The following is a 56,607-nucleotide window of genomic DNA, read 5'->3' as shown; positions in this document are numbered from 1 at the left end:
GTACTAATCCGATTCTCGCCCGACGTGACGGTAATAGCGGGTTACCGAAACGGACAGCGGGAGAACAGTACACCATTGGCGCGGCGAAATTCGATCTTGGTGGACGGCAGTATATTCCGGTGTCAGCTACGCTACGTACGGGCTTCGATCGCGTCTCAAAATAACACCTGGAACGGTCACGATGCTTTTTGAACGAACTCGGCGATCGTTCGACTGAGATCGCGATGAGTGAAACTGATGACGCCATGACCGGCACGACCCGCGACCAGGGTAAACCGGAGGGCCAGAAGTGGCTCAGCGGAATCGTCTCCGTGATCGGGCTCTGGATCGCCATCTCGCCGGCGATCTACGAGGCTGCCGCCTCGATCACGTGGAACAACGTCCTGGTCGGCGGCGCGATCTTCCTGCTGGCCGGCTACAACTACTATCGGATCGTAACTGACCATCCGACCAGCATGGGTGTGATGTCGCTGGTCGCCCTGCTAGCGCTGTGGACCATCGCTGCGCCCTTCGCGTTCGAGGGACAGCTCGCGATGGAAGGACTCGAGGTCGCCGCCGAAGGGCTCGTCTGGAGTAACGTGATCAGCGGCATCCTGATGGCGGTGCTGGCCGGCTACGTCGCGTACGCGGCCCGAACGGCGGTCCGAACCGGGACGGTGGCTGGAACGCGGTGACTCGCCGCGCCGTCATACGGGCTGCTGTACCGATGTCTCGGCGATCGCCGATCCCGGTACTGGCGATCGGCGGTAACTGACGACGGGAGACCGTCTCACCGTCAGTCACTTCGATCAGTCGACTCCGGAGCACTCGAGCCGGCCGACGACGTCGGTATCCGTCGCTCGAGCAGCGCCAGTACCGGCTCGCTTGCGGCGATTCGAAGGCCGAGACTGGTGAGTCGATCACGAAGCGCCGCCGGGAGAAGCGTCCCGTACAGCGAGCCGAGCAACGGCAGTGGACCGACGCGGTAGTACGCCGACGGCGACGAAACGCTTGCGGCCTCGTGGATCGTCCGCGCGACGCGGTCGGGGTCGTTGATCAGCGGGCCGCCGCCCTCGAGCGCCCGAAGATGGCCCAGTACGCGATAGCAGTCGGTGTGTGGTGATGCAGATGCCGACGCCTCGATATCGTCGACTTCGGCGGCGACGCGCTCGTAGAACGGCGTCGTCACGATTCCGGGTTGGACGACGACCACGTCGACGCTCGTTCCGGCGAGTTCCTGTCGAAGCGCGTCGCTTAGTCCGGCCATCGCCCACTTCGAAGCGTTGTACCCACCGATACCGGCGAGCGCGAGTCGATCCGCCGCGCTGGTCACGTTGACGATTCGACCGCCGCCGCGGTCGCGCATTCCGGGCAGGATCGTCCGAATCAGTCGATGCGGCCCGAAGCAGTGGACGGTAAACTGCTCCTCGAGTCGGTCCGTGGGGAGGTCCTCGAGCGGACCGAACTGGCCGTAGCCAGCGTTGTTGACCAGACAGTCGACGCCGCCGGCCTCCTCGCGGATCCGAGTCACGACGCGTTCGATGTCGTCGGGGTCGGTCAGGTCGAGGGCCGCGACGTCGGCGCCCCGATCCGCGAGCGTCGTGAGTCCGTCGCGGTCGCGGTCTCTGGCGGTGGCGTAGACCCGCCAGTCCGTCTCGGCGGCGAGAAACGCACGGGCGGTCGCAAAGCCGATGCCGGACGAACAGCCGGTGACGAGGACAGTCTGAGACACAGTGGTCGAATCGATGGGGCACAACAAAAGCGCCGGCGGTCGGTCGACGACCACGAACGGTCACGACGGGCCGGCGTCGTCCGGTGGACCGGTGTCGTCCGGTGGACCCACGTCATCGGGCGGTCCCGCATCGTCACTGTCGTCCGTTTCGTCTCCGGGTCGGTCGGACTCGTCCGGCGGACCGACGTCGTCCTCGAGGTCGCCGCCGACGGCCGCCGGCTCACCGCCCCCACCGTCCGCGCCGTCGTCGGTAGCGTTCGGTTCGTCGACAGTGGTCCCGACGGGCGAGAGTCCGTCGCTCGAGTCGGTTTCAGACTCGGTGTCGTCGTCCGGGCCGACCGGCGTCGGTCCGAGACCGGGAGCGACGATCACCGCAGCGGCCGCGAAGACGAGCGAGACGGCGATCATGGTAACGAGCAAGGCCGACGTCGGCGGCGCGGAATCGTCGCTGGCAGTCATTTCGCTACCGTAGGTCCCGTCGCAACCGCCTTTGTTAACTACAGCCCACAGCTCGTACGGACTCTCCGGCCGTGGCACTCGAGTCGACCGTCACGGCCCTCGAGTCCGCTCGAGTGCGTTTCGCGTAGCCGAACAATGATATGGCCCGCACGCCCAGTTGTTGGCAAGACCCCTCGTACAATGACGACTCACTACGATCATGCGCAGGTCCAGGAGTTCTGGCAGTACGTCTGGGAGCGAGACGACGTCTACGAGCTCCCGGCGGACGCCGACGACCCCACCTACGTCCTCGGGATGTTCCCGTACACGTCGGGGACACTTCATATGGGCCACGTTCGAAACTACGCGATCACCGACGCCTACGCGCGCTATCGGCGGATGTGCGGTGACGACGTGCTTCACCCGATGGGATGGGACGCGTTCGGTCTCCCCGCCGAGAACGCCGCCTTCGAGCGCAAGACCGATCCCCGCTCGTGGACCGAAGCCTGCATCCGGCGAATGCGTGAGGAACTCGAGACGATGGGCTTTGGGTACGACTGGTCCCGGGAGATCACCACCTGCGAACCCGACTACTACCGGTGGAACCAGTGGCTGTTCAAACGCCTCTACGAGAACGACCTCGTCGAGTACGAGGCCGCCTCGGTCAACTGGTGTCCCGACTGTGAGACCGTCCTCGCCGCCGCACAGGTCGAAGAACGCGAGGACGAACGCGTCTGTTGGCGCTGTGAGACGCCCGTCGGGCGACGGGAGCTCGACCAGTGGTTCTTTACGATCACCGACTACGCCGAGGAACTCGACGAAGGACTCGACGATCTCGAGGGGTGGCCCGACGGGGTCCGTGAGATCCAGCGCAACTGGATCGGCCGCCAGGAGGGCGCCCGGATCACGTTCGACCTGTCCGGCTCCGACGAGACAGTCGACGTCTTCAGTACGCGACCGGAGACGATCTACGGTGCGACCTACCTCGCCGTCTCGCCCGGCCACGAGTTCGCACGCAAACTGGCCGCGACCGACGACGACGTCGCGGCCTACGTCGAAGACGTCCGCGAGCGGGATCCGAGCGAGGTCGGCTTCTCGGGACTCGAAACCGACGCGACGGCGATCCACCCGCTGACCGGCGAGGAGCTACCGGTCTACGTCGCCGGCTACGTTCTCGAGGACGTCGGTACCGGCGCCGTCATGGGTGTCCCCGCACACAACGAACGCGACCACACGTTCGCGCGCGAACACGACCTTCCGATCGAGAGTGTGATCGCGCCGAAGGACGCGAGCGTCGACGTCGATCTCGAGTCCAACCCCTACACGGGTCCGGGAATCGTCGAGGACAGCGGCGAGTACAGCGGGCTCGAGAGTGATATCGTCCGCGAGCGGCTGCTCGAGGAGGTCGCAGCGATCGAACGCGACGTCACCTACCGCCTGCGCGACTGGCTGATCTCCCGCCAGCGCTACTGGGGAACGCCGATCCCGGTCGTCCACTGTGACGACTGCGGGCACGTCCTCGTCCCCGACGAGGAGCTTCCCGTCGAGTTACCGGAGTTCGTCCGTACGACGGGCAACCCCCTCGAGGAACACGACTCGTTCCGGGAGACGACGTGTCCCGAGTGTGGTGGGCCGGCCGAACGGGAGACGGACACGATGGACACCTTCGTCGACTCCTCGTGGTACTTCCTGCGGTTTCTCTCGCCTGCTCTCGAGGACGCGCCGTTCGACAGTGACCTGGCCGACGAGTGGCTCCCGGTCGACGTCTACGTCGGCGGCGAGGAACACGCCATCCTCCACCTGCTCTATACGCGCTTTTTCACGAAGGCGCTGGCCGATCTGGGGCTGCTCTCCGAGCGCGAGCCCATTCGAGAACTCAAGAGCCAGGGGACGGTGTTGTACGACGGCGAGAAGATGTCCAGTTCGAAGGGCAACGTCGTCACGCCACAGGAGTACGGCGCGGAGACGACGCGGCTGTTCGTCCTCTCGGCAGCCCACCCCGAACAGGACTTCGAGTGGACCGCGAACAACGTCCGGGGGGCCTACGAACTCCAGCAGACCGTCTACCGGATGGCAGCCGAGTTCGTCGAGGAGAGCGACACGCGCGTCGAGCGACGACCTCACGACGAGTATCTCGCCCGCGAGATAGACCGGACGATCGCCGCGACGACCGACGAGTACGAGCGGTTTCGGTTTCACCGGGCCGCCACTGAGATCCAGGAACTGGCCCGCCTGTTACGCCGCTACAGGGAGTACGATCGACCTCACGGCCAGATCTACCGGCGCGGACTGTTGACGCTTGCGGCCCTGATCGCACCCATGGCTCCGCATCTCGGAGAGGAGTGTTGGAACAAACTCCGCGGCGACGGCCTCGTCGTCGAAGCCGACTGGCCCGAACCCGAACACGACATCACTGACTATCGCCGCGAGCGTCGGCTCGTCGAGGCGACGCTCGCAGACGTCCGGGACATCGTCGAGACCGCGGCGATCGACGATCCCGAACGGATCGATCTGGTCGTCGCCCAGGACTGGAAGTACGAGGCGATCGAGCGGGTCAGCGAACACGTCGACGAAGCGATCGAGGACGCCGACACCGGAGCAGTCGTCGATCACGTCCTCGAGGCCGATCTCGACGTCGATCGTGAGGCCGTCGCGCCCTTCGTGGCCGACCTCCTCGAACGTGGCGATTACACGGAACTCGAGGGCGTCCTCGAGCCGACGACCGAACGGGCGCTGCTCGAGCGAAGCGCCTGGCTCGTCACCGACGAGTTCGACGCCGACGTCACCGTTCGGCGAGCGACCGGCGACGACGAACTGGCGGCGACGGCACGGCCCGGCAAACCTGGAATCCACATCAGTTAGGTAGCCATCCGACTGTCAGATTCCGAATAGTATCGCTCACGGATCGAGACGGGGGTTCGAAAAATCGAAGGGAACGGCCGCTTCCGTACACCTTCGATATCGAAGGTCGGTGTGAAGTTCTGTCAGCACCCCGACTAAGAAGGACAGTTTTATTCCATCGGATTCGGTACAGTGGAATATGACGGAGGGGGGCGGCGACAGCGTCGACACCTCGTATCGGACGGCGCCAAGTCGAACAGTAATCGAAGCCGTTGCCGAGGCCGAGGGCATCCCGCCCGAGGAGCTACGGCCACCGACCTACGAAGCGTTACACGATATCGTGGATCCAGAGGCGCTGGATTCGCTTTTCGCATCGCGTTCGAACGGAACACCGCGATCGGCGGGCGACGTCACGTTCCCGTTCTGTGGCTACGAGGTCACCGTCAGAGCCGACGACACGGTGACCGTCGAAGACACATCCGAGTGATCGCGTTCTCGAGTCGGGAGACGTTTCTCGAGTAGTCAACGGAGCGAACGTTGAATAGCGCCGACGTGTCGTTGGCCCGACCGAATCCAGACCGGGAGTGCTCCCCGTCGAACCGGTCCGTTCGACGATCGAACCATCAATATTCCGGAAGGGGAAGACAGATACGGGGCTGCTCCTAACCTCCGACAATGGCAACTGCCACCGCGAGACGCCGGCTTCGAGAACAGCCACTGGCTGCGACGATCGGCCTGACGATCGTCGGCTACGCGCTGGTGATCGGAACCTTCCTCCTCGATCTCCCGATCTATCCGGATCTCACGCAGGGACAGGTCAACCTATTTACCCACGCTATCGCGGTCATCAACACGGCGACGACCGTGTTGCTGATTGCCGGCTGGTACTGGATCCGCGCCGGCGAGGTCGCGAAACACCGTCTGGCGATGATCGGCTCGTTTGCGCTGATCCTGTTGTTCCTGGTCGTCTACCTGGTCCGGGTCGGTGGCGGCGGCGAGAAGCTGTTCGAGGGTCCCCAACTGATCTACTACGCGTACCTGATCATGCTGGCGATCCACATCATCCTCTCGATCGTCGCCGTGCCGGTCGTCCTCTATGCGCTAATCCTGGGACTGACACATACGCCGCGGGAACTCGAGCAAACCGCCCACGCACGGATCGGCCGCATCGCCGCCGGATCGTGGATCCTGAGCCTCGTCCTCGGCGTCGTCACCTACCTGATGCTCAACCACATCTACGACTACGAGTTCGCGATCGTGGTCGCGCCGCTGTTGTGAGACTGTCGGACAGCACGAGTCACCGGTCGGTCGCCCGACTGCAGTCGATACTCGAGCGCGCACGAGAGTCGGGTCGAGGGGTACCTTTAGGACCATCGACCGTCTAGGGGCGGGAAATGGACCCATCGTCCCACGGCATCGATACAGACGGCGAGCGACGACTTCGCCAGCAGCAACTCGTCGCAGACCTCGGCGATCGAGCGCTCGAGGGGGCCGATCTCGAGGAGCTGTTCCGGGACGCAATGGAGGCAGTGAGGACGGCACTGGAGACGGAGTCGTGTGCGATCCTCGAGTTACAGCCTGGGAGCGGCGAGTTCGTGCTTCGAGACGGTATCGGCTGGGGGAGCGATCACGTCGGCACGGAGACGATCCCGGCCGGCAACGAGTCCCAGGCGGGATATGCGCTCCAGGCGACCGATCCGGTCGTCGTCGACGATCTGCGAAGCGACGATCGGATCGCTGGCTCGGAACCGTTCCTCGAGTGTGACCTCGTCAGCGGGATCAGTGCTGTCATCGGATCCGACGACGATCCGTGGGGCGTGCTCGGGACGTACGCGACGACCCAGCAGGAGTTCGACGACGGGGACGTGATCTTCGTCCGGAACGTCGCGAACGTCCTCGCGTCAGCTATCGAGCGCGACCGTGTGGAACGACGCCGAAGCGCGGAGGCGACGCTCAAGGACAAGATCGTCGAGACGAGCCCCATCGGGATCACGATCGTCGGAATCGACGGCGAGATGCGTTTTGCCAACGATCGCGCCGAGGAGATCTTCGGTCGGCCAAGAGAACGGATCAACGAACTCAGTTTCGACGATCCCGCGTGGGACGAGATCGGACCCGACGGCGAACCCCTCGAGCGCGAGGAGCTTCCGTTCCCGCGGATCGTCGAGTCGGAGGAACCGCTGTTCGACCAGCTCAGCGGCGTCTTGCGCCCGGACGGAGAACGGGTCTGGATCTCGGTCAACGGCGCACCGCTGTACGACGATCGCGGCGAGATCGACGGCGTCGTGTTCGCGATCGAAGACGTCACCGACCAGTTCCACCGGAATCACGAACTCGAGCGATACGAGACGATCGTCGAGACGGCTCACGACGGCATCTACGTGCTCGACGACGAGCGACGGTTCGAACTCGTCAACGACTCGTTCGCCGAGTTGACGTCGTACGATCGGCAGGAGCTTCGGGGGAGACACGCCTCGGCCGTGTTCGGCGAGGAGTTCGCCGCTATCGGGGCCGAGAAACGAGCGGCCATTGACGGACCGAAGAGTCCGGCGTTCGAGGAGACGATCACCGCAGGTCTGGACGAGACGCGAACGGTCGAGAACCGATTTCACATCATGACCGGGGACGAGAAGGGAGAGAAACGCGTCGGCGTCGTCCGGGATATCACCGAGCGCGAGCGACTCGAGGCGGAACTCCGTGCCGAGCGCGAACTGAAAGACCGGATCCTCGAGACGAGCCCGGTCGGGATCACGTTACTCGACGCCGACGGCATGAACGTATTCGCCAACGACCGCGCTCAGGAGCTCTTCGGTCGATCGCTCGAGGAACTCCAGACGTACGTCCACGACGACGACCGCTGGGACCTCGTCGGCGAGGACGGCGAGGCGCTGTCGGGCGACGATCTGCCGTTTACGTCAGTCAAAGAGACCGGCGAGCCGGTGTACGACGACGTAATCGGTATCGAACAGCCCGACGGGACACGGGTGTGGCTCTCCGCACACTGTGCGCCGTTGTTCGATGCCGACGGAGAGTTCGACGGTGCCGTCTACGCACTCAGGAACATCACCGAACGAAAGCGCCTCGAGAACGAACTCGAGCAGACGCTCGACCGGGTCAGCGACGCGTTCCACGCAGTGGATACGGAGTGGAACTTCACGTACGTCAACACGCAGGCAAAGGAGTTACTCGACGCCGAAGACCGCGATCTGATCGGGAACTCGATCTGGGAGGCGTTCCCCAGTGCCGTCGGCTCGCGGTTCGAGGAGGAGTATCGGCGGGCGATGGAGACCCAGGAGTCGGTCACGTTCGAGGCGTACTCGCCGGCCATCGACGGCTGGGTCGAGGTGAACGCCTACCCCTCAGAGACGGGGCTGTCAATGTACTTCCGTGACGTCACCGAGCGCAGAGAGATGGAAGCGCGGCTTCGCGAGCGCGAACGTCAGTTCCGGACCCTGGCCGAGCACGTCGAAGAGATCGTCTGGCTGACCGACGAAGATCCATCGGAGTTCATCTACGTCAATCCAGCGTACGAGGACGTCTACGGTCACAGCCGCGAGTCGCTGTACGAGGACGGCCTCTCGTGGCTCGAGTTCGTCCACCCGGACGACCGCGAACGGGTCCGGCAGGCGTTTACCGAACTCCCCGATACGACGTTCGACGAAGAGTTCCGGATCGTCACTGCCGACGGCGAGACACGGTGGATTCATGCGCAGGCGGTATCCGCTCCCGGCGAAGAAGGAGAGCTCGCTCGAATCGTCGGTATCAGTTCCGACGTCACCGAACGTCGAGAGCGCGAACAGTACTTCCGGGACGCCAAAGCCCGACTCGAGGCCGCGACGGAAGCCGGTGCGGTCGGTACCTGGGAGTGGCACGTTCCCGAAGACAGCCTCGTCACTGGCCCCACGTTCGCCCGGACGTTCGGGATCGATCCGGCGGACACACAGGAGGGTGTCTCGATCGAACGGCTGCTGGACTCGATTCATGCGGTTGATCGCAACCGTGTCAGAAACGCAATCGAGGACGCCGTCGAACGCTGTGGCGAGTACGAAGCGGAGTATCGCGTCCACGACGCCGACGGAGAGATCCGGTGGGTGATCGCCCGCGGCCACGTCGAGTGCGACGCGAACGGCGACCCCGAGACGTTCCCCGGTGCGCTCACCGACATCACCGAGCGCAAGCGAGCCGAACTCGAGGCCGAGCGACAGCGGCGACAGCTCGAGACGCTGTTCGACGTCCTGCCCGTCGGCGTCGTCGTCGCGAACGCGGACGGCTCGATCCTGCGTGCGAACGATACCGCACGGGAGATCTGGGATGGCGACGTCTTCGAGACGGATTCGGTCGTCGGGTACGAGAAGTGTGACGCGACCTGGGCCGACTCCGGCGACCCGGTAGCCCCCAAGGAGTGGACGATAGCACGGGTACTCGAGGGTGAAGTGATCTCCGAGCCGAACGTCTACGAGATCGAAGCGTTCGACGGCCGGCAACGAATCATCGCGGAGTACGGAATGCCGGTCAGAGACGGCCGCGGGAACGTGAGTCGAGGCGTCGTGGTACTGACCGACATCACCGAGCGCAAAGAGTACCAGCGAAAACTCGAGGAGTCAAACGAACGGTTAGAACAGTTCGCCTACGCCGCCAGCCACGATCTCCAGGAGCCGCTGCGGATGGTCTCGAGTTACCTCTCGCTGATCGACACCCGGTACGGCGAGGAACTCGACGAGGACGGCCAGGAGTTCCTCGAGTTCGCCGTCGACGGCGCCGAGCGGATGCGTGAGATGATCGACGGCCTCCTCGAGTTCTCTCGGGTCGAAACGCGGGGTGAGCCGTTGGAACCGGTCGACCTGGACGACGTCCTCGCGGACGTCCGACAGGATCTGGCCGTCCGCATCGAGGAACAAGACGCCGAGATCGACGCCGAGCCGTTGCCCCACGTCGAGGGCGACGACGACCAGTTGCGCCGGGTGTTCCAGAATCTGCTGTCGAACGCGATCGAATACTCCGGCGACGACCCCCCACAGGTCGACATCTCGGCCCGTGAAAAGGGCGATCGCTGGGAGATCGCCGTCGAAGACGACGGGATCGGGATCGATCCTGACGACGCCGACCGCGTCTTCGGGCTGTTCGAGCGCCTCCACGCTGCCGACGAACACGCGGGAAGCGGCATCGGACTCGCACTCTGTGAGCGGATCGTCGAGCGCCACGGCGGTGAGATCCGTGTCGACTCCGAACCCGGCGACGGCTCGACGTTCTCGTTTACGCTCCCGGCAGCGAACGCCGAACACGACTCCTGATCGCGAGACCTCGGTTTGATTCCTCGGTGCTCGAGTCGTACGGTCTCCTGTCGTCACTGCCCGCCAGTCGCCGGCCCGGGGGCAAGCGGTATTATCCTGCTTGCGGTCGATACGTTCGGTATGCACGTCCGTGGCAGTCGTTCCCGATCGGAGATCGAGGCGTTTCTCGACGAGACGACCGTTCCGGTTCGGCTGGGCTGTCGAACGCCCGCCGGCAACCCCTGGATGGTCTCGCTGTGGTATCGACGTCGCGTTCCGGATGACGCCGCCGACGATCGGCCGTGGATACTCGAGTGTGCCACCGCCTCGAGTGCGGATCTCGTCTCCTTTCTCCGGGCGGATCCAGCCGTCTCCTTCGAGGTGTCGACGAACCGGCCACCGTATCGGGGCGTTCGTGGTCGCGGGTCGGTCACGATCGAACCCGATCCCGAAAAAGAGACGCTGCGGAGCCTTCTCGAGCGATATCTCGGCGGGACCGACTCCGAACTAGCGGAGACGCTACTCGCCGAGGAGCGCGACGAAGTGACGATCACGATCGAACCGGACGTCGTCTACGGCTGGGACTACTCCGATCGGATGCAGGAGTCCGAGTAGCCGTTGCATACGGACTGCTGGAGTCAATTACCGTCGATCGCCGACCGTGCTTGCGATCGGCGGTACATAGTTACAGCAGTCCGTCTCAGTCCGTCCGGGGAATCGATCGCGCACCGAGGGCGAACACGACGACGGCGATGGCGGTGAGAATCCCGAGGTTCGCGAGCGCGGGATCGAGGCCCGCGACCGTCGACGTGGCGGCGTCGGAAGCGGTCGCCGCACGGACGCCACGCGCGAAGTACGTCAGCGGCGAGAGGTTTACGAGCGGTTCGAACCAGCCGGGGAGTTGCTCAAGCGAGATGAACGTCTCCGAGAGGAAAAGCAGGGGGAGCCCGATAGCGTTGCTGGCCGCGATAGCCCCGTCCTGAGAGTCGGTGTAGCTGCCGAGCATGGCTCCGATGCCGTTGAAACAGACGACGCCGACGAGGATATAGGGCACCAGCAGCGGCGAGAACGCGATCTCGGCGCCGGTGAGAACGATCACGAGCGCGAGAATCAACAGGCTCGCGAGGCCGATGATAACGGCGTTGACGACGGTCTGAGCGAGCAGCCACTCGCCGCGGGTCAGCGGCGTCGTCGCGAGCTTCTCGAATCGGTTCCCCTCGCGGTGGCGGGCGACCTCGCTACCCATCCGCGACAGCGGCGTAAAGAGCACGACGACAGCGAGATATCCCGGCACGTAGTAGGCCGGCGGCTCCGCGAACAGGCCACCACCGCCAGGGTCGGTCCTGACGAGCGCGCCGAAGATGACGATCAGGATCACCGGGAAGAAGAACGTGAAGAAAACCGCCGTGCGACGGCGGACGAACGAGCGCCAGCCGGCGCTGGTTTCCGAACGGACGCGGCCGACACGGGTCACGCCGTCTCACCCGCGCGAGCGAGGTCCGGGTTGTCTTCCGGTTCGTCGACGCGATCCGTTCGTTCGAGTTCCGTCTCGTCGGCCAGTTCCAGGTAGACGTCCTCGAGGTCGGGTTCGGACCACGAGAGCTTGGTGTACTCGAGTTCGCGACCCTCGAGGAAGTCGACGACGGTCCCGATTTCGGCGGGGTCGATACCGCGGACGACGACGGCTCCGTCCGCGTTTCCGGATCGACTCCGGCCGCGTTCCGGCCGTTCGACGGGATACTCGAGGGCGTCGAACGCGTCGACGTCGGCCGCCGTCTCGATCGTGAGCCGACTCGAACCACCGTGGTCGCGGACGAGCGTCTCGGGCGTGCCGCGGGCGACAAGCGAGCCGTCGGCAAGCAGTCCCACGCGATCGGCCAGTCGTTGGGCTTCGGCCATGTCGTGGGTAGTGAGGACGACGGTCGTGCCATCGGCAGCGAGCTCCTCGATCAGCCGCCACATCGTCCGTCGGCCGGCAGGATCGATCCCCGTCGTCGGCTCGTCCAGAAAGAGGGCGTCGGGATCGTTGACCAGCGTCGAACCGACGCAGGCCCGCCGTTGTTGGCCGCCCGAGAGATCCTCGTACCAGGTGTCGCCGGCGTCGACGAGGCCGACGTCGGCGAGGACGTCGTCGGGATCGCGCGGGTCGTCGTACAGACCCGCGTAGTACGCGAGCAGTTCGCGAGCGCTCAGTCGGTCCGGCGGTGAGAAGTCCTGCGGGAGGACGCCGAGTCGATCCCGGTCGATGGCCGTCGGCGGCTCGCCCAGAATGCGGGCCGTCCCCGCGTCTGGTTCGGTCGTTCCCGTCAGCGCGCGAACGAGTGTCGTCTTGCCGGCCCCGTTCGGTCCGATCAGAGCGAAGATCTCGCCGCGTTCGACGGCAAGCGACGCCCCCGCAAGCGCCACGGTCTCCCCGTACGTTCGTTCGAGATCCGTCGCCTCGACCACGGCTTCCATACCGCCCGCTATCGGTCGACCGAGGGTAAGGGGTTCGGTTTCCTGGCGTGCTCTCGAGGTGGCCTGTACGATCGAAACTATCGACGAGACGTCATATCTGGCCGTTCGAAACGTGAATACGTCCCGATTATCGTTAGGATACGTGCAGCTGAAAGCGCGTACCGTCGCCGTACACGGATTCGGTCGATCGGATAACATACGGCTTTTTGTCAATTGTAGTGCATAACGAAGACCGGTTCCGTGGGGTATCGGGTGGATGGCGTTCGAGAAGGAAATCGACGGTTCGGACGAGTACAGGGTTAGAACGTACGAATCAGGTGATCGAGAGGGGATCCTTTCACTGTTCGAGACGGAGTGGGGCGAGCGACCGAGCACCGACTGGTTCGACTGGAAGTACGTCGACGATCCGTACCTCTCACACGCCCCGATTACGCTCGCCGAACACGACGGCGAGATCGTCGCTGTACAGGGGTACGTCCCCTGTCGCGTCCGGTGGCGGGATCACGTCGTGCTGGCGCTCAAACCAGTCGACGCGGTCGTCCATCCGGACCACCGCCGACAGGGACTGTACTCTCGAATTACCGAGCACGCAATACGTCACTATCGGGAGCGAGAGCCGGCGTTTTTCTTCAACTATCCAAACGTCGCCTCGCTCGGCGCACAGCAGAAACTCGGCTGGTCGGAGGTCGACGTCGTGTCGATGTACTATCGCGTACAGCGACCCAGCGACTTCCTCCCGAACGATCGAACGCCCGACGCGGTCGAGCAGGCAGCAGACGCCGTCGCGCGAACGGCACTCGACCTTCGTCGTCGTCTCTCGTCGACGGGGACGGGGACGACGTTCGAGATCGAACGCTACACGACACCACCCAGCGACACGCTCGAGTCGATCTACGAATCGGGCGTTCCAGAAGCGTTCCACGTCAAGCGCAGCGCACAGTACTATCGATGGATCCTCGACCCACCGTCTATCGACGACACCGTCTACGTGGCCAGACGCGACGGTCAACCCGTCGCCGGCCTCGTGACGCGGTCCGAGAGTGGCGGTGAGGTGAACGTGTTCGACACGGTGCCGATGGCGACGGCACACGACGCGTTCGCCGACCTGCTCGCGGCGGTCATCGCCGATAACGAGGACGCCGAGGTAGTGTCGGTGACCGATCAGATCCTCCCGAGTGAGCTCCTCTCCCGGTTCGGGTTCGTCAGTTACGAGACGCCGCTGCTCTCGCGGTTCTGTCGGCCCACGTATATGGCGGTTCGGCCTCTCTGGCGCGACACCGACGCCGTACCGTTGTCGCGACCGGAGGTGGCCGACCCCGAGAACTGGTGTCTCTCGTTTCTCGAGGTAAAAGACTGATACTGTCGAACGAAGGCACCGAGCCCTGATCCCAGCCGCGAACCCGACAGAGCGATCCGCGCTCTTGCCCACGCAGGCTGAACCGTTACCCCGCAATTCGTGGTAGGCGTTCGGGGATGACCCAGCTCGGATACACCCTCTCGAGCGAGGAGCACGGACCGACCGAACTCGTCGACATCGCCCGCCGTGCCGAAGCAGCGGGCTTTGACTTTCTCTCGATCTCCGATCACTTCCACCCGTGGGTTTCGGCCCAGGGTGAGTCGCCGTTCGTCTGGTCGACGCTTGGCGGTATCGCGGAGGCGACCGACGACATCGAGGTCGGCGTCGGCGTCACCTGTCCGACGATCCGGATTCATCCGGTCAACGTCGCTCACGCCGTCGCCACGGTCGACGAGATGTTCGGCGACCGGTTTACCTTCGGCGTCGGTACCGGCGAGAATCTGAACGAGCACGTCACGGGCGAGCGGTGGCCGGAACACGACGTCCGCCTCGAGATGTTAGACGAGGCAGTAGACGTCATGCGAAAGCTCTGGACCGGCGAGACGATCAGCCACCGCGGGACACATTTCACGGTCGAGAACGCCCGGCTCTACACCTGTCCCGACGAGCAGCCGACGACGATCGCCAGCGCCTTCGGCCCGCAGACCGCGGAGTGGACCGCCGAGAACGCCGACGGACTCTGGTGTTCCGGCCCGAAAGGGGAGATCGTCGACGTCTACGAGGACGCCGGTGGCGACGGCCCCAAATACACCCAGTTACACGGCTGTTACGCCGAGACCGAGGACGAAGCGGTCGAGACGGTCTATGAGTACTGGCCGAACGGGTCGATCCCGGGCGAACTGGGTCAGGAGCTGCCGACGCCGGCCCACTTCGAGCAGGCCGCCGAGATGGTCGAACCGGACGACATCGCGGCGGCCGGGACGACTACGAGCCCGGATCCCCAAGACCACATCGACAGCCTCGAGCAGGCCATAGACGCCGGCTACGACCACGTCTACTTCCACCAGATCGGCCCCGAACAGGACGCAGCGCTCGAGTTCTACGAGGCGGAAGTGCTGCCGTCGTTTCGCTGAGACGGATCCCGTGACGTGGTCACGGACGTATCGGAGCTGCCGTGGGATCGGTTCACCGCGATCCACCGGCTACGGCGTGCCGCTTCCCCATCCGTTTTGACTCTCGCAGGCAAACCGGCGATCACGATCATGGAGTACACCACGCTCGGCAACACGGGGACGACCGTCTCCAGACTCTGTTTTGGCACCTGGCGGTTCGGCCGCCAGACCGGCGACCTCGAGAACGAGACCACCCGCGAGGAGGCCCACGAGTTGCTCGACGCCTGCTGGGATCACGGGATCAACTTTATCGACACCGCGAACGTCTACGGCGACCCCGACGGGACCAGCGAGGAGTGGATCGGCGAGTGGCTCGCCGACCACGACCGCGAGGATTTCGTCATCGCTTCGAAGGTCTACTTCCCCTTCGACGGCTGGGGCGAACCCGGCCCCAACGATTCGGGACTCGGGCGCAAACACATCCGCGCACAGATCGAGGGCTCGCTCGAGCGGCTCGGGACCGACTACCTCGACGTCTACTACATCCACCGCTGGGACGAGAGCACACCGATCCGCGAAACCATGCGGACGCTCACCGAACTCGTCCGCGAGGGGAAAGTCCGCTATCTCGGCGCCTCGACGATGGCCGCCTGGCAGCTGACGAAGGCGCTGTGGACCAGCGACGTCGAGGGTCTAGAGCGGTTCGACGTCACCCAGCCGATGGTCAACGCAGCCCACTACGACGCCGTCGGCGACTACCTCGACGTCTGTGCCGACCAGGAGCTCGCCGTCTGCCCGTACTCGCCGCTTGCGGGTGGCTTCCTGACGGGCAAGTACGACCGCGCCGAGGACGGCTCCGTCGAGGCCCCCGACGGCTCCCGTGGCAGTCTCAGCGATCGCTTCGGGGACCACTACGCGACCGACCGTGCCTGGGACGTCCTCGAGGCCGTCGAAACGGTGGCCGAGGAGGTCGACGCCACGCCGGCACAGGTCTCCCTGCGCTGGCTCGTAGAACAGGACCGCTTTACCTGCGTCCCGATCGTGGGCGCACGAACGCCCGACCAACTCGAGGAGAACGTCGGCGCCGTCGATCTCGACCTCTCGGCCACGCAGTTCGAGCGGATCGACGCAGCTCGCAACTCCGACATGTGATACGGACTGCATCCGCCAACGTCGGCAACTACTCGGGACGACTCCGAGCGCGACGTTCCTAACGAAAGCTACCTCCCTTGTTCGAGCAGTTGACGACGGTGTTACCGAGTAACGCGGGACTGAGACGGTCTCCTGTCGTCACGTCCAGCCGGTCGCCCTCGCGTGGCGATCGGCGGCACAGCGGGACAGCAGTCCGTATCAGGAGGCGTCTTCGACCGCGTCGAATATCTCGTCGGTGTCGAACGGATCTTCGATCTGTTCCCCGTCGACGACGACCGTCGGCGTCGCTTCGACGCCCGCGTCCTCGCCGCGTTCCCAGTCGGCGGCCAGGGTCGGATAGTACGTTTCGTCCTCGAGGGCCGCCGTGACGGCGTCGGGATCGGCGTCGACGAGCTCAGCTAATTCGGCGAGCCCGTCGTCACTCCAGTCATCGGCGTTCATCACGGCGGCCTTGTACGCGAAGAACGCCCCGTTGGGATCGTCTCCGTCGCGGGTTTCGTCCTGGACGGCTCTGGCGGCGTTGGCCATCGCGACCGATTCGTCGGCGGCCCCGACGACGAAATCGTAGTGCCGGTAGGCGATCTCGTCTGGTTCGATCAGCTCGGCTTCGAGTTCCGGCATCACGTCGGCCTGGAAGTCGTGACAGGCGGGACAGCCGAGGTCCTCGTAGACGGCGACGGTCACGTCGCCGTCACCTCGTGTCGGGGTCGGCAACTGATCCGGGTCGGCGTCGACGTCCTCGAGAGCGTCCGGTCGTGACGCGTCGAACAGCGCACTACAGCCCGCCAGACCGGCAGCCAGGGGGACGCTTGCAGTCGCGGCGAGAAACGAACGGCGGTGCATAGTCGGTGCGTACGTACTGCCCACGTTAGGGAGCATCGGTCGAGAGCAGGTCCACGTGGATCCACGTGAGAAGGACTCGAACGCGCTGTGAGCACATCGACGGAACGTGAGGACAGCAATCCGTATCAGACGACGAGCGCGTCGACGAGCACGGCGACGAGGACAGCCCCCAGGAAGGCGTTGGAGGCGTGGAAGGAGCGAAACGCCGCAGCCTCGGTCTGCTCGAAGTGGAGGTCGACGGCCGCCCAGAGGAAGATCCCGCCGAAGAGCGCGACCGTCGCGGCGTAGATCGCGCCCAGATCGGTGATCCAGGCGAGCCCGATCGTCCCGACGAGCGTCGCCGCGATATAGTAGATGATGTGCTTTCGCGTCTCGGTCTCGCCGCGGACGACGGGCATCATCGGGAAGCCACCACGAGCGTAGTCGTCCTTGTAGGCCAGCGCGAGGTTGTAGAAGTGTGCCGGCGTCCAGAGGAAGATCACGCCGGCAAGCGCCAGCGCCGGCAGTCCGATCTCGTTTGTGACCGCAGCCCAGCCAATCAGCGCCGGTAACGCACCTGCGAGCCCACCGATGACCGTGTTCTGAACCGTGTTGGGTTTGAGCACGAGCGTGTAGACGACGCTGTAGAAGACGATCGCCGCCAGTCCCAGTGCAGCAGCGAGGGCGTTGATCGTCAGGAAGACGGCGAGTGAGGCGACGGTCAGCAGACCGCCGAACGCAAGCGCGTTTCGGACCGGGATCAGATCGGTCGCCAGCGGCCGGTCAGCCGTCCGGGACATCTGCTGGTCGACGTCGCGCTCGAGAACGTGATTGAACGTTCCGGAGGCACCGATCGCGAGGACGCCACCACCGAGCGTGGCGACGATTACGTCAGCCGTCAACGCGGGGCCGGCAGCCAGTGCCATCCCTGCGGCAGCAACGAGACAGAGCAGCCACATCAGCCGCGGCTTCATCATCTTGAAGTACGCGAACGCGGTCAACCGGGCCCGAGCGAGGCGACCGTCCGGAAGCGTCCGCGGCGCCGGCGTACCGGCCTCGGGGTCGGCTTCCTCGAGCGGTTCGGCCTCGATGGTGTCGTTCTCGCTGCCGGTTGCGATCTCTAGGTCCCAGGCGAGTGCGAGGACGATGGCCGTGAAGGTCACTACCCCAAGCGTGAGGTGGAGGCCGGGAACGATCGCCGCCGGGCCGACCGTCGCGGTCACGGCACCGACACCGACCTGGACGACATAGAGGACGGCACCGACGAGGACCGCTCCGCGGACACGAGTCGAGACGTCTCCGAGAACGGCGCTAATCGCCGTCGCGGCGACGAGCAGTCCGACGAGGACGGCCGCGATCCGGTGTCCCCATGCGATCGCCAGCTCCGTCTGACTCAGCGGATCGGCGGGTGCGTGACACATCGGCCAGGTCGAACAGGCCGACGCCGCGTTCGTCAGCGAGGTCGTCGCACCGATGATCAACAGGAGGTAGACGCCGAGTGCGGTCGCTGCAAGCAGTGCAGAGAAGCGCTGTCGGGTGCCGATCGGACGAGGGAACGACGATGATGCGGTTGCCACGGCTATTCTCGTATACACCGTTCGACTCCGCGTATTTATGATTCCCGTTTTCTCCCACAATACGTTCAGTTTCCAGGCGTTGATCGGTCGGATTCGATGAAATTTGCCGCAGAACGTGATCCGGCACGAACGCCGTCGAGACTCGTTTTCCCCGGCAATCGGTCGACGTGCCGACCGGCGTTGTACTGATACTGTTGGACAGCACGATTCGACGATCGGTCGCGCGGCTGCGGCCGTCCCGCGGGTGACGGCCGCGCGTTCGCGACCGACGGCTCACTGACTGCTGTCCGACAGTATGACTACTGTCCGGCAGTATCACATTCCCATGTCCTCGGCCGCCGGCGGCACCGGAAGGTCGTGCTGGGAGACGCCAAGCAGCTCCGCGGCGTGATCAAGAGCCATGTCGAACCCGTAGTAGCGCTCGAGTTCGTCGCCATCGGCGGTCGGCCGCACTTTCAACATGGCGTACCCCTCGCGGTTCTGTGCGATCGCAGCGCTCGTTCCGGCTCGAGCAGTCGCCGCTTCGTCACCGGTCGCCTCGAACTCGAGGCGGCGTTCGGTCTCGGTCTCGTCGTACGTCGCTTTGATGCCGTTTCCTTCGGCCGTACGGTCGTTGCTCATGCGAGGAACTCACGGATCGAACACCGGGAAGGTATCGGTTCCGTCCCGACCACGTGACTCGAGGACCGTCCCAGCGCGTGCGACGAATCGGTACCGATTTTTCCGTCCCGTGAGAGTGTGTGGTCGTGAGTCGCTCGGCGCCTCGACGTGCCGCCTGCCCCCAGTTGATCGGGACGTTCCGCCGGACCCGAGCGGTCGCTATCCAGTGGATCGTCGTCGCCGTGACCGGCTTTTTCGCTTTCGCGTACGTGTTCGGCCACGTTCTCGCGGCGATCCGTGGCACCACGCTCGAGCCGATCCTCATCCCCGTGTTCGCGCCGTCGGACGCGATCGTCTGGCTCGTCGCGGCTGGCGCCCTCGTCGCGCTCGTCGTCGTTCCCCACGAGCTGTTACACGGCGTGTTCATGGCTCGCTACGGCAGCGGCGATCCGGAGTACGGGATCGGCGTCTCCTACTTCCTCCTGCCGTACGCCTACGCCGAGACCGAAGGGGCAAGTTACACCCGAAACCAGCTGCTCGTCGCCCTGTTGGCCCCGTTCGTGGGGATCACCGCCGTCGGGCTGGTGGCGATGGTCGTCTACCCGTCGCCGCTGTTGATCGTCCCGCTTGCAGCCAACGCCGCCGGCTCGATCGGTGACCTCTGGATGGCCAGTGTCCTCTTGCAGTATCCGGCCGACGTCCGGGTCGGTCCGCTGCCCGGCACGGACACCCAGGGGTTCGGCGTCTACCGTTCCGGCTCGAGGACCGGGCGTCGGCGACCTGGAACCCGTGTTCTCTCGCGGCTCGTCGCCGGTGCAGTGGGGACGGGGACGGTGCTCGCGATCGTCATCGCCGGAACGGTGTTTGGGTCGCTCGTCGTCGGCTCGGGCACCGTCGTGATCGATGTGCCCGGCAGCGACTGGCTGCTCTTTCGTCACGAACTCTATCCCCACGCCGGAACGGTCCTCCTCGAGATAAACGGTTGGTTGGCGGTGGCGATCGCCGTCGCCGGCGGTCTCGCGTGGGCGCTTCTGACGACCGGCTATCGAACGATCGGTCGCGAGTGACGGTTCGATCACCGCGACAGCGAAACGGAAACCGAAACCCTCGAGCGTCCGTCACGCCGACCCCGAGCCATGACCAAGTGGCTCCAAAGCGGTCGGCGACGCGACATCTGTTTCGTTCTCGCAGCCGCCGAGGACGGCGAGTTGCGCGGCCAGCGACTGAAATCCCGCCTCGAGTCCCACTACGACGAGCGCCTCGGGCCGAAGGCGTTCTACGGGTCGCTGTCGGCCCTCGAAGACGCCGGCATCGTCGAGAAGCGAACCGAAGGGCTCTACGACGTGTACGCACTCACCGAAGGCGGCGAGCGACGGCTTCGAGAGCACTACGCGTGGGTTCGGGACTGCCTCGAGGTCGAGGACGACGCAGACGAGTAGGCCGTCTCGGCCCGGCCTCGAGGCGGAGAGCTATCACCCTCCGTCGCGTCCGTCGGTGGACGAACCGATGTCCGCTCCCGACGCCACCGAGTCGTCCGACGAATCGTCGCTCACCGTCGCGAGAGAGTGGCTGTGGTTCGGGCTCGCGCTCGCCATCGCGCATCTGATCGTTCTCGCCCTCATCGTCGGGCTGTTACAGGTCGACGTCGTCCTCGGGGTTGCCGTGGCCGTAACGCTGAGCGTCGCCGCCGGCATCGCGATCACGGCGTTCGCCCTGTGGTGGCAGTGATAGGACAGACAGCAGACGATTCGCAAAACGGGTTTCCGACCGGTTATAGCACGATTCGACGATCGGTCGCGGGACTGCGGCCGTCACGCGGGTGACGGCCGCGCGTTCGCGACTGACTGCTCACTGACTGCTGTCCGACAGTATCACTCCTCGAGCAGTTGGTCGCCGATCGTGTTCCGCAACACTTCGCTGGTGCCTTCGTAGATCTCGTTGAGTTTGGCGTCGCGATAGAAGCGCTCGGCGGGGAAGTCCTTCGTGTAGCCGTAGCCGCCGTGGATCTGGATACCTTCGTTTGCGACCTCACGCGAGACTTCGGAGGCGTAGAGCTTCGCCTGGGCAGCGTCTTTGATGTAGTTCTCGCCGCGGATCTTCTTGTCGGCAGCCTTGTGCATGAGCATCTTCGCGGCCTGGATCTTCGTGTCCATATCGGCGAGTTTGTGCTTGATCGACTGGAACTCACCGATGGGCTGGCCGAACTGCTCGCGCTCGGTGGCGTAATCGCGAGCCTCCTCGAAGGCCGCGCGGGCGATGCCGACGCCGCGGGCGGCGATCGTGATGCGGCCGCCGTTTAACGTCTTGAGTGCGTGGACGAACCCGTCACCCTCCTCGCCGAGCAGACGGTCCTCGGGGATCCGGAGATCGTCGAAGCGGAGTTCGGCGGTCGGACAGCCCTTGTCGCCGAGCTTTTCCTCCGTGTTCTCGACGATGAAGCCGTCGTCCTCCTCGGGACGGACGACGAACGACGAGATGCCTTTGGTATCCGCGTCGGGATCGGTCTTGGCGAACACCGTCACCGTGTCGGCCACCGAGCCGTTGGAGATCCAGAGCTTGCCCCCGTTGATCACGTACTCGTCGCCGTCTTTCTCCGCGGCGACGCCGCTCTGTTCCGAGGCTGTCGCCTCGCACTTCTCTGCGGTCGTCTCCATCGCGGGAACGTCGCTGCCCGCGCCGGCCTCCGAGAGCGCGAACGCGCCGATATCGCGTCCTTCGGCGAGTGGCGTGAGATACTCCTCTTTCTGGGACTCGTCGCCGAACTCATAGAGCATGTTGCCGGCGAGTGAGGTGTGAGCGGCGACGATCGTTCCGAGCCCACCCGAGCCTCGTGAGATCTCCTCGAGACCGATGGCATAGGAGTGATAGTCCAGCCCGGCGCCGCCGTACTCCTCGGGGAACGGCATCCCCATCAGGCCGAGTTCGGCCATCTCGTCGACGAGGTCGTGGGGGAACTCGTCGTCGTGGTCGATCTCTTCGGCGAGGGGAACGACCTCTTCGTCGACGAACTCCGATACCATATCGCGGATCTGCGCTTGCTCGGCCGAGAGTGCGAAGTCCATGGGAGAACTATCGGGACGTTCATCCTTTATTGTTATCTCTTCGTTCCGAAGACGGCGAAATCATCGAGGGTCGGTGGCGTGTCCGATCCTCGAATGCGACCCCGTGTTACCGGACGACCGCCAACTGGAACATGCCGCCGGGACCGGGGCGTTTTTGCCGGGTGGGGACAAAACATCCTTGAGTAGATGACCACGGGCCAGCCCGAACCACCCACTGACGCTGACCTGGAGTGGTGTTACGATGCGGTTCACGGCGTTTCGCGGACGTTCTCTATCACTATCGAGCGACTCGAGGAGCCGATGGCGAGACATATTTGTATCGGATACCTTCTCTGTCGCGTCGCCGACACGATCGAAGACGCGGGACACATTCCGCCGGAAACCCAGACCGAACTGCTGACGACGTACGATCGCCTCCTCGATCCGGACAGCGAGGTGACGGTCGCGACGTTCATGGACGACGTCGAACCGTGGATCCCAGACGAGCCAAACGACGACTGGACGGTCGTCGCCGAGACCCCACGGGTGTTGCGGACCTTCGAATCGCTCGACGAAGAGCCCCGCGAGATCATGCGCGATCCCGTCCGCGAACTCGTCGATGGGATGGCGATGTTTACCGACCGCTACGCCGGCGAGGGCGGTCTCCGCCTACAGACCCTCGACGAACTCGAGGAGTACTGCTGGTACGCCGCCGGCACCGTCGGGACGCTCATCACCGGGCTGGTCGCTCGTGGTGCCTCTCAGGACCGCGCCGAGGAACTGCGCGAGAACGCTCGGTCGTTCGCACTCCTCTTGCAACTGGTCAACATCGCCAAAGACGTCGAGACCGACTACCACGAGGAGAACAACGTCTACCTGCCCGCCGAGTGGCTCGCCGAGGAGGACGTCGAGATCGAGCGGGTCACCCACGAGGAGAACCAGGGCGCAGTCACCAACGTCATCAAGCGCGTCACCGGTCGCGCCGAGACGTACCTCGACGACGCTCAGCGCTACCTCGAGATCATCCCCGAGACCCACGGCAACAAGCTCTCTGCGTGGGCGATCCCCTACTTCCTCGCCGTCGGAACGATGCGCGAGCTTCGCGAGCGCCCGGAAGACGTCGTCCGCGAGGGCGACGTGAAGGTCTCTCGAGCGGAAGTGTACGCACTCCTCGAGACGTTCGAGGGCGAGGTTTCACGATCGCATCTGGCCGAACTCCGCAAGGAGATGGCCGAGAAGCCGCTTCACCAGTAATCCGCCCCATCGAGCCGTCATACTGCCGGACAGAACGATTCACCGATCGGTCGCGCGACTGCGGCCGTTCCAACGGGTGGCGGCCGCGAGTTCGCGACCGACGTGTTACTGACTGCTGTCCGGCAGTATCAGCAGACGTCCGACGGCTCGACACGACTCTCGAGGTCCCCGTCCTCGGTAACCACGATCGAAACGTGCGCGCAGTCGGTTCCCCACCCCGATCCCTCGAGGTGGGCGGTGATCTCCGCGGCCGTACGTTCGAGTTGCCGTTCACCGAGTTCGGCACGGACGACCCACTCTTCGGCGTCTTTCATCCAGCGATCGTGAATCTGTCTCCGCGTCTCCCCCTCCGTGGCTGGCTCGAGCCGTTCCGTATGCGTGAGTGTCCGATCGTCGCTCTCGACTGTCACCACGAGGGTGACGGCTTCGGCCGACTCGTTGACGAGCTCGAGATGCCAAAGCCGGAGATGGTGTCGCGTCTCGTACTGGGTCCAGGCGTAGCTGCCGCCGAGGAGGGCCGTAACGGTCCCGAGGACCGCAGCGACGATCCGGCGTCTTCGATAGCGCAGGGACACAGATGACGTCTCGATTAAATTGACAAAATAGTTGTCATTTTGTCATCCACAACGAGGTTTCAGTCGTACTCGTAGAATCCCTCGCCGGTTTTCGTCCCCAGATCGCCCGCCTCGACGACGAGATCGCAGTCGGCGAGGTCGTCGATCGTCGTCGTCCCCTCGATCCGGCCACGGATAATGGTCGGGTTGCTACCATCGGTACGAACAACGGCCGTCTCTACACCCGAAGCGGTCGTACACCCGAGGACAACTTTCAAGATGGGACGGTGAGAGGTAGTGACAACTGGTGAATCGCGTGAGCAAAAACGACGCCGTCAGCGAATTGGACGGAAACCGGGACCACGAGAGCGACCGGATCGACGACGGCGAAACGGTCGATCTCGGAATCGGTATCGCGGTCGACATCGATGTCGACGTCGACGAGGCGGCCGGCTGTGAGTCGGACCACGTCGAACTCACGTACGACGAGGACGACAAAGACGGCGTCGTCGACGCGACCGACGGGATCGATGCGAACGCGACCGACCCAGATCGGCGACTCGAGTCCGACGCCGACGAACGAGACGCCCTCGAGGCGGCCGGCGTCGATCCCGATGTCGTCCGGGAGAAGGCCCACTCCTATCGGATGCTGGTGGATGCCGGCGTCGACGAAGAACTCGCGGACGCGTTGCGTCGACGGTTCTCGCTGCCGTGGTCGTTCGACGGCGAGAGCAACGGCGATCTCGAACGGCGCTCGAGCGAAATCCGCGGACTGGGGGCCGCAGAGCGGGAGTGGATCGCCGCCAGCGATGGCGAAGACTGGCAGTCGTTCGAGTACGACAGTTCGCCGCTGGCGGCGGTCGGCCGCGAGCGACCATCGGAACGGCCGTGGCCGAAGCCGACACCCGTCACCGCCGTCGTCGGCGTCGGCCCCGAGGACGCCGATCGGCTGGCCGAGGCCGGGATCCGATCGGCCGAGCGTCTAGCGACGATCGACGCCTTCGACGTCGCCGATGCCCTCGATCTCGACGTTTTACACGTCCGGACGTGGCGATACAACGCGCGTGAGCTACTCGAGTAGGCTCCGTCTATCGAGAGTGAAATGGGTTAGTTAACTACTGTTGTACGTAATTTCGACAGTCTGGACCACCAGAGATATATAGCGGCCTCGTGGACCGTCTAACAGATGATTCCGATCGACGATTCCCCGATCGTTCGCGACGGAAAGTCACTGATCCTGGCGATGGACCACGGCCTGGAACACGGCCCAGTCGACTTCGAAGAGGTACCGGAGAAACTCGATCCCTCGACGGTTTTCGAGACGGCGACCCACGACGCCGTCACCGCGATGGCCGTCCAGAAAGGCATCGCGGAGGGATACTACCCAAGCTACGAGGACGACGTCAACCTCCTGTTGAAGGTAAACGGGACCTCGAACCTCTGGATGGGCGAGTACGACTCGGCGGTCAACTGTTCGGTCGACTACGCCGCCGAAATCGGCGCTGACGCCATCGGATTTACCCTCTACGGAGGCTCGAACCACGAGGTCGAAATGGCAGAGGAGTTCCGCGACGTCCAGGAAGACGCCCGCGAACACGACCTGCCGGTCGTCATGTGGTCGTATCCGCGCGGCCAGGGCCTCAAAAACGACACCAAGCCGGACGTCATCTCGTATGCGAGCCGTCTCGGTCTCGAGCTGGGCGCCGACATCGCGAAGATCAAGTATCCCGGCAGCCCCGAAGCGATGGAACACGCCTGCAAGTGTGCCGGCGACATGAAAGTCGTCATGAGCGGCGGTTCGAAGACCTCCGACTACGAGTTCCTCTCGACGGTCGAAGCCGCGGTCAGCGCCGGCGCACAGGGACTCGCCGTCGGCCGCAACGTCTGGCAGCGTGAGGACCCAACCCGAATCCTCGACGCCCTCGAGAAAGTCATCTACGAGGAAGAGACGGCTGACGCCGCACTCGAGGCCACTGAGTAGGATGTCCGCCACCGATCCCGATCTCGATCCCGTCGAGAACGTCGTCGCCACGATCGCTCGCTCGGCGGCCGAGATCCGCCAGGGACTGGTCGGTCGCAGGGGGAAAGCCGACGAGGAAAACCCCAGCGGCGAAGTCCAGGCCGAGGCGGACGTGTGGGCCGACGAACTGCTCGCCGACCGGCTGTCGTCGATCGACGGCGTCGGCCAGTACGCAAGCGAGGAGCGCTCGGAAATCATCGACGGCGGGGACGAAAAGGTCTACGTCGCCGTCGACCCCCTCGACGGGTCGTCGAACCTGAAGTCGAACAACACGATGGGGACGGTGTTCGGCATCTACGAGGAGCCGCTCCCCGCACCGGGGACCGCGCTTGTCGCCTCCGGCTGGATCCTGTACGGACCGATCACGACGATGGCATACGCCCGCGACGGATCGGTCACGAAGTACGAACTCACCGGCGGCGAACGGACCGTCGTCGAGGAAGACGTTACCCTGCCAGACGACCCGCTCGTCTATGGCTTCGGCGGCCGCGTCCCCCACTGGCACGACGACTTCCGCGAGTTCGTCCGCGAGATCGAGTCGAATCCGGATCACAAACTCCGCTACGGCGGCGCGATGATCGGCGACGTCAACCAGGTGCTGACCTACGGCGGCATCTTCGCCTACCCCGCCCTCGAGGACAGTCCACGCGGGAAACTCCGCCTGCAGTTCGAGGGGAACCCGATCGCGTACCTCGTCGAATCGGCCGGCGGCCGCTCCTCTGACGGGAGCCAGTCGATCCTCGAAGTGGAACCGACCGACCTCCACGACAGGGTCCCACTTCACGTCGGCAACGCCGAGTTGATCGATCGCCTCGAGTCCACGCTCGAGTAATACTGCCGGACGGAACTATTGTGAGTATTCGCCGCTTCCGTCCGGCGAATACTGTTCGTTGACTTCTGTCCGCCAGTATAAGGCGACCGCCGCCGTCGGTCCCCTCGATTCGACCGCCACAGGACGCGCTACGATTCGAACTCCGCCACCGTCAGGAGCGTCTCGATCGCGACGTCCGGCGACACGGAGATCGAATCGATACCGGCCTCGAGCAAGAACTCGGTGTACTCCGGGATCGTCGAGGGGGCGTCGCCACAGATACCGACCGGTCGATCGTGCCGATGGGCATCCTCGATCAACGAGGTGATCGACCGTTTCACCGCATCGTTGGTCTCGTCGAAAAGCGGTGCGAGTTGCTCGGAGTTGCGATCGACGCCGAGTGTCAGCTGTGTGAGATCGTTCGAGCCGATCGAGAACCCGTCGAACAGCTCCGCGAACCGATCCGCGAGGACGATGTTCGAGGGTAGTTCTGCCATCACGTAGATATCCATTTCCTCCTGTGAGAGGCCAAACTCCGCGAGCAGGTCCAGCACGCGTTGGCCTTCCTCGGGCGTCCGACAGAACGGGACCATCACGATCACGTTGTCTAACCCGACGTCCTCACGGACCTGTCGGAGCGCCTCACACTCGAGGCGAAACGCCTCCCGGAACGTCTCGTCGTAGTACCGGGAGGCCCCGCGCCAGCCGAGCATCGGATTGTCCTCTTCGGGTTCGTACGGCGGGCCACCCGTGAGGTTCCGGTACTCGTCGGTCTTGAAATCGCTGAGCCGGAAGATGACTTCGTCGGGGTAGAACGCGGCGCCGATCTTCGCGATGCCGGTCCGGAGGGCGTCGACGAACTGTGACTCCTCGCCGCGGGAGAGCAACGCCAACGGGTGATGGCCGACGTGACTGGTGACGATAAACTCCTCGCGTGCCAGGCCGACGCCGTCGACCGGCAGGTTCGCGAGGGCAAACGCACGGTCTGGGTCGCCGAGGACTAACTTGACCTCGGTCTCGGTCTCGGGCAGGTCGTCGATCTCCTCTTCGGTGACCTCGTACTCGAGGGCGCCCTCGTACACCCGTCCGGTGTCCGTCGAGCAGTCGACGGTCACGGTGGTCCCATCCGACAACACGTCGGTCGCGTCACCGGCACGAACGATCGCGGGGATACCCAGCTCACGGGAGACGATCGCAGCGTGTGAGGTTTTGCCGCCCCTGTCGGTGACGATGGCGCTCGCTTTCTTCATCACCGGGACCCAATCGGGGTCGGTCATCTCGGTGACGAGAACGTCGCCCTCCTCGACCAGATCCATCTGCCGGTGGTCCTCGAGGATCCGAACGGGGCCGGTCGCGATGGCGCTTCCGATCGCGACGCCGTCGAGGAGTTCCTCGGCCGTTTCCGTGAGGCTGTACGTCCGGAGGACGTTTTCCGTAGCCGCTCCGTGGACCGTCTCCGGTCTGGCCTGGACGACGAACAGCTCCTCGAGGTCGCCGTCGACGAGCCACTCGATGTCCTGTGGCGTCTCGAAGTGCTCCTCGATTCGGGTCGCGTACGTCGCCAGCTCCCGGATCCGCTCGTCTGAAAGTGCAAACTCCTCGCGAGCCGCTTCGGGGACCGACTCGAGTTTGGTGCCGCCGTTCCGGCGGACCATACGCTGGGTTTTGCCGCCGAGTTGTTTCTCGACGATCCCGTTTGTCGGTTTGAAGACGACGTACCTGTCGGGATCGACCACCCCCTGGACGATCGGTTCGCCAAACCCGTAGGCCGCCTCGATGACGACGACGTCCTCGAAGCCAGTGTCCGGATCGAGCGTAAAGAGGACACCCGAGGACGCCAGATCGGCCCGTCCCATCTTCTGGACGGTACAGGCGAGTTTGACGTCGAAGTGATCGAAATCGTTGTTCTCGCGGTAGACGATCGCGCGGTCGGTAAACAGCGAGGCAAAGCAGTGTTTGATCGATTCGATCAGCTCCGTCTCGCCGGCGACGTTCAGGAACGTCTCCTGTTGGCCGGCAAAGGAAGCTTCGGGGAGGTCCTCTGCAGTCGCGGAACTTCTGACCGCGACCTCCGGGTCCTCGATGTCGATCTCGTCGCCCAGTTCGGCGTACCGCTCGAGAATCGCCGATTCCAACTCGGGCGGCATCGACGCCTCGGAGATCGTTCGTCTGATCCGTTCCCCGCGACGCTGGAGGTCGCTGACGTCGTCGACGTCGAGGCCGTCGAGTTGTGACTTGATCTCCGAGTGTATGCCGGTCGCCTCGACGTAGTAGTCGTACGCCGACGCCGTCGTCGTAAAGCCGGGCAGGACGGGCACGTCGAGGTCGGCGAGTTCGCCGAGGTTTGCGCTCTTTCCGCCGACGGCGTCCGTGTCGTCGCCGCTGAGATCCTCCAACCATCGGACGAACGTATCTCGTGACATCGCTCCGTCACTCGGACCACGCCCACGGCCATAAGTTCGGAGGGGGCAGGGATCGCGGATGATCGAGCACGCACAACATTAACACACTCGGTCTGGGAGGATGCTGTGTCATGAACGACGCCCACGCCCAACTGGACGCTGATTTGGCCACTCTCGAGGACCTTCCGGTGTTCGTCGCCTACAACGCAAACGTCGACGCGATCGTTCGAGTCGACGAGGAGCTCGAATCGTTCCTCGAGCGGCCGTCGGATCCCGGAGCAGAGACACCGACAGGGCGGCTGGATTCGAAACGGGAACTCGCGGCAGCGATCACACAGACGATGGCAGCCGGCCGGGGCGACGAGATCGCGATGACCGACGCGTTCGCGAGCACGCTCGAGTCGGAGCTACCCCCCGACAGCCAACAGATGGGCGGCCAGGCGGGGATCATGACGAACCTGCTCACCGCGCTGGGGACGTCGCCGATCACGTACACGTACATGGTCTCCGAGCGACAGCTCTCGATGTTCGAACATCCCGACGAGGTGCAGTATCCGACCGTCGAGGACGGACAGGTGAGCTACGTTCCCCTGACCGAGGCCGTCAACACGGACCGGACGAAGATCAACTGGGTGTTCGAGTTCAGGGAGGGCGACGAACTGTTCGGCGCAACCGCAAAGGAAGACACTCGGTTCATCGCCGCCTCGAGACCGCCGGAGTTCGACCTCGTCGCCGGCGAACTCGACGAGTCGATCGATCAGGTCGGCGAGACAGTCGAGGGCGCGTTGCTCGCAGGGTATCACAATCTCACGCCCGACCACGTTGCGGACGGGTACGAAGAAGCACACCGCCACGCACGCGACGTCATCAATCGACTCAGATCGGGGGGCGATCTCGACGTCCACATCGAGTACGCCGTCACCCACGACGACGAGCTCAGAGAGAGTATGTACGAGTGGATCCTGCCGGAAGCGAACGTCGTAGGTGCCGACACTCACGAGTTGACGATGCTCCACGACGATGCGGGCATGGAGGTCGTCGCGGAGGCCCCGACGGAGGCGACGCCGTTCGAACCGGACGAGATTCTCGATCACTACCGGATGCTCGAGGCGGTACGCGAGGAACTCGGCGTCGACTGCATTCAGTTGCACGCGATGGAGTACCACCTCGCGGTGATGGAGTCGTATCTCCCGCCCGAGGCAGTCCGACGGGGACTCGAGTTCGCAGCCGTCAACGCCGCGACCAAGGCGGCCCGTGGGGAGATTACGTCCCCCGACGACCTCGAGACGGGCCTTAAATACGAACGCTCGGCGATGGGCCGCGAAGCGATCGAACTGCTGGCTGACCACCTCGACGAAACGGCCGACGACGGCGTCCTCGCTACGCCGACGGTCGTTGCCTGTCCGAATCGGGTCGTCGACGAACCGGCGGGCACGGTCGGCATCGGCGACATCGTCTCGTCCTCGAGTTTCATCCTCGAACTGGCCGTCGCCGGCGATGGCGGCGAACCGATGACGTGACACTGATTCAGGTCGCCACACAGTCACGTCGAGTCACCGCCACCCCACGTCGCCGTAACGGCAACGTAGACGCCGACACCCCCGAGCAGCAGGACGTAGAACGCCCACCGCGGCCAGGCGATCTCGAGGAACACCAGCGTCAGAAACAGGACCCAGCACGTGACGACGAACAGGTCGGCAGCGAGTCGGAAACCGGTGCGTATCGCGTTGCGAACGCTCCAGGTGCCACGAGCAGGATCGGTCGTCTCGTCGGAAGCGTCGTCGGTCGTCTCGTCGGTGGCGGTGTCGGTAGCCATGAGTTTGAGTCGTTCAGAAGTGATAGCCGTACTCTTCGGTTACTCGATAGGCGCCGACGCCCCAGACGTAGCTCTGGCCGGGCCACCAGGTCCGGGCGTTGTTGAACCCGGCGACGAGGACGTCGCCGTCGGCACCCTCGGGATCGGGATGAAAACTCACCGAGCCGCTGTCGCCATCGGTCAGGTCCATCTCGCCGCCCCAGCGGATCTGACCGTAGCGACAGAACTCGTCGGTAAAACAGGTGACGGCGTCGATCCCCTGGATCTGTCCGGTCGTGTGACCGGTCACGGCACCGACTTTCTCGAGTTCTTCGTCACGAGCGACGAGGTCGGCGAGTCCGAGACGCGTGTACTGGCCGCGAACGCGGGTCGGTGTGGGCGTATCGATAGTGTTCGACGGCTCGATAGTGCCGTTCGGTGCGACAGCAACGACGTCCTCGACGGGATGTGCACGTTCGACGACACCCAGTTCGATGGTATCGTCGTCCTCGACCGGAAGCGAGAGCCGATCGACGGACGGCTCGGCGCCCCCTTCGAACGCGTGCTCTGCCGTCACGAAGTATTCACGTCCGTTCTCGGGATCGTACATTGCAGGACCGAGCGTCGCGATGCTGCCGGGCGTCTCACAGGCGACGCCGCTTGGAACGTCGTCGGTCGCACTCGAGTCGACGAACCGCGGCTCGATATCGTCTGGACCGTCTTCGATATCTTCGACGTCGATGATCGTCTCGGTGTCGATCGAGACGTTCTCGAAGACATCGTCGATCGTCTCGCGAATCGAGTCGGCGTTGGTCGAGATGCCGATGGAGACAGACGCAGTAGTGTTGTCGTACGACCCAGGGACGACCGCACTGCCGAGGTAGCCGGTAAACGCCCGGCGGGCGAGCAACTCGTTTATCTCGAGGGCCTTCTCGACGGCGGCGTACCACTCGGCCGGGACGTACCGGATCCGTTCCTCGATCGACCACGGATCGTCGGGATCGGACCTGACAAGTGCAGTGACGATCGGTACCTCGCCGTCGTCGGCCGCGAGAAAGTCGTCGACACCGAGGACGCTAGCGACGCCCAGCGCGTAGCCACCGGTAACCAGGGTCCGAAGGAACTCACGACGGTCCATGCCTTGCTCGAGCCGGTCACGAATCGTCGCGAGCCGGTGAACGAGATGCTCTGTTTGTGTACCTGCCATACCGCACTAACGGATTCGAATCGGGGTTCGCCTCGTGCTATCAAAGCTAATGTTCACATACACAGGCGGTCGATGACAATCGAACGTGAAGACGAAACTGTCGAAAGCCGTTGTGCCTGCATCTGCTGCCGGTAATCGACGGTAATCACACTATACGAAGCGATCGGAGCGATCACGGCAGCGACGAGGAACGAACACGTCGGCCGGCGCCGAGGCCGTTCGGAAGACGGGCGAAAACGCGGGGAAACAGCTGCTTAGCCCGATACGGACTGCTGTCCCGCTGTCGCGCCGATCACCAGGGCAGGGACGGCGACCGACGGGACGTGACGACAGGAGACCGTATGACCCCATATAATAGCTGTACGACTGAACACAAGCGTTAGTATCGCTGTCCCGTCCAGTGTTCGATGTCTCCGTGCTGGTGACCACGGAGGCAGTAGGACTCACTCCCGATCGGTTCGTCCCCCACGACACGTGATCCTCCTCATCCCCTCGTGGCGAACTCCGACCGATCAGTGGCAGTCCGTGGGAACGAACCGCTCTCCTCTCTTCACCTCTGTGCCCGGTGTCGCTTCGAACCGACCGTTCTGATCCGCTCGAGTGGAGCCGACAGCAGGCTATCATACGGACTGCTGTCCCGCCGATCGCCAGGGCGGGGGCGGCGATCGGCGGGCAGTGACAACAGGAGACTGTATCAGAGACGGCGTTATGCCCGGCTTACGGCCCGGACCAGCCGGCTGAAACTACTGGTCCTGACGATTATCGTGATCGAGTCCGGCTTCGATACCCACAGCAGTGCCTCGAGTCGCGGACAACGGACGTTCGGTGTCGATCGTCACAGGACGATTCGGAACCGGTTACCGAGCGATTACGCCGTCGGAGCGCGGGCTATGCCTCCCATAACAATGTCATGGGTCGTAGACTCTTCATGCGTTCGACACGCTCCCGACGGTCGACGCCGACGGCCGGTTCGACTCCGGCGGGGGGCCTATGAGTTCCGACGCCGCGTACCGACAGTACGAACTCCCGGTCGATCTCAGCCCGGCCACCCTCGAGCGAGCGCTGTGGGTTCTCGTCGGGCTCTCCCTGGTCGGTGACGTCGTAACCACCTTCGTCGGACTCCACCTGGGGCTTGCCGAGTCGAACCCGGTCGCTCGGAGCGCGATCGACGGCTACGGACTGGCCGGGATGCTCGTACTGAAGGGGCTGGCGATCGGCGTCGGTCTGCTCTGTCGGCCGTTGCTCCCCGCAGCGTACCGTCCGATCGTCCCTGCCGGCCTGGCGCTTCCCTGGACCGCCGCCGTCCTCATCAACCTCTATATGATCTCGACGGTGGTCTGATACGGATTGCTGTACCGATTTCCCGGCGCAACCGCGACCCGGGCTTCGGTTGCGCCGGTACCGACGTACAGTAGTCCGTCTGAAGCGTAGGGTCTCGATGGTGGTTGCGGTGGAACGGTGAAGTAGAGCCACGAACTCGAGTGGACAGCCGGCAGCGAATCCACAGTGGGACGGACCCGGATGGACGACCGACGACGAATCCGGAGTGGGACCTACTCCGTGAGATCAGTGTCCGCCGACTCGCGTTCGAACGTGATTCCCGCTTCATCTCCTTTACCTTCCCCCGCGTCCGGTGGTCGATTCGCCAACGACCCGTGAGTCGTACTCGCGGTAGCGTCGTCCTCGAGGTGCGTCCGGATCGCTCGCAGTTCCGCGAGGATTTCCTCGAGAACTTCGTCCGAGGAGCCAGCGGTGTCCCCTTCGTTCCGGCGGTCGCTGGCCCGAACTGCCGTGACGCGGCTGCTGATCAGTTGCTGAATCTCGTGTGGGTTCGAGATCGATCGGAACCGCATTTCGACGCCGGCGCCGCCGGCCGAACTCACCTCGACGTCGCCGTATCCCAGCCACGTCCCGAGTGCGCTCTGATTGTATGCCGTATTCTGTACCTTCTCGAAGTCGATCCGTTTGACGTCCCGCGAGAGGACACCGCGTTTCTCGTAGAGGCCGCTGGTGGTGACGACGTAGTCCGTGTTGCGAACCTGCAGGAGGACCCAGCCGACGATCGGCAGCGTCACCAGCGCCAGGAGCACGGCGGCGACGAGCGCCGCTACGGGTTCGAACGGAACGGCGACGAGTGCGAGTGCCGGGAGAACGAGTGAACTCGCCGCCGGCAAAACCGTGCGACGGTCGGGGCCGCCGGCCCACAACACCGACTCGTCGTCGGCCAGCGAGAGCCACTCGAGACCGACGCCGGACGACGAGTCGTCGATCGGTTGCCCTTCGCTGCCGTCGGCGCCGCTCCCACGTGACGCGGCCGTCGATTCGTTCATCGGTTCGAAATTGGGGAGCGACGACAAAAGAATAGCTGTCTCGTACAGTCTGCTGTAAGATTTATCGGGCAACTGGAGACGGATCACGGGTGTGACGAGAGTCGCTACAGTAGTGTGACGAGAGTCGCTACAGTAGTCCGTATCAAGATACGGAATCGAACGCAGACCACACAGACGACTGCAGTGCAAAGGGTTTTGCCCGCTCTCGACGAGAGATAGGCTACGACCCGTCTCGGTGCGGTCGTCCGGTCCGGACACGACGTGGTCGGTCGTCGACCCTCGAGTCGCGGTTCCGACAGCGCCGGACCTCGACCGCGTTTCCAGCGGGCCCCCTATTATGACAGCGGACGAGTCACAATCGGACCACGCGGAGGAAAGTGCCGTCGAAACAGCCCGCCGCCAACTCGAGCGCGCAGCGACCCACCTCGACGTCGACGAGGGGATCGTCGATCGGCTTCGGTATCCGAAAGACGTCTATCGGGTGACGATCCCGCTCGAGCGAGACGACGGGAGCCGGGAGATGCTCACCGGGTATCGGGCCCACCACGACAACGTTCGCGGTCCCTACAAGGGTGGCCTTCGCTATCATCCCGGCGTCACCGAAGAGGAGTGTGTCGGGCTCGCGATGTGGATGACCTGGAAGTGTGCAGTGATGGACATCCCCTTTGGCGGTGGGAAAGGCGGCGTCGTCGTCGATCCGAAAGATCTCAGCGACGACGAGAAAGAACGACTCACGCGTCGGTTCGCCGAGGAACTTCGCCCGGTGATCGGGCCGATGAAGGACATCCCGGCGCCCGATATGGGAACCGATCCCGCGACGATGGCGTGGTTTATGGACGCCTACTCGATGCAGGAAGGCGAGACCTCGCCTGGCATCGTCACCGGCAAACCGCCGGTCGTCGGCGGCTCCTACGGTCGCGAAGAAGCGCCGGGTCGCAGCGTCGGTATCATCACTCGAGAGGCGATGGACTACTACGGCTGGGATCCCGCAGAGACGACCGTCGCCGTCCAGGGATTCGGGAGCGTCGGCGCCAACGCTGCTCGCTATCTCGACGACCTTGGAGCGTCCGTCGTCGCCGTCTCGGACGTCGACGGCGCGATCTACGATCCCGACGGGCTCGATACGACCGACGTCGAGGATCACGACGAGCGGCCGGGAATGGTGTCGGGCTACGACGCCCCCGAATCGCTCACGAACGAACAGTTGCTCGAACTCGACGTCGACGTGCTCATTCCGGCCGCGATCGGGAACGTCCTGACCGGTATGAACGCTCGCGAAGTCAGCGCCGACATGATCGTCGAAGGAGCTAACGGCCCAGCGACCTCCGACGCTGATCGGATCTTCGAGGAGCGGGAGATTCCCGTGATCCCCGATATCGTCGCCAACGCCGGCGGCGTGACGGTCAGTTACTTCGAGTGGCTCCAGGACATCAACCGTCGCAAGTGGAGCGTAGAGCGCGTCAACGATGAACTCGAGGCGGAGATGTGCAGCGCCTGGGAGGCCATCCGCAAGGAGTACGACACCCGGGACGTGACCTGGCGGGACGCGACCTACATCGTAGCCCTCGAGCGGATCGCTGAGGGCCACGAGGCTCGCGGTCTCTGGCCGTAACCGGGGACCTCCGTCTCCCGTCGGAGCGCCGGCGTTCGAGACCCTCGCCGAAAGCCTTCGAGGTGGAGACTCGAGGGCCGTACCAGAACTATTGTTACTTGGAAACCCTAGCTATCGATCGATGGATACCGAACGGAACCCTGCCGCTCGAGGGGACGATCCGAACGCTGGGCAACGGGTCCCGGACGACGGGCGGAGGGTCCCGGACGACGGACGGAGGGCCCCGGACGACAGATGGAACCGTTCGGTCGGCCGTCGGAACGTCCTGCAGGCGGTCGGCGGAGGATCTGTGGTCGCACTCGCGGGCTGTATCGGTGACGACGATGGCGACGACGACGAAGACGAACCAGACCCCGAGGCGGTCGATGTCGATCCGGACGCGACCTGGCGGACGACGACACTCGAGGACGTGACGACCGGAGAGGAGTTCGCTATCGCTGACTTCGATCGACCGGTCGTCGTCCACACGTTCACGAGAGGCTGTGCGGCCTGTCACAGCCAGCAACGCGACTTCGACGACCTCGACGGAAGCGACGGCGTAGACGTCGAAATCGTCGATCTGACGATCGATCCCGCGACCGACACCGACGACCTCCGGAGCTACGTGGACGACAACGAGTTCGACTGGCGGTTCGGCGTGTCACCGGAACCAGTGATCGGCAGTCTCGTTTCTGACTTCGGTCAAGACGCCGCCAGCGCCGCACGATCACCGGTCGTGGTCACCTGTCCGGACGGCGAGACGTACCGACTCGATAAAGTCGTCAATGCAGAGCCGTTAGAATCGGTTATAGCGGATGTCTGTTGAACGACGGTGTCTAGGACTGATGGTGGGAGCTAGTAGGTTCCGGACGCTGTCGATCTATGCTAACGGTTACCGAACGCCCTCGATACGGTCGGCAAGACCGGTAGCCAAGGGAAGCCGATGACGTCGACAGCCAGCGCCCTCCTCGAGTTTTTCCTGATTGGTCTCGCGACGCCGCTGACTGCGACGTGTGTCCTGCCGTTGTATCCGTCCTTTCTCGCGTACGTGGCCTCGACCGGCGAAAGCGACCGAGGGCCACCCGTCGCCGTTCTCGGCGTTCTCGTCGTCGCCGGAGTCATCGCGTTCATGGCTGTCGTCGGGCTCCTGTGGACCGTCGTCTTCGGCGGTGGGGTCGCGGGTGCCGTCGAACGCGTCTCGCCGGCGGCGTTTGGCGCGTTAGCCGTCGTCGGTGTGATGCTTCTTTTCGCACCCAACGGCTTCGCCCGGCTCCCGACGATCGAACCGCCACACAGTCGGTATCCGACGGCGTCGGCGTTTGGATACGGGTTCTTCTTCGGTGCGATCGTTATCCCGTGTAATCCGGGACTGATCGCACTGTTTTTCAGCCGCTCGACGGTCGCGTTTCCGGCGTTCGATTCGCAACTCGAGGTCCTGGCCGGCTTCATCGCGTTCGGACTGGGGATCGGCGCGCCGCTGCTCGCGTTCGCACTGCTCTCCCAGCCCTACAGCCGGCGTGTGACCCGAACGCTCGCCCGTCACAGGCGGACGATCAACCGTCTCGTCGGTGTCGTGATCCTCGCCGTCTCCCTCTACTACCTGCTGTTCGTCTTTCACGTCGTTCCCGGCACTGAGGGACTGGCGCCGCCACTCGAGATGACGACGAGTTGACGTCGATTCCAGTCTACTATCAGACAGTAACCACGGATCCGACGGCGTACGGTCTTCCCTCCCACACCCCTCGTTCAGACTGAAATCGGTCGATCGATCGCCCGGATGGGAGAGTGTCAAGAAAACGAAGAGAGGTCGACGTCGCGATCCCGCATCGCGGATCCGCTTCCGGTCTCGGCGAGTCGTTCGTAGGGTGGTACTTCCTCGAGGGAGGCGTCACGACGGACGGCCTTGACGATGTGTTTTGGATCGGTGACGAGTCGGTGGAGGAGGTAGCTCCCCTGCGAGCGGCCGCCGCCAGTCTTCTCGGACTCGATGACACCGAGGAAGGCCTGTTCTTTGAGCTGTCGGTAGAGTCCGTTCTCGGTGATCGGATCAGTCGCGACGAGTTCGCAGATGTCGACGTAGCGTTCGTAGATCTCGCGGGTCTTGTAGGTCTCCCGTTCGCCGGTGATGATGTGACTCGCCAGGGCATAGAGAGCGAGTTTGGCGTGGACCGTCGCGCCGCTTGTCAATTCCTCGATCCGGTTGATCTCGGCGACCTCCTGGGCCTGTTTGATGTGGTCCTCCGCGACGGTCTCCGAACCGGTGCGGCGGGCGAGTTCACCCGCCTCCTTCAGGATCTCGATCGCTTTTCGGGCGTCGCCGTGTTTCTTGGCCGCCAGTGCCGCACAGAGTTCGATCGTTCCGTCCTCTAAAACGCCGGGCTGGAAGGCGTCCTCGCGGTTGCGCATGATCTCCCGGAGCTGGGAGGCGTCGTAGGGATGGAAGAACAGCTCCCGATGGCCGAAGCTGCTGTCGATGCGTTCGTCAAGCGTCTCGCGGTATTTGACCTTGTTACTGATGCCGATAACGCCGATGTACGCGCTCGTCTTCTGTGCTTCCCGGGCCCGGGAGAGTTGCATCAGAATGTTGCTGTTGTCCAGTTTGTCGATCTCGTCTAAGATGACGATGACCGCATCGAAAAACTCCTCGAGGATCGCCCAGATGTGCTGGTAATACTCCATCGTGCCGACGCCCCGGACCGGAATGTTCTCCCGGTAGTCGGTCTGATCTTTCAGACTGAGCGCCAGTTGTCGCGTCGCACGAGTCTCCGTGTTCGCTTCCGAACAGTCGACGTAAAGCACACCGCAGTCGATCTCGTTGCCGTGGGCAGCGTCCTGGGCTCGCGTCGCGACGTGTCGGGAGATGAGACTCTTGCCGGTACCGGTCTTGCCGTAGATCATCACGTTGTTGGGCGGATCACCGCGCGTGATCGCGCCAACCTCGGCGGCGACGGACTCGATCTCGTCGTCCCGGCCGACGATCCGATCCTCGTCGGGAACGTGACCGACGTGGAGGAGTTCCTTCCGATTGAAGATCGGATCGTGTGATTTGAACAGCGGGTCCCCTGCCTGTTCAGCCATATCTCGGACCTCGAAGACGGACATAATAAATCTATGGAAGGTAGTTCAGACTGATATTCAACGCCAAAATCGCCTGAGAGCCCTCTTTTCGGACGGTTCGACTCGAGAGTGATCGGTCCCGGATGCAGACTGAACAGCGACGATCGGTAACTGGCTCCCGTAGTACGGTCCGGAGGAACGGAAGAAACACGTCGTCGGGGACCCCCACCCCCGATTCAGAGTGAAACGGCGCTCGAGGGTGGGGTGGCAGTGGGGAGCGAAGCGAAAGCCGTGCGATCGGTATGCAAACAGTTTCAGTTGATACTAGTACCGTTCCACCCGTCGACTGCTGGGTCGAATCGGACGACACCGCAGGATTCGACCCAGCAGTGCAGGCGTGGACCGCCACTAGAGGGAGACGAACTCACAATGCGGCGAATCCACAACGAAAGAGACGAACCAGCAACGCACCGAACCGGAACGACGGGAGCCGTAGGGACCAACCCGAGAGACGGAACGAAACGGAAACTGACCTAGTAGATAATTGTTCACAAGACTATGTCAACAATAGTCTTTCAATTATCTCCGTCATTTCTCGATTAGTTCCCGTACTAGTTATCGTACCAGTAGTAGTCACTCAACTAGCTAGTATAGTAGTATTATATCTTATGATAGGGGATAAAGAATCCTGTAGGAGAATAAATATATGCCAGAGTCAACTCGTGTCGTCTCTCATCCTCGAGTTATCGTTCGTTATCGGGACTCTCCCACCCTCCCCTCCCCAGTTACCGCTTTTCACTCTGAATCGGGGGTGGGGGTGGTAACGTACTTGTCCTCCCCACCGAGTCGTCCAAGGATCGCTCCCTTCGACCCTGAAACCGTACGTTCACTTTGATCTAACCGATAGTACGACGACAACACCCCTCTTTCAGAGTGAAAGATCCCCTCCCTGTCAGGACACCTGTAGCCCGTCCGATCCGTTTCACTCTGAACGGCGGGGGTCCGTCATCACCCACGATATCCGCCGACGGCTTTCACTCTGAACAGGGAGTGCCCGTCGATCCCTGCCACACTCCGCTGCCAGGGAGTCTCCGGTCAGTGTTCCGGCACGATCCGCTGACACGAATATCCCTTTAGTTGTGGCTCGAGGAGGTAGCATATGGCACGCAGAAGCGTACTGTTTACACCCGGCGATCGACCAGAGATGCTTCGGAAAGCGCCGTCGGCCGGCGCGGACGTAATCGTGTTCGACCTCGAGGACGCCATCGCTCCCCAACGCAAGGAGGAGGCGCGCGAGACGGTCCGTGAGGTGCTTTCCGATCCCGACTTCGATCCGGACTGTGAGGTGTGTCTTCGGGTCAACGCCGACGAGTCGATGCTTCTGGACGACCTCGAGACTGTCCTCGAACCGCCGGCGATGGAACCCAACAGCGGGTTCCGGCTCGACAGCGTGATGTTGCCGAAAGTCGGGTCGGCTGCGGACGTCCGCGATCTCGCGGACGAACTCGCGATGTTCGACGCGTCGTTGCCGGTCTTCGCGCTGATCGAGAGCGCCGCGGGTGTGCTCGCGGCACCGGCGATCGCCGATGCTCGAGCGACCGACGCGCTCGTCTTCGGTGCCGAAGATCTCTCGGCCGACCTCGGCGCGACCCGGACCGAAGAGGGAACTGAGGTCCTCTATGCGCGCGAGCGCGTTGTTACCGCAGCCGCGGCCGCCGACTGTACGGCGATCGATACGCTCGTCACCGACTTCGAGGACGAGAAGCGACTCCGCGAGGACACCGAGTTCGCGATCCAACTCGGTTACGACGGCAAGTTAGCGATCCATCCCGCCCAAGTCGACCCGATCAACGAGGTCTTTACGCCAAACGAATCGGAACGCGAGTGGGCCGATCGCGTCCTCGAGGCGAAACGCGAGGCCGACGCCGAGGGACGGGGCGTCTTCGAGGTCGACGGCGAGATGATCGATGCGCCGCTGATCGCACAGGCCGAACGGATTCGGGAGCGAGCAAGCGCTGCGGCCGATCGATCCGAGGACGCCACGAGCCGATAACTCCGGAAAACACCCCAGCGGTCGGGATTCGAAGGTAAAGCGGGATACTGACGATGTCACCGACCGATCGCGTCAGCGCTAGCGTCTTTGCAGTATATAATTACATCTGAACACCTTATATTGGGACTTATGTACTATGAGGTGCATTCGTCACGCTTATTTCGGTTTCCTCAGAAGCTACACCCAATGTCTGGCGAAGCCAACCCGTTCGAAAGTCTCCAATCTCAGATAGACGACGCTGCAGCCCATCTCGAGATCGACGACGACGTCATCGAACGACTCAAATACCCCGAGCGAGTCCTCGAGACGAACCTCACGGTCGAACTCGACGACGGGAGTCTCGAGCGAGTCAAGGCGTTTCGCTCGCAGTTCAACGGTGACCGCGGCCCGTACAAAGGTGGCATCCGCTATCACCCACAGGTCACCCGCGACGAGGTGAAGGCACTGGCGGGCTGGATGACCTACAAGACCGCTATCGTCGACATTCCGCTCGGGGGCGGGAAGGGCGGCATCGTCATCAACCCCGACGACTACTCCGAGAGCGAACTCGAGCGCATGACACGAACGTTCGCGACCGAACTCCGGCCGATGATCGGCGCGGACCGGGACATTCCTGCGCCCGACGTGAACACGGGCCAGCGGGAGATGAACTGGATCAAAGACACCTACGAGTCCCTCGAGAACACCACCGAGCCGGGTGTTATCACCGGCAAGAACATCGCCAGCGGCGGGAGCGAGGGTCGCGTCGAGGCGACGGGTCGTTCGACGGTGATCGCCGCCCGCGAGGCGTTCGATTACCTCGACAAGGACCTCGAAGGCGCAACCGTCGCGATCCAGGGTTACGGAAACGCCGGCTGGATCGCCGCGAAACTGATCGACGAGATGGGAGCGACCGTCGTCGCCGCCAGCGACTCCAGCGGTGGCATCTACAACCCCGACGGCTTCGATCCGGTCGCCGCGAAAGACCACAAGAACGAGACCGGCAGCATCGTCGGCTACGAGGGCGCCGAAGAGGTGATCACCAACGAGGACGTCCTGACGATGGACGTCGACCTGCTCATTCCGGCGGCACTCGAGAACGCCATCGACGAAGACCTCGCGACGGACGTCCAGGCGGACGTCATCTCCGAAGCCGCCAACGGGCCGCTGACACCCGCTGCCGACGAGGTCCTCGAAGAGACGGACGTCTTCGTGATCCCGGATATCCTCGCCAACGCCGGCGGCGTCACCGTCAGCTACTTCGAGTGGGTCCAGAACCGCCAGCGGTTCTACTGGTCCGAAGAGAAAGTCAACGCGGAACTCGAGGAGATCATCGTCGACGCGTTCGACGCCTTCGTCGAGACCTACGAGGAATACGACATCGACAACCCACGGACCGCGGCGTACGTCGTTGCGGTTCGGCGCGTCGCCGAATCCTTCGAGGAAGCCGGGACGCTTCTCTGATACGGACTGCTGTATCGATATCCCGGCACACCCCGATCTGTCTGGGATGTGCTAGGGCTGACGGACGGCGGTCAGGACGAGATCGACGACTCGAAACCGGGACGACGAACCCAACGAGTTATCGAATTGTCGGTCGCGATCAACCGACATCACTGCTCGTGGTCGGTCTCGACATCTTTTTCTCGGTCGTGCTCTACGAACTGTGTGGATGCTTCGGAGTCGGCTCGCCAGATACCGTGACCGCGCCCGTCGGAAACTCCTCGAGGCGTTTCGCGAGGAGCACACCCCGCGCCAGGTCGCCGCGAGTTTCGCGATCGGGGTGTTCCTGACGGCGCTACCGACCGGTGGTCTCGCGATCGGGGTATTTTTCGTTCTCGTCTCGCTTCTGTCGTGGATCAACAAACCAGCGATCTTCGCCTCCGTCGCCGTTCTCAACCCGTTCGTAAAACCCGCGGTCTATCTCGCCAGTTTCCAGGTCGGTGGCGTGTTGCTCGGTTCGAGTGCGGCCGAGTCCTGGGACGAGGCAACGACCGGTGAAACCGCGGCTCTTGCGGTTCGGCAACTGTTGCTCGGCAACGTCGTCGTTGCCACCGTCCTTTCGATTCTCGGATACGCGACCGTTCTCCATCTGACGCGTGCCCACCGGCGACGAGCAGACCGCCGTTCCGGGACGTCGGTCGTCTCGGCCGTGCTCGGTCTCTTCCGTCGGTGATCGACGACTTGTACTATCGAACGGACTAGCCGTGAGTTCGCCACTCACGTCCGTCGAACCCGCTTCAGTAGCCGCTGTCCGACAGTATGAGTAGCCGGCAGCTGTCGATGACGTCCCGTCGAATCGACGTGCAGTCGAGTCGATAGGCTGACACTCGTTTACAGATACAATAAACTCTTGTGAACGGTATCCTCATTGTGGGTGAGATGAACCGAAGAACGATGCTCGGCGGACTCGGTGCTGCGGGACTGGCGGGTCTCGCCGGCTGTCTGGGACTTGTCGGAATGGACAAACACGAGTCGTCACCGGCTGGCGTCAACGCGGACGTACGTGACGAGACGGGGTACGAGGAGACCGACGTCGACGGCATCACCATCGAGGAGGAGGTCGGTGTCGGCGGTGTCTCGGAGACGATCGCCGTCACGAACTACGTGACCGAACACGAGAAAGCCGTAGAGATCCCGCCGATCGGCAGCCAGCGCGCTGCCGTATTTTCGGTCCTCACGTCACCCCAGATCGGGGTTGCTGACCGAAACGTCAACCCCATCGAAGACATGTCCGCCGCCGAACTCGTCGATCTGGTCGCGGACAACTACGACGACATTGGAAACGTCTCCCACGAAGACGACGACGAGATCTCGATTCTCGGTGAGACGACCTTGCGATCACGGTTCAGCGCCGACGCGACGTTCGACGGCCACGATCTCGAGGTCGACGTCCACGTCACGGAGGCCGTCGACGCCGGCGACGATCTCCTCGTGACGATCGGGGTCTATCCGGCGGAACTTCGCGGACGGGAAAAGGACAACGTCCTCGCACTGATGGAAGGTGTCTCCACCGATCGCGATGACGAAACCGGGGACGGTACGGACGACGAGAACGGAACGAGCGACGGTGACGAGGGGGAAACCGACGGTGATGACGGTGACGACCGCGAGGGTAACGATACCGACGCGGACGACGGCGATCTGCTCGAGAACCTCGACTAGACCACACCGGTTTCGTATCCGAGCGACTGCGTCTCACCAGCTTCGATCGTCGTCGCTATCATCGTCGCCGTTGCCGTCGTCAGTATCGTCGTTCGTATCCGCCCAGGGATCGGTCTCAGTGTCGTCGACGTCCCTCCAGGGGTCGACCTCGTCAGTGCGATCCGAATCCGCACTCGAGTCGGGATCTTCGACGCCGTTTGCGTGCTCCCATGGGTCGGACTCGTCGGCGTCCTCCCAGGGGTCGCGTTCGTCCCACGACTCGCTGCCGCTCGTCCAGCCGTCCTGCCCGGTTCTGTGATCGACGTCGGCGCGGACCGCCGCTCGCTGGCCGGCGATCAGATCGAGCTCCGCGTTCGTATCGCCGAGTATCAACAGCGCGTAGTACTGGAAATAGGTCGTGATCGGCATCCAGACCAGCGCCATGAACAGCAGGCCGACCGCGAACCCAACGACGACGACCGGCAGCGCGAGCAACCCGCCGATCGATCCGAGGACGACCACGAGCAGGGCGATCACGAGACCGAACGTGACGACCAGCGCGAACAGCCCCATCCCGACGATGAGCCAGGCGGTGATCGTGACCGCGATGAGGAGGATCCAGAACAACACCAGATAGACCACGTACTCCATCGGGTTCGCGGTGAGCGTCCCCCAGAATCGACGCCAGGCGCCGAGGACGCCCCGTTCCTCGAGGAGCATGATCGGTGCGACGAACTCGTCGGTAAACCGTCGGACCACCGAATACGCCAGATACAGCCCGAACCCATACAGCGAGTAGGCAGCGAGCCAGCCGGCCGAGAGATCAGTGATCGTCCCCTCTCCAAGAGCGACGAGGGCAACGGGTATCGCACCGAGAACGGTAGCGACGAGCAACAGTCCGAGCCGAAACAGGAACAGCCGCGCTCCGCGGCCGAGATTCTCGAGGACGTAACGTCGCACGTGAACTTCCGTCGAGCGAAGCGACTCGATGAAGACGAACTCCATGATGCCGGCGACGAGGGCATACCCCAGCCACAGTATCAGTGCGATCGCGCCGAGTACGACAGCAGCGACGAGGAGTTCCTCGAGTGGTAGCTCCTCCTCGAGTGGCGGCTCGTCTTCGAGTTCTGGGGGTTGTTCGACCGCCGGCGTCGGCTCCTCGAGCAACACCGCGAAGTCGCTACCGAAAACCGACGGTCCGAGTCCAAGCCCGAGCGAACTGACGAAGACGACGACGACCGCGAGGCGGAGCCACAGCCCTACACGGACCGGCGTCAGAAACCGTCGCGTCGTCTCGAGTGCGTCACTGAGGTCGTCGACCGCGTGCATGCTATCCCTGTTTATCCCCACGATTGGTAACGATACTGCTCTCGCTCGCGGCTGACTGCGTTTTTGCCGTTCGATCCGGGCCCCAAACGAGAGGTATGTGCTATCAAACACGTTCCGTCGGAGACAGTTCGGGACGCATTTAACCTCCAAGCACTCACATCCGACGTATGGATATCCGCCGGCTCGCGCGAGGAACCGTCGAGTGGGATCGCCTCGAGCGTGTCGCCCGGACGCTGGCGGATCGCTACGACCGCGAGGAACTCCGCGTGGAGTTTCTCGAGGCCGACAACTGGCTGTCGACGCCTTGTGTGATCGACGAGGAGTGGTTCGTCAAGATCGTCTCGCGACAGAACGCACTCGTCCACGCAGTCCTGACGACCGGCCGGAACGTGGGTGCGGTGTCGGCGGGCACCGATGGCTTCTTCGGCCGGTTCGACACGCCACGAGAGATGGTCGAACACGAGTACGAGGCGACCGAGCGGATGCGCGAGATCGGCATCAACGCGCCCCGACCGATAGACGCCTTCGAAGTCAACGGGCTCGGCGTGCTCGTCCTCGAGTATCTCCCGGCGTTTCGATCGCTCGAGGACACGCCCGATTGGCTCGTCGCCGAGCGCGCGACGGAGCTGTTCGAGATGCTCGCGACGCTGCGTGATCATGGGATGGCCCACGGCGATCTCCGCGCCGAGAACATCCTGCTGTGTGACGACGAATTCTACTTCATCGACGCCACCAACGTTCACGACGACCGCGTCGCCGAAACCACGGCCTACGACCTCGCCTGTGCGCTCGCGGTCCTCGAGCCAAGAATCGGCGCAGGCGACGCCGTAGCGGCGGCTGCGACGGTCTACGAACCGGACGAACTGCTCGCTGCCCAGCGGTTTCTGGATTTCGTTCGCCTGCGTCCCGACCACGAGTTCGATTCGACGCAGCTACACGTCGAACTCGAGCGGGCCGCGGAGCGTCAACAACAGTAGTTTCGTCGTCGGTCATACGGTCTCCTGTCGTCACTGACTGCCGATCGCCAGGGCGGGGGCGGCGATCGGCGGGAGATCGAGACAGCAGTCCGTATCAGGCGTCGCTACTCGTCTTCTTCGTGTTCACGAAGCACCGTCGAGACGGTGTTCGAGACCTCTTCTATTGCGACGGCGTTGGTCTTTCGGAGGTCTCCCTCCTGGGCCGCTCTCAAGTGTCGCAACGCCTCGCGGAGGTGATGCTCCGTCTCGGAGTCGGTGTCGTCGGTCATCGTTTCGAGGGAGACGAGCTAACGGACCCGTCCGGTTAAGTTCGTCGCCGCCCCGCGATCGCCGTCTGTCCCACTCGAGTCACTCGAGCGTGTCGCGAACCGCGGCCCGCCGCTCGAGGAAGGTCGCGTCGTCGAGTACCGGCGTCGCCGCTTCGCGGTCGACGTCTGCGTCCGCCTCGAGGTCGATCCAGGCCCGACAGCCCCGGTAGGCGGGTCGTTCCTCGACTATCGCGGGCGACTCGAGTTCGGCGACCCGGAGCAAGAGGACGCGCAGGTCGTCGTCGGGATCGTACTTGTCTCGCAGGCCGTCGGGTGTGTAGACGTAGTGTCGGGCCAGCGCCTCGAGATCGTCGCTCGAGACGGTGTACTCCTCGTGGACGTCGGCGACGGCACGAATCGGGACGCCCGCGTCGGGTTTGGCGCTCGCGCGATAGTAGTAGTTCTCGTACCGGGACTGGTAGCGGCCGGGCTCCTGGTGGGAGTAGGCCGGATACAGCGCGAACCGTTCGTCGATCGTTCCCGGATCGAGCGTCGGGTGACGAACGAGTACCGTCTGCGTGCCGTCGATGAGGGCGTTGACGACGCCGGCGCGTTCTTTCAGTGCGGCGATCGGCTCGGCTGCGGTCGTCGCGTCGCTCATTGGTGTCAGTGTCTCGAACGGAGACGTGCCACAACTCGGTTTCGGTCCCCGATCCCTTCGGCCGCCACATCGTCGAGTCTCATCACCGTCACCGACGGATTCAAGTACAGTTGTGCTAACGCAACGACAACGATGAACGGAAATGCGGACCGACTGGCGACTCGCTCGAGGGGATCGCGATGAGGGGGTTCGTCCTCGGCGGTGTTAGCTCCGGCGTCGGAAAGACGGTGGCGACGCTGTCGATCGTCCAGGCACTCGCCGACGCTGGCTACGACGTCCAGCCCGCGAAGGCGGGGCCGGATTTCATCGATCCGAGCCACCACGAGGCGCTTGCAGGCCGACCCTCCCGGACGCTCGACCTGTGGCTCTGTGGTGAGGACGGGCTCCGGCGGAACTATCATCGTGGCGAGGGCGACGTCTGCGTCGTCGAGGGCGTGATGGGGCTGTACGACGGCGACGGCTCGAGCACGGCGATGGTCGCCGAGGCACTCGACCTCCCCGTCGTGCTCGTCGTCGACGCGAAAGCGGGTATGGAAAGCGTCGCGGCGACCGCGCTGGGCTTCGAGCAGTACGCCGAGACGATCGGCCGCGACGTCTCCGTCGCCGGTGTCGTCGCCCAGCGGGCCCACGGCGGTCGCCACGAGCGGGGGATCCGCGACGCCCTCCCCGATGGCCTCGAGTACTTCGGCCGGGTCCCGCCGAACTCGGCGCTCGAGATCCCCGACCGACATCTCGGCCTCGAGATGGGCACGGAGGCCGCGCTCCCGACCGACGCGTTGCGTGAGGCGGCCGAATCGCTCGCAGCCGAACGACTGGCCGATATCGCGCGGGAGCCGCCGGCACCCGCCGAGCCAGTCGACCGTCCCCGCGATCCCGTCGACGCGACGGTCGCCGTCGCCGACGACGCCGCCTTCTGTTTCCGGTATCCGGCGACGCTCGAGCGCTTCCGTGAGCGTGCCGATCTGGTCACGTTCTCACCGGTCGCCGGCGACCCAGTCCCCGACTGCGACGGGGTCTATCTCCCCGGCGGCTATCCCGAACTCCACGCTGCCGACCTCGAAGCGTCGGGGACGCTCACGGAACTCGGCGACCGCGCCAGTGAGGGTCTGCCCGTCCTCGGCGAGTGTGGCGGCCTGATGGCCATGAGTCGGTCGCTGACGACGGCCGACGGCGATTGCCACGAGATGGCGGGGATCCTGCCGGCCGACGTAACGATGCACGACCGTTACCAGGCACTCGACCACGTCGAACTCGAGGCCCGCGATGGGACCGTGACCGCCGCCGCCGGCGAGACGCTTCGCGGCCACGAGTTTCACTACTCGAGTGCAGCGGTCGACGGCGACGCCCGCTTTGCCTTCGAGACGGTCCGTGGGGACGGGATCGACGGCGAGCACGACGGGCTGACCGAGTACGAGTCGCTGGGGACGTACGCCCACGTCCACGCGGCAAGCGGTGCGTTCGACCGGTTCCTCGAGTCGATCGCGCACTGACTGCTGTCCGGCAGTATAAGCGACGGTCGGCGATCCGTACTCCCGACGAAACGGTGTCTCGGACTCTTTTTCGAAGTATTCACCGAAATTGATACGCAGTCAAATAATTAACACGAAGGACAACGTACTGTCAACTGTATGTCCGAAAGCATCCAGCGACTCGAGCCCCTAGAGCGCAAGCCGCTGACCGACCGGACCTGTCTCGTCACCGGCTCCTCGCGGGGAATCGGCCGCGAGATCGCCTTCGAACTCGCCCGCTGTGGCGCCGACGTAGCCGTGAACTATCGGTCGGCCGAACAGCGGGCCCAGGAGGTTACGGAGACGATCGAAGCCAACGGCGAGACGGCCGTCCCCGTGCAGGCCGACATCGCCGACCCTGACCAGGTCCAGCGGATGGTCGAGGAGGTCCACGACGAACTCGGCGAGATCGACGTCCTCGTCAACAACGCGGGGATCACCGTCGACCGGACGTTCGAGAACATGACCTACGAGGACTGGCAGACGGTGATCGACGTCAACCTAAACGGGACGTTCAACTGCACGAACGCCTTCTACGAGGACATCAAGTCCTCCGAACACGGGCGGCTGATCAACATCTCGAGTGTCGTCGGCCAGCAAGGCAACTACGGACAGGCAAACTACGCGACGTCGAAGGGCGGCCTGTTTGCGTTTACCCGGACGCTGGCACTCGAACTCGCCAGTCACGACTCGACGGCCAACTGTATCGCGCCCGGCTTTACCGAGACGGACATGCTCGAGAAGGTCCCCGACCGCGTCCAGGAGAAGATCCGCGAGGACATCCCGCTGGACCGCTTCGCCGAACCCGAAGACATCGTGGGGATGGTTCGGTTCCTCGCCAGCGATCACGCCGACTACATGACCGGACAGGTCATCGGGATCAACGGCGGGATGGAGTGGTAGACGGTCGGCTGAAAGCGATACCGGCGTCGCGACCGACTCGTGGTTGTGCCGGAAGACAGGTCCGACCGACAGTGAGTGATACGGTCTCCTGTAGTCAATTACCGCCGATCGCCGACCCCGTCCTGGCGATCGGCGGTACATCGTTACAGCAGTCTGTATGAGGGGCGCCGTCGGTTCTTGCTCGAAACCGAGTCGTCCTCCACAGATCAGTCGCTCGAGACAACTGTCACGCACGATTTTACAACCACGTTTGGCTTATCGAAACCACACATGGGCAACCATGGTTTCTCTACTCCAAACAAAATTGTTTTAGGGGAGGCGGCTGTTTCCACGGGTGATGCCACCCATCGCGCTTCCACACGACGCGAAGGCCGGCCCGACCAAACCCGAGGTCCGGGCCGTCGTCCGCTCGAAGTTGGCACTCGAGGACGACGACCACTTCGCGGAGGTCGGCTCCTGTACTGGGGCCGTTACTATCGAAGCCGCACAGCGAGCCGGACGGGTGACCGCCGTCGAGCGCAAGGCCAGCCGGCTCGAGACGACCGAGCGGAACCTCGCCGCGAACGAAGCGACGGTACAGGCCGACGTCGAGTTGCGAAACGCGGAAGCGCCCGATGGCCTGCCGGCCGACGCCGACGCCCTCTTTCTCGGCGGCAGCCGGAACTTCGAGGCCGTCCTCGACCACGCCGTCGAGACCGAGGTCGACCGTATCGTGATGAACGTCTCCCGACTCGAGGTCGCCGGCCGAGCCACGGAGGCCTTCCGGGAGCGCGACCTCCTCGAGGAGGTCGTCCAGTTCCAGGTGAGCCACGGCTACGAACTCGCCGGTGCGACGAGTTTCGATTCGGACAACCCGGTCTACATGCTGGTCGGGAGTGCGACGCCCGACTCGGACGCAGACGGTGATGAAGACGGGACGACCGTCGCCGCCGACGGATGCGGAGGTGAGCCACAATGACGCTGTACGGCATCGGGCTCGGTCCCGGTGAGGCGGATCTGGTGACCGTCCGCGGAAAGCGCCTTCTCGAGGACTGTGACGTGGTCTACTCGCCGGGTCGACTGTCCCGGTCCGTCGCCGTAGAACACGTCGACGAGTCGAAGATCGGGGACCTCGATTTCCCGATGACCAGAGACGAAGAGAAACTGCGTGCGGCCTGGAAAGAAGCCGCAGCGGAGATCGCGCCCAACGCCCGCGAGGGCGACGTCGCCTTCGTCACGCTGGGCGATCCGAACGTCTACTCGACGTTCGGTCACTTGCGGCGGACGATCGACGCGTTCCATCCCGACGTCGACCTCGAGATCGTTCCCGGCGTCAGCGCCGTGACGGCGTTTGCGACCGCGCTGGGCGTCGAGATCGAGGCCGGCGCGGGGCTCTCGCTTCGCGAGGCTGCCGACGGCCACAGTCCGACGGGGCCCGACCGGATGATCCTCTTTAAGGTTACCGACGCGCCGGCGACCCACGAGGGACTCGTCGAGTCCGGCTACGAGGTGACCTACGGCCGGCGACTCTTCATGGAGCAGGGCGAGACGATCGTCACCGACGATCCCGCGGCGGTCGACGACCGCGACTACTACACCCTCGCCTACGCCGAGAAGGAAGACCTCGAGGTCGAGCAGGCGACGGCGGCGTTTTCGACGACCGACGACACCTCGAGCGACGACGATACCGAGCCCGACGACGCGACCGCAGGCGGCGAGTCGATCGCAGACGGCGGCGAGTCGCCGGTCACGGAGCGACTGTCGGAAGACGGACTATCGTCCGAACGCGAGCGAGGTGTCGAGTTTCGGTCCTTACCGGAGGATTCGGACGTCGACGGCAAACTCGTCGACCTCGAGCGTGCCGAGGGCTGTGAACACGGCGACTGTAACGAGCACTGGTACTAATGGTGGACACGACCGAGACGGACGACAACGGAGACGAAGCTGGAGACGACGGCGACCCCCAAAACGCGATCGATGCACAGGGAGACCGCCGGCGAGAGGAGTTAGACGACCGGATCTTCGAGCACAGCGCCGGTGACGAGCAGGCGGGGATCCCCTTCGTCGGCGCCGGTCCCGGCAACCCGCGACTGTTGACCGTCGCCGGAAAGGAACTGCTCGAGGACGCGGATCTCGTCGTCCATGCGGGCTCGCTGGTCAACAGCGAACTCCTCGAGGAGTACTGTGCCCACGCGGAGCTCGTCAACTCCGTCGGGAAGGACCTAGAGGAGCTGATCCCGCTCATGCGCGACGCCTACGAGGAGGACCGGAACGTCGTCCGCCTTCACAGCGGCGATCCGGCGATCTACGGCGCGGCCAAAGAGCAGATGGATGCCCTAGAGCACGAGGAGGTCCCGACCTACTTCGTGCCGGGTGTCACTTCCGCGTTTGCGGCCAGCGCGACCCTGCGGACCCAACTGACGCTCAACGAGGTCTCCAATCACGTCGCGTTCACTCGACCCCAGGGGAAGACCCTAAGCGAGGAGGAAGACCACATCTCCGACTTCGTGGAGATGGGCGACGTGACGACCTGTATCTACCTGGGGACCCACGCGGTTCGGGACACGATGGATCGGCTCCTCGAGGACGGTCACGATCCCGAGACGCCAGTTGCAGTGGTCTACCACGCCTCCTGGCCGGACGAAGACGTCATTGTCGGTTCGATCGGCGATATCGCCGATAAAGTGGCGGAGGCCGGCTATCGGGCCTCGGCGCTGGTCGTCATCGGCGACGCCGTGACCGGCGCGGGCTACGAGCGCTCCTATCTCTACGGCGACTGGGCGAACCGGGGTTCTTCGGACAGTTCGGCGGAAAACGCGAGCGAACCGGAGGCGAGCGATGACTGAGACGCTTTGGACTCGAGACCGCAAACACGGTGAAATCCCCCAGCCCCGCGGTGGACGAGACGGGTCGATAGCACGTGAAATGGACGAATTCGTGACGACAGTGATTCGACAATGAGTTCAGAAACTGAGAACACGGAGACGAACGACGGATCGGACGGCGGTCACTGTTCGACGCCGGACTCGGACGGCGAAGTCGCCGAGGAGATCGCGATCGTCTCCTTCGAGCGCAAGATGGAGACCGCCGAGGAGATCAAAGCCGAACTCGAGGATCGATACGAGTCGATCGAGATCCTCGAGTACCACGGCGACGTCTTCGAGGCCCACTGGGGCGAGTACGACTGCTTTATCGGCCTGATGGCCTCGGGGATCGCGATGCGAAAGACGGCCCACCTGTTGGACGACAAGTGGGACGATCCTGCGATCTGTGTCGTCGACGAGGAACTGACGTGGGCGATCCCGATCACGGGTGGCCACCATGGCGCCAACCAGGTCGCACAGGATCTGGCGACGATGGGTGCCGTCCCGGCGATGACCACGGCCTCGGAGGCCGCCGGCAAGCAAGGTGTCGAGTCGAAGGCGAAGGCGATGGACGCCCACGTCGTCAACGGCGACTCGACGGTCAAAACCAATCTCGCCGTGCTGGACGACACCCTCGGCCCCGTCGAGCGACTCGAGGGACCGAAGGCCGTCCTGGTAGGTGACGACGTCACCGTCCTCAAACGAAACAAAGACGACGGCGTCGTCATCGGCACCGGCAGCGTCTCCGGTGCCGACACCGCGGCCTTCCTCGAGGCCTGGGACGAAGCCCTCGAGCGGACCGACTACGGCGTCGAGGACGTCGAGTTCGTCGCCACCGCGACGCGTAAGGAAGACGAGGAGGGGCTGCTCGCGGCAGCCCAGGAACTCGATCTGGGCGTCGTCGCCTTCGACAAGGAGACGCTGCTCGACCACGAGGGGCCGACGCCCTCGAAATCGAAGGAGCTGATCGGCTGGCCCGGTGTCTCGGAGGCGTCGGCGATCGCCGGCGGCCGCGAGCAGGAACTCGTACTCGAGAAGATCAGCTACGAGGACGAAGTCACGGTGGCGATCGGCAAATGAGCGAAAGCGAATCCGACACTGCAGACTCGAGTAGCGGAGCCGGCGGGACGCCAGACGACCACGGCACCCTCTACGTCGTCGGCATCGGCCCCGGGCTGCCCGAACACATGACCACGAGGGCAAAGCGCGTCATCGAGTCGGCCGACGTCGTCATCGCCTCGAGTCTCTACCAGGAGTTCCTGCGCGATGACGGAACGCTGCCGCCGGAAGACGCCGTCGACGAAGACGGGATCGCGACCCGCGACGACGGGTTCGAACAGGAGATCGTTCGTTCGACGATGGGTCGCCAGATCGAACTCGCCCGCGCGGCGTTCGATCACGTCCGGGAGGGCAGAGACGTCGCTCACGTCTCCGGCGGCGATCCCTCGGTGTACGGCAAGTCCGACCTGATCTTCAAGATGGCCGAAGAGGACGACGCCACGGACGTGCCGATCGAGATCGTCCCCGGTCTCACCGCGGCGCTTGGCGGGGCGGCAAACGTCGGCGCGCCGCTGTGTAACGACTTCTGTACCGTCTCGCTGTCGGACAAGTGGCGTGGCTGGGACGAGATCGAGGAGAAACTGCGCGCGGCCGCGATCAGTGACTTCGTGATCGTGCTGTACAACTGCTGGCGCAACTACGAGCAGGCCGTCGAGATCGTCCGCGAGGAGCGCACTGACGACGCCCTCGTGGCGATCGTCAACGACGCCGGTCGTGCCGACGCCGGCCGCAACGGCGAAAGCGAGTTCGTCACGACCCTCGGCGAGGCCGCAGACCACGACGACAAGGTCTCGGGAATGGGTACCTCGTTGATCATCGGCAACCACGAGACCGAGACCTGGAGCAACGACGACCGAACGTACCTCGTCACGCCCCGCGGCGGGCGTGACGTCGACGATTTCTGACCGATACCACGATACAACCATGAGTACGGACACTGACGCAGACGCTGACGACGAATCGACTTCCAACTGTGGCGCCTCGAGCACCAGCGAAACCGATGCCTCGAGCGGGTCGAAGTGTGGTGGTGCCTCGAGTTCGGACGACTCGAGTTCCAAGTGCGGCGCCTCGACGTCCAGTTCCTCATCGTCGGGATCGAGCTGCGGGGCCTCGAGTTCGGACGACTCGAGCAACGAACAGGAGGTCGGCGCGACGGTCGACGACTTCGACGCCGAACCCGGGCAGCTGATCGCCGTCGGGCTCGGCCCCGGCCACCCCGAGGGGATGACCGAACGGGCCAAAAACGCCCTGCTCGAGGCCGACCACCTCGTCGGCTACACGACGTATATCGAACTGATTCCCGACGAGATCACCGAGCAGGCCGACGACATCTACGACACGCCGATGTGTGGCGAGGTCTCCCGCACCGAGGAGTCGATCGATCGTGCGCTCGCGGGCAACGACGTGGCGATCGTCGGGAGCGGCGACCCAAACGTCTATGCGCTTGCCGGACTCGCACTCGAGATCTTAGAGTCCAAGGGCGCGACGGCGTCGATGGTCGACTTCGAAGTCGTTCCTGGCGTGCCGGCGGCCCAGTCCTGTGGGGCACGACTCGGCGCTCCGCTCGTAAACGACACCGTCTCGGTCTCGCTGTCGGACCACCTCGTCCCGATGCCCGAGATCGAGTCCCGACTCCACGCGGTCGCAAGCGAGAACTTCACGATTACGATCTACAACCCCTGGAGCCGCAAGCGCCGGGAGAACTTCCAGAAGTGCTGTGAGATCTTGCTGGCCCACCGCGATCCCGACACGCCCGTCGGGATCGTTCACGGCGCCGGTCGCGAGGACGAACAGGTGATGATCACCGAACTCGGCGAACTCGAGGAGCTGGGCGAACACGAGATCATCGACATGACGACGACGATCGTCGTCGGCACCGAGGATACCTACGTCTGGGACGACCGGATGGTCACGCCCCGGGGCTACGAGACGAAGTACGACTACTGAGCACGAATCCACCATGCCACGATACGAAATCACTATCGAGAAAGACGCCTGCGACGGCATCTTCGCCTGTCTGACCCGCGATCCCAGATTCGTCGAAGGCGAAGACGGCCTCGCGACGATCGATCCGGACGCGGATCCGGTCTACGACTGCGACGGCGAGGTCACCGACGATGCGACACGCGTCGTCGCGACGTTCGACGACGACCGTCTCGACGAGGCCAGACAGGCCGCCGCGGCCTGTCCGACCGACGCGATCGTCGTCGAGGAGGTCGGCGAATGAGCGACACACAGCCGACACGCGACGAGCGATCGGCATCCGTCGAGGTCGACGTCCCGGCCGACCCGCTCGCGGGCCACCCCGCGACGGCGTACTTCTGGGGCCACGTCGCCGGCAGCGGGACTGTCTCCACCGACGGCATCGACGTGGTGACCACAGACGAGACCTCGGCGGAAGTCCTCGCGGCCGTCGCCGGCGGCGATCTCGATCGGGAGACGGTCAGCCGCGACTACGCCCACGACACGTCGATCACGCGGACCGAAGACGAGTACACTCTCTCGATCGGCGGCGACGAATCGGGGGTACTCGGCCGCAACAGCGTGCTCGGTCTCCCGGTCGA

At 64.0% G+C, this 56,607-nt stretch carries 54 protein-coding genes (1 of these 54 cut by a window edge); 36 read left to right on the top strand and 18 right to left on the bottom strand.

The window, feature by feature from the left end:
- Positions 1-224: 224 nt before the first annotated feature.
- Positions 225-674 (top strand): SPW repeat protein, encoded by a 450-nt coding sequence (locus RBH26_RS13395; RefSeq protein WP_306758846.1) that lies wholly within the window; start codon positions 225-227, stop codon positions 672-674.
- 101 nt (positions 675-775) lie between these two features.
- Here the strand turns inward: RBH26_RS13395 and RBH26_RS13390 are convergent, their stop codons facing one another.
- Both RBH26_RS13390 and RBH26_RS13385 read right to left on the bottom strand, forming a co-directional pair.
- A complete protein-coding gene (locus RBH26_RS13390) occupies positions 776-1,711 on the bottom strand; it encodes an SDR family oxidoreductase (RefSeq protein ID WP_306758845.1) in 936 nt (311 codons plus the stop codon).
- A gap of 60 nt (positions 1,712-1,771) precedes the next feature.
- Complete coding sequence (locus RBH26_RS13385) at positions 1,772-2,170, bottom strand: hypothetical protein (protein WP_306758844.1); 399 nt, start codon at positions 2,168-2,170, stop codon at positions 1,772-1,774.
- A gap of 180 nt (positions 2,171-2,350) precedes the next feature.
- Between RBH26_RS13385 and leuS the strand changes: the two genes are divergently transcribed.
- From leuS to RBH26_RS13360, 5 genes are all read left to right on the top strand, one after another.
- On the top strand, positions 2,351-5,011 hold the full coding sequence (leuS, locus tag RBH26_RS13380) for a leucine--tRNA ligase (protein ID WP_306758843.1): 2,661 nt from the start codon (positions 2,351-2,353) through the stop codon (positions 5,009-5,011).
- Positions 5,012-5,189: 178 nt separating this feature from the next.
- Positions 5,190-5,477, top strand: coding sequence for a HalOD1 output domain-containing protein (locus RBH26_RS13375; RefSeq protein WP_306758842.1), 288 nt, complete (start codon positions 5,190-5,192; stop codon positions 5,475-5,477).
- Positions 5,478-5,665: 188 nt separating this feature from the next.
- On the top strand, positions 5,666-6,268 hold the full coding sequence (locus RBH26_RS13370) for a DUF420 domain-containing protein (protein WP_306758841.1): 603 nt from the start codon (positions 5,666-5,668) through the stop codon (positions 6,266-6,268).
- A 116-nt stretch (positions 6,269-6,384) separates the two neighbouring features.
- On the top strand, positions 6,385-10,281 hold the full coding sequence (locus RBH26_RS13365; RefSeq protein WP_306758840.1) for a PAS domain S-box protein: 3,897 nt from the start codon (positions 6,385-6,387) through the stop codon (positions 10,279-10,281).
- Positions 10,282-10,401: 120 nt separating this feature from the next.
- Positions 10,402-10,875, top strand: coding sequence for a pyridoxamine 5'-phosphate oxidase family protein (locus tag RBH26_RS13360; RefSeq protein ID WP_306758839.1), 474 nt, complete (start codon positions 10,402-10,404; stop codon positions 10,873-10,875).
- An 85-nt stretch (positions 10,876-10,960) separates the two neighbouring features.
- Here RBH26_RS13360 and RBH26_RS13355 read toward each other — a convergent pair whose 3' ends face one another.
- Together RBH26_RS13355 and RBH26_RS13350 are read right to left on the bottom strand one after the other, a co-directional pair.
- On the bottom strand, positions 10,961-11,734 hold the full coding sequence (locus RBH26_RS13355) for an ABC transporter permease (protein ID WP_306758838.1): 774 nt from the start codon (positions 11,732-11,734) through the stop codon (positions 10,961-10,963).
- The gene (locus tag RBH26_RS13350) at positions 11,731-12,717 is read right to left on the bottom strand and encodes an ABC transporter ATP-binding protein (protein WP_306758837.1); all 987 of its coding nucleotides are present in this window, start codon (positions 12,715-12,717) and stop codon (positions 11,731-11,733) included. Before RBH26_RS13350 ends, RBH26_RS13355 begins: the two co-directional genes overlap by 4 nt.
- Before the next feature lie 256 nt (positions 12,718-12,973).
- Here RBH26_RS13350 and RBH26_RS13345 point away from each other — a divergent pair, with 256 nt between their 5' ends.
- The 3 genes from RBH26_RS13345 to RBH26_RS13335 all read left to right on the top strand — a co-directional run bounded on the left by RBH26_RS13345 (position 12,974) and on the right by RBH26_RS13335 (position 16,278).
- Positions 12,974-14,074 (top strand): GNAT family N-acetyltransferase, encoded by a 1,101-nt coding sequence (locus tag RBH26_RS13345; RefSeq protein WP_306758836.1) that lies wholly within the window; start codon positions 12,974-12,976, stop codon positions 14,072-14,074.
- A 116-nt stretch (positions 14,075-14,190) separates the two neighbouring features.
- Positions 14,191-15,147: a TIGR03557 family F420-dependent LLM class oxidoreductase gene (locus tag RBH26_RS13340; RefSeq protein ID WP_306758835.1), complete on the top strand. Its 957-nt coding sequence runs from the start codon at positions 14,191-14,193 to the stop codon at positions 15,145-15,147.
- Positions 15,148-15,276: 129 nt separating this feature from the next.
- Positions 15,277-16,278 (top strand): aldo/keto reductase, encoded by a 1,002-nt coding sequence (locus RBH26_RS13335; protein ID WP_306758870.1) that lies wholly within the window; start codon positions 15,277-15,279, stop codon positions 16,276-16,278.
- A 198-nt stretch (positions 16,279-16,476) separates the two neighbouring features.
- Here RBH26_RS13335 and RBH26_RS13330 read toward each other — a convergent pair whose 3' ends face one another.
- From RBH26_RS13330 to RBH26_RS13320, 3 genes are all read right to left on the bottom strand, one after another.
- Positions 16,477-17,121: a thioredoxin domain-containing protein gene (locus tag RBH26_RS13330; protein WP_306758834.1), complete on the bottom strand. Its 645-nt coding sequence runs from the start codon at positions 17,119-17,121 to the stop codon at positions 16,477-16,479.
- 125 nt (positions 17,122-17,246) lie between these two features.
- On the bottom strand, positions 17,247-18,677 hold the full coding sequence (locus tag RBH26_RS13325) for a heme o synthase (RefSeq protein ID WP_306758833.1): 1,431 nt from the start codon (positions 18,675-18,677) through the stop codon (positions 17,247-17,249).
- Positions 18,678-18,992: 315 nt separating this feature from the next.
- Entirely contained in the window at positions 18,993-19,298 is a 306-nt protein-coding gene (locus RBH26_RS13320) for a hypothetical protein (protein WP_306758832.1), read from the bottom strand.
- Positions 19,299-19,423: 125 nt separating this feature from the next.
- Between RBH26_RS13320 and RBH26_RS13315 the strand changes: the two genes are divergently transcribed.
- The 3 genes from RBH26_RS13315 to RBH26_RS13305 all read left to right on the top strand — a co-directional run bounded on the left by RBH26_RS13315 (position 19,424) and on the right by RBH26_RS13305 (position 21,005).
- Complete coding sequence (locus tag RBH26_RS13315; protein WP_306758831.1) at positions 19,424-20,344, top strand: DUF3267 domain-containing protein; 921 nt, start codon at positions 19,424-19,426, stop codon at positions 20,342-20,344.
- A 69-nt stretch (positions 20,345-20,413) separates the two neighbouring features.
- Positions 20,414-20,716, top strand: coding sequence for a helix-turn-helix transcriptional regulator (locus RBH26_RS13310; RefSeq protein ID WP_306758830.1), 303 nt, complete (start codon positions 20,414-20,416; stop codon positions 20,714-20,716).
- A gap of 67 nt (positions 20,717-20,783) precedes the next feature.
- On the top strand, positions 20,784-21,005 hold the full coding sequence (locus RBH26_RS13305) for a hypothetical protein (protein WP_306758829.1): 222 nt from the start codon (positions 20,784-20,786) through the stop codon (positions 21,003-21,005).
- Between the two features lie 143 nt (positions 21,006-21,148).
- Here the strand turns inward: RBH26_RS13305 and RBH26_RS13300 are convergent, their stop codons facing one another.
- Complete coding sequence (locus tag RBH26_RS13300; RefSeq protein ID WP_306758828.1) at positions 21,149-22,339, bottom strand: acyl-CoA dehydrogenase; 1,191 nt, start codon at positions 22,337-22,339, stop codon at positions 21,149-21,151.
- A gap of 186 nt (positions 22,340-22,525) precedes the next feature.
- Between RBH26_RS13300 and RBH26_RS13295 the strand changes: the two genes are divergently transcribed.
- Positions 22,526-23,572: a phytoene/squalene synthase family protein gene (locus RBH26_RS13295; protein WP_306758827.1), complete on the top strand. Its 1,047-nt coding sequence runs from the start codon at positions 22,526-22,528 to the stop codon at positions 23,570-23,572.
- Positions 23,573-23,700: 128 nt separating this feature from the next.
- Here RBH26_RS13295 and RBH26_RS13290 read toward each other — a convergent pair whose 3' ends face one another.
- A complete protein-coding gene (locus tag RBH26_RS13290; RefSeq protein WP_306758826.1) occupies positions 23,701-24,147 on the bottom strand; it encodes a hypothetical protein in 447 nt (148 codons plus the stop codon).
- A 59-nt stretch (positions 24,148-24,206) separates the two neighbouring features.
- On the bottom strand, positions 24,207-24,404 hold the full coding sequence (locus RBH26_RS13285; protein ID WP_306758872.1) for a hypothetical protein: 198 nt from the start codon (positions 24,402-24,404) through the stop codon (positions 24,207-24,209).
- A gap of 38 nt (positions 24,405-24,442) precedes the next feature.
- Here RBH26_RS13285 and RBH26_RS13280 point away from each other — a divergent pair, with 38 nt between their 5' ends.
- The 3 genes from RBH26_RS13280 to RBH26_RS13270 all read left to right on the top strand — a co-directional run bounded on the left by RBH26_RS13280 (position 24,443) and on the right by RBH26_RS13270 (position 26,978).
- Entirely contained in the window at positions 24,443-25,207 is a 765-nt protein-coding gene (locus RBH26_RS13280; protein WP_306758825.1) for a hypothetical protein, read from the top strand.
- A gap of 105 nt (positions 25,208-25,312) precedes the next feature.
- Positions 25,313-26,107 carry a class I fructose-bisphosphate aldolase gene (locus tag RBH26_RS13275; protein ID WP_306758824.1) on the top strand — a complete coding sequence of 265 codons (795 nt, stop codon included), beginning with the start codon at positions 25,313-25,315 and terminating at the stop codon, positions 26,105-26,107.
- A gap of 1 nt (position 26,108) precedes the next feature.
- Positions 26,109-26,978 carry a class 1 fructose-bisphosphatase gene (locus RBH26_RS13270; RefSeq protein WP_306758823.1) on the top strand — a complete coding sequence of 290 codons (870 nt, stop codon included), beginning with the start codon at positions 26,109-26,111 and terminating at the stop codon, positions 26,976-26,978.
- A 128-nt stretch (positions 26,979-27,106) separates the two neighbouring features.
- Here RBH26_RS13270 and ppsA read toward each other — a convergent pair whose 3' ends face one another.
- The gene (gene ppsA, locus RBH26_RS13265) at positions 27,107-29,380 is read right to left on the bottom strand and encodes a pyruvate, water dikinase (protein ID WP_306758822.1); all 2,274 of its coding nucleotides are present in this window, start codon (positions 29,378-29,380) and stop codon (positions 27,107-27,109) included.
- 110 nt (positions 29,381-29,490) lie between these two features.
- On the opposite strand from ppsA, the gene RBH26_RS13260 reads away from it, so the two are divergent.
- Entirely contained in the window at positions 29,491-30,879 is a 1,389-nt protein-coding gene (locus tag RBH26_RS13260) for an ADP-dependent glucokinase/phosphofructokinase (protein ID WP_306758821.1), read from the top strand.
- Between the two features lie 23 nt (positions 30,880-30,902).
- Here RBH26_RS13260 and RBH26_RS13255 read toward each other — a convergent pair whose 3' ends face one another.
- Together RBH26_RS13255 and RBH26_RS13250 are read right to left on the bottom strand one after the other, a co-directional pair.
- The gene (locus tag RBH26_RS13255; RefSeq protein WP_306758820.1) at positions 30,903-31,175 is read right to left on the bottom strand and encodes a hypothetical protein; all 273 of its coding nucleotides are present in this window, start codon (positions 31,173-31,175) and stop codon (positions 30,903-30,905) included.
- Positions 31,176-31,188: 13 nt separating this feature from the next.
- Complete coding sequence (locus RBH26_RS13250; RefSeq protein WP_306758819.1) at positions 31,189-32,361, bottom strand: hypothetical protein; 1,173 nt, start codon at positions 32,359-32,361, stop codon at positions 31,189-31,191.
- 990 nt (positions 32,362-33,351) lie between these two features.
- Between RBH26_RS13250 and RBH26_RS13245 the strand changes: the two genes are divergently transcribed.
- The gene (locus RBH26_RS13245) at positions 33,352-33,702 is read left to right on the top strand and encodes a DUF5658 family protein (RefSeq protein WP_306758818.1); all 351 of its coding nucleotides are present in this window, start codon (positions 33,352-33,354) and stop codon (positions 33,700-33,702) included.
- Positions 33,703-33,914: 212 nt separating this feature from the next.
- On the opposite strand, the gene RBH26_RS13240 is transcribed toward RBH26_RS13245, so the two are convergent.
- On the bottom strand, positions 33,915-34,691 hold the full coding sequence (locus RBH26_RS13240) for a PH domain-containing protein (RefSeq protein ID WP_306758817.1): 777 nt from the start codon (positions 34,689-34,691) through the stop codon (positions 33,915-33,917).
- Positions 34,692-35,028: 337 nt separating this feature from the next.
- Here RBH26_RS13240 and gdhB point away from each other — a divergent pair, with 337 nt between their 5' ends.
- The 3 genes from gdhB (at position 35,029) to RBH26_RS13225 (ending at position 37,954) form a co-directional block, all read left to right on the top strand.
- Positions 35,029-36,303: a glutamate dehydrogenase GdhB gene (gene gdhB, locus RBH26_RS13235; protein ID WP_306758816.1), complete on the top strand. Its 1,275-nt coding sequence runs from the start codon at positions 35,029-35,031 to the stop codon at positions 36,301-36,303.
- 121 nt (positions 36,304-36,424) lie between these two features.
- Entirely contained in the window at positions 36,425-37,108 is a 684-nt protein-coding gene (locus RBH26_RS13230; RefSeq protein ID WP_306758815.1) for a hypothetical protein, read from the top strand.
- A gap of 117 nt (positions 37,109-37,225) precedes the next feature.
- Positions 37,226-37,954, top strand: a complete 729-nt coding sequence (locus RBH26_RS13225; protein WP_306758814.1) for a cytochrome c biogenesis protein CcdA — start codon at positions 37,226-37,228, stop codon at positions 37,952-37,954.
- A 116-nt stretch (positions 37,955-38,070) separates the two neighbouring features.
- On the opposite strand, the gene RBH26_RS13220 is transcribed toward RBH26_RS13225, so the two are convergent.
- Positions 38,071-39,360 carry an orc1/cdc6 family replication initiation protein gene (locus RBH26_RS13220; RefSeq protein ID WP_306758813.1) on the bottom strand — a complete coding sequence of 430 codons (1,290 nt, stop codon included), beginning with the start codon at positions 39,358-39,360 and terminating at the stop codon, positions 38,071-38,073.
- 1,138 nt (positions 39,361-40,498) lie between these two features.
- Here RBH26_RS13220 and RBH26_RS13215 point away from each other — a divergent pair.
- The 4 genes from RBH26_RS13215 (at position 40,499) to RBH26_RS13200 (ending at position 44,536) form a co-directional block, all read left to right on the top strand.
- On the top strand, positions 40,499-41,392 hold the full coding sequence (locus RBH26_RS13215) for a CoA ester lyase (RefSeq protein ID WP_306758812.1): 894 nt from the start codon (positions 40,499-40,501) through the stop codon (positions 41,390-41,392).
- A gap of 186 nt (positions 41,393-41,578) precedes the next feature.
- Positions 41,579-42,835, top strand: coding sequence for a Glu/Leu/Phe/Val dehydrogenase (locus tag RBH26_RS13210; RefSeq protein ID WP_306758811.1), 1,257 nt, complete (start codon positions 41,579-41,581; stop codon positions 42,833-42,835).
- A 208-nt stretch (positions 42,836-43,043) separates the two neighbouring features.
- Positions 43,044-43,547: a DUF2062 domain-containing protein gene (locus tag RBH26_RS13205; RefSeq protein ID WP_306758810.1), complete on the top strand. Its 504-nt coding sequence runs from the start codon at positions 43,044-43,046 to the stop codon at positions 43,545-43,547.
- A 206-nt stretch (positions 43,548-43,753) separates the two neighbouring features.
- Entirely contained in the window at positions 43,754-44,536 is a 783-nt protein-coding gene (locus RBH26_RS13200; protein WP_306758809.1) for a DUF6517 family protein, read from the top strand.
- Between the two features lie 33 nt (positions 44,537-44,569).
- On the opposite strand, the gene RBH26_RS13195 is transcribed toward RBH26_RS13200, so the two are convergent.
- Positions 44,570-45,844 (bottom strand): hypothetical protein, encoded by a 1,275-nt coding sequence (locus RBH26_RS13195; RefSeq protein ID WP_306758808.1) that lies wholly within the window; start codon positions 45,842-45,844, stop codon positions 44,570-44,572.
- Between the two features lie 167 nt (positions 45,845-46,011).
- On the opposite strand from RBH26_RS13195, the gene RBH26_RS13190 reads away from it, so the two are divergent.
- Positions 46,012-46,821 carry an RIO1 family regulatory kinase/ATPase gene (locus RBH26_RS13190; RefSeq protein ID WP_306758807.1) on the top strand — a complete coding sequence of 270 codons (810 nt, stop codon included), beginning with the start codon at positions 46,012-46,014 and terminating at the stop codon, positions 46,819-46,821.
- A 104-nt stretch (positions 46,822-46,925) separates the two neighbouring features.
- On the opposite strand, the gene RBH26_RS13185 is transcribed toward RBH26_RS13190, so the two are convergent.
- Together RBH26_RS13185 and RBH26_RS13180 are read right to left on the bottom strand one after the other, a co-directional pair.
- Positions 46,926-47,090 carry a hypothetical protein gene (locus RBH26_RS13185; protein ID WP_306758806.1) on the bottom strand — a complete coding sequence of 55 codons (165 nt, stop codon included), beginning with the start codon at positions 47,088-47,090 and terminating at the stop codon, positions 46,926-46,928.
- A 79-nt stretch (positions 47,091-47,169) separates the two neighbouring features.
- Entirely contained in the window at positions 47,170-47,730 is a 561-nt protein-coding gene (locus RBH26_RS13180) for a DUF1802 family protein (protein WP_306758805.1), read from the bottom strand.
- A 179-nt stretch (positions 47,731-47,909) separates the two neighbouring features.
- Here RBH26_RS13180 and RBH26_RS13175 point away from each other — a divergent pair, with 179 nt between their 5' ends.
- From RBH26_RS13175 to RBH26_RS13130, 10 genes are all read left to right on the top strand, one after another.
- Positions 47,910-49,220 (top strand): cobyrinic acid a,c-diamide synthase, encoded by a 1,311-nt coding sequence (locus RBH26_RS13175; protein ID WP_306758803.1) that lies wholly within the window; start codon positions 47,910-47,912, stop codon positions 49,218-49,220.
- 138 nt (positions 49,221-49,358) lie between these two features.
- Positions 49,359-50,141, top strand: a complete 783-nt coding sequence (fabG, locus tag RBH26_RS13170) for a 3-oxoacyl-[acyl-carrier-protein] reductase (protein WP_306758802.1) — start codon at positions 49,359-49,361, stop codon at positions 50,139-50,141.
- A 337-nt stretch (positions 50,142-50,478) separates the two neighbouring features.
- Positions 50,479-51,099, top strand: coding sequence for a precorrin-6Y C5,15-methyltransferase (decarboxylating) subunit CbiT (cbiT, locus tag RBH26_RS13165; protein WP_306758801.1), 621 nt, complete (start codon positions 50,479-50,481; stop codon positions 51,097-51,099).
- Positions 51,096-52,025: a cobalt-factor II C(20)-methyltransferase gene (locus RBH26_RS13160; RefSeq protein ID WP_306758799.1), complete on the top strand. Its 930-nt coding sequence runs from the start codon at positions 51,096-51,098 to the stop codon at positions 52,023-52,025. The genes cbiT and RBH26_RS13160 overlap by 4 nt, the downstream gene beginning before the upstream one ends.
- The gene (locus RBH26_RS13155; protein WP_306758797.1) at positions 52,025-52,966 is read left to right on the top strand and encodes a cobalt-precorrin-4/precorrin-4 C(11)-methyltransferase; all 942 of its coding nucleotides are present in this window, start codon (positions 52,025-52,027) and stop codon (positions 52,964-52,966) included. Before RBH26_RS13160 ends, RBH26_RS13155 begins: the two co-directional genes overlap by 1 nt.
- 111 nt (positions 52,967-53,077) lie before the next feature.
- Positions 53,078-54,064 carry a cobalt-precorrin 5A hydrolase gene (gene cbiG / locus RBH26_RS13150; protein ID WP_306758796.1) on the top strand — a complete coding sequence of 329 codons (987 nt, stop codon included), beginning with the start codon at positions 53,078-53,080 and terminating at the stop codon, positions 54,062-54,064.
- Positions 54,061-54,948: an SAM-dependent methyltransferase gene (locus tag RBH26_RS13145; protein WP_306758795.1), complete on the top strand. Its 888-nt coding sequence runs from the start codon at positions 54,061-54,063 to the stop codon at positions 54,946-54,948. The genes cbiG and RBH26_RS13145 overlap by 4 nt, the downstream gene beginning before the upstream one ends.
- Before the next feature lie 19 nt (positions 54,949-54,967).
- Complete coding sequence (cobJ, locus tag RBH26_RS13140; RefSeq protein WP_306758794.1) at positions 54,968-55,990, top strand: precorrin-3B C(17)-methyltransferase; 1,023 nt, start codon at positions 54,968-54,970, stop codon at positions 55,988-55,990.
- Between the two features lie 13 nt (positions 55,991-56,003).
- On the top strand, positions 56,004-56,270 hold the full coding sequence (locus RBH26_RS13135; protein WP_306758793.1) for a ferredoxin: 267 nt from the start codon (positions 56,004-56,006) through the stop codon (positions 56,268-56,270).
- Positions 56,267-56,607 carry the 5' portion of a cobalamin biosynthesis protein gene (locus RBH26_RS13130; RefSeq protein ID WP_306758792.1) on the top strand. It continues 370 nt past the right edge of the window, so only the first 341 of its 711 coding nucleotides appear in the window; its start codon is at positions 56,267-56,269; its stop codon lies off the right edge, out of view. Before RBH26_RS13135 ends, RBH26_RS13130 begins: the two co-directional genes overlap by 4 nt.

The sequence above is a fragment of the Natronolimnohabitans sp. A-GB9 genome, from assembly GCF_030848565.1.
Taxonomy (GTDB): Archaea; Halobacteriota; Halobacteria; order Halobacteriales; family Natrialbaceae; genus Natronolimnohabitans.
This window is presented reverse-complemented; position numbering and strand designations above follow the sequence as displayed.

What these genes read in the sequence shown, in the direction of transcription:
- RBH26_RS13345 (WP_306758836.1), top strand. Translation starts at nt 12,974, where the DNA reads ATGGCGTTCGAGAAGGAAATCGACGGTTCGGACGAGTACAGGGTTAGA.
- RBH26_RS13205 (WP_306758810.1), top strand. Translation starts at nt 43,044, where the DNA reads ATGCTTCGGAGTCGGCTCGCCAGATACCGTGACCGCGCCCGTCGGAAA.
- gdhB (WP_306758816.1), top strand. Translation starts at nt 35,029, where the DNA reads ATGACAGCGGACGAGTCACAATCGGACCACGCGGAGGAAAGTGCCGTC.
- RBH26_RS13230 (WP_306758815.1), top strand. Translation starts at nt 36,425, where the DNA reads ATGGATACCGAACGGAACCCTGCCGCTCGAGGGGACGATCCGAACGCT.
- RBH26_RS13245 (WP_306758818.1), top strand. Translation starts at nt 33,352, where the DNA reads ATGAGTTCCGACGCCGCGTACCGACAGTACGAACTCCCGGTCGATCTC.
- RBH26_RS13175 (WP_306758803.1), top strand. Translation starts at nt 47,910, where the DNA reads ATGAGGGGGTTCGTCCTCGGCGGTGTTAGCTCCGGCGTCGGAAAGACG.
- RBH26_RS13250 (WP_306758819.1), bottom strand. Translation starts at nt 32,361, where the DNA reads ATGGCAGGTACACAAACAGAGCATCTCGTTCACCGGCTCGCGACGATT.
- cbiG (WP_306758796.1), top strand. Translation starts at nt 53,078, where the DNA reads ATGAGTTCAGAAACTGAGAACACGGAGACGAACGACGGATCGGACGGC.
- RBH26_RS13275 (WP_306758824.1), top strand. Translation starts at nt 25,313, where the DNA reads ATGATTCCGATCGACGATTCCCCGATCGTTCGCGACGGAAAGTCACTG.
- RBH26_RS13320 (WP_306758832.1), bottom strand. Translation starts at nt 19,298, where the DNA reads ATGAGCAACGACCGTACGGCCGAAGGAAACGGCATCAAAGCGACGTAC.
- RBH26_RS13340 (WP_306758835.1), top strand. Translation starts at nt 14,191, where the DNA reads ATGACCCAGCTCGGATACACCCTCTCGAGCGAGGAGCACGGACCGACC.
- RBH26_RS13305 (WP_306758829.1), top strand. Translation starts at nt 20,784, where the DNA reads ATGTCCGCTCCCGACGCCACCGAGTCGTCCGACGAATCGTCGCTCACC.
- RBH26_RS13330 (WP_306758834.1), bottom strand. Translation starts at nt 17,121, where the DNA reads ATGCACCGCCGTTCGTTTCTCGCCGCGACTGCAAGCGTCCCCCTGGCT.
- RBH26_RS13135 (WP_306758793.1), top strand. Translation starts at nt 56,004, where the DNA reads ATGCCACGATACGAAATCACTATCGAGAAAGACGCCTGCGACGGCATC.
- RBH26_RS13215 (WP_306758812.1), top strand. Translation starts at nt 40,499, where the DNA reads ATGGCACGCAGAAGCGTACTGTTTACACCCGGCGATCGACCAGAGATG.
- RBH26_RS13220 (WP_306758813.1), bottom strand. Translation starts at nt 39,360, where the DNA reads ATGGCTGAACAGGCAGGGGACCCGCTGTTCAAATCACACGATCCGATC.
- RBH26_RS13335 (WP_306758870.1), top strand. Translation starts at nt 15,277, where the DNA reads ATGGAGTACACCACGCTCGGCAACACGGGGACGACCGTCTCCAGACTC.
- RBH26_RS13225 (WP_306758814.1), top strand. Translation starts at nt 37,226, where the DNA reads ATGACGTCGACAGCCAGCGCCCTCCTCGAGTTTTTCCTGATTGGTCTC.
- RBH26_RS13295 (WP_306758827.1), top strand. Translation starts at nt 22,526, where the DNA reads ATGACCACGGGCCAGCCCGAACCACCCACTGACGCTGACCTGGAGTGG.
- fabG (WP_306758802.1), top strand. Translation starts at nt 49,359, where the DNA reads ATGTCCGAAAGCATCCAGCGACTCGAGCCCCTAGAGCGCAAGCCGCTG.
- RBH26_RS13375 (WP_306758842.1), top strand. Translation starts at nt 5,190, where the DNA reads ATGACGGAGGGGGGCGGCGACAGCGTCGACACCTCGTATCGGACGGCG.
- RBH26_RS13385 (WP_306758844.1), bottom strand. Translation starts at nt 2,170, where the DNA reads ATGACTGCCAGCGACGATTCCGCGCCGCCGACGTCGGCCTTGCTCGTT.
- RBH26_RS13240 (WP_306758817.1), bottom strand. Translation starts at nt 34,691, where the DNA reads ATGAACGAATCGACGGCCGCGTCACGTGGGAGCGGCGCCGACGGCAGC.
- RBH26_RS13370 (WP_306758841.1), top strand. Translation starts at nt 5,666, where the DNA reads ATGGCAACTGCCACCGCGAGACGCCGGCTTCGAGAACAGCCACTGGCT.
- cobJ (WP_306758794.1), top strand. Translation starts at nt 54,968, where the DNA reads ATGAGTACGGACACTGACGCAGACGCTGACGACGAATCGACTTCCAAC.
- cbiT (WP_306758801.1), top strand. Translation starts at nt 50,479, where the DNA reads ATGCCACCCATCGCGCTTCCACACGACGCGAAGGCCGGCCCGACCAAA.
- RBH26_RS13185 (WP_306758806.1), bottom strand. Translation starts at nt 47,090, where the DNA reads ATGACCGACGACACCGACTCCGAGACGGAGCATCACCTCCGCGAGGCG.
- RBH26_RS13255 (WP_306758820.1), bottom strand. Translation starts at nt 31,175, where the DNA reads ATGGCTACCGACACCGCCACCGACGAGACGACCGACGACGCTTCCGAC.
- ppsA (WP_306758822.1), bottom strand. Translation starts at nt 29,380, where the DNA reads ATGTCACGAGATACGTTCGTCCGATGGTTGGAGGATCTCAGCGGCGAC.
- RBH26_RS13365 (WP_306758840.1), top strand. Translation starts at nt 6,385, where the DNA reads ATGGACCCATCGTCCCACGGCATCGATACAGACGGCGAGCGACGACTT.
- RBH26_RS13260 (WP_306758821.1), top strand. Translation starts at nt 29,491, where the DNA reads ATGAACGACGCCCACGCCCAACTGGACGCTGATTTGGCCACTCTCGAG.
- RBH26_RS13155 (WP_306758797.1), top strand. Translation starts at nt 52,025, where the DNA reads ATGGTGGACACGACCGAGACGGACGACAACGGAGACGAAGCTGGAGAC.
- RBH26_RS13195 (WP_306758808.1), bottom strand. Translation starts at nt 45,844, where the DNA reads ATGCACGCGGTCGACGACCTCAGTGACGCACTCGAGACGACGCGACGG.
- RBH26_RS13270 (WP_306758823.1), top strand. Translation starts at nt 26,109, where the DNA reads ATGTCCGCCACCGATCCCGATCTCGATCCCGTCGAGAACGTCGTCGCC.
- RBH26_RS13145 (WP_306758795.1), top strand. Translation starts at nt 54,061, where the DNA reads ATGAGCGAAAGCGAATCCGACACTGCAGACTCGAGTAGCGGAGCCGGC.
- RBH26_RS13310 (WP_306758830.1), top strand. Translation starts at nt 20,414, where the DNA reads ATGACCAAGTGGCTCCAAAGCGGTCGGCGACGCGACATCTGTTTCGTT.
- RBH26_RS13300 (WP_306758828.1), bottom strand. Translation starts at nt 22,339, where the DNA reads ATGGACTTCGCACTCTCGGCCGAGCAAGCGCAGATCCGCGATATGGTA.
- RBH26_RS13160 (WP_306758799.1), top strand. Translation starts at nt 51,096, where the DNA reads ATGACGCTGTACGGCATCGGGCTCGGTCCCGGTGAGGCGGATCTGGTG.
- RBH26_RS13210 (WP_306758811.1), top strand. Translation starts at nt 41,579, where the DNA reads ATGTCTGGCGAAGCCAACCCGTTCGAAAGTCTCCAATCTCAGATAGAC.
- RBH26_RS13395 (WP_306758846.1), top strand. Translation starts at nt 225, where the DNA reads ATGAGTGAAACTGATGACGCCATGACCGGCACGACCCGCGACCAGGGT.
- RBH26_RS13180 (WP_306758805.1), bottom strand. Translation starts at nt 47,730, where the DNA reads ATGAGCGACGCGACGACCGCAGCCGAGCCGATCGCCGCACTGAAAGAA.
- leuS (WP_306758843.1), top strand. Translation starts at nt 2,351, where the DNA reads ATGACGACTCACTACGATCATGCGCAGGTCCAGGAGTTCTGGCAGTAC.
- RBH26_RS13190 (WP_306758807.1), top strand. Translation starts at nt 46,012, where the DNA reads ATGGATATCCGCCGGCTCGCGCGAGGAACCGTCGAGTGGGATCGCCTC.
- RBH26_RS13200 (WP_306758809.1), top strand. Translation starts at nt 43,754, where the DNA reads ATGAACCGAAGAACGATGCTCGGCGGACTCGGTGCTGCGGGACTGGCG.
- RBH26_RS13350 (WP_306758837.1), bottom strand. Translation starts at nt 12,717, where the DNA reads ATGGAAGCCGTGGTCGAGGCGACGGATCTCGAACGAACGTACGGGGAG.
- RBH26_RS13360 (WP_306758839.1), top strand. Translation starts at nt 10,402, where the DNA reads ATGCACGTCCGTGGCAGTCGTTCCCGATCGGAGATCGAGGCGTTTCTC.